Annotated in this window: 55 protein-coding genes, 1 tRNA gene and 3 pseudogenes (1 of these 59 only partly in view); 22 read left to right on the top strand and 37 right to left on the bottom strand. The window is 66.1% G+C overall.

The features are described from left to right. Together rpmI and infC are read right to left on the bottom strand one after the other, a co-directional pair. A protein-coding gene (gene rpmI, locus QSJ19_RS22530; protein WP_005178720.1) for a 50S ribosomal protein L35 crosses the window boundary here: on the bottom strand, positions 1-130 show its 5' portion. Its footprint begins 65 nt before the window's first position; only the first 130 of its 195 coding nucleotides appear in the window; the start codon lies at positions 128-130; its stop codon lies beyond the left edge, outside the window. Between the two features lie 111 nt (positions 131-241). Continuing rightward, positions 242-889: a translation initiation factor IF-3 gene (gene infC, locus QSJ19_RS22525; RefSeq protein ID WP_286323232.1), complete on the bottom strand. Its 648-nt coding sequence runs from the start codon at positions 887-889 to the stop codon at positions 242-244. A 243-nt stretch (positions 890-1132) separates the two neighbouring features. Here infC and QSJ19_RS22520 point away from each other — a divergent pair, with 243 nt between their 5' ends. Together QSJ19_RS22520 and QSJ19_RS22515 are read left to right on the top strand one after the other, a co-directional pair. Further along, a complete protein-coding gene (locus QSJ19_RS22520) occupies positions 1133-1558 on the top strand; it encodes a DUF1844 domain-containing protein (RefSeq protein ID WP_286323231.1) in 426 nt (141 codons plus the stop codon). Positions 1559-1618: 60 nt separating this feature from the next. After that, positions 1619-1960, top strand: a complete 342-nt coding sequence (locus tag QSJ19_RS22515) for a PspA domain-containing protein (protein ID WP_502876323.1) — start codon at positions 1619-1621, stop codon at positions 1958-1960. Between the two features lie 57 nt (positions 1961-2017). Here the strand turns inward: QSJ19_RS22515 and uvrA are convergent, their stop codons facing one another. After that, positions 2018-4900, bottom strand: a complete 2883-nt coding sequence (gene uvrA / locus QSJ19_RS22510; RefSeq protein WP_286323230.1) for an excinuclease ABC subunit UvrA — start codon at positions 4898-4900, stop codon at positions 2018-2020. Between the two features lie 208 nt (positions 4901-5108). Here uvrA and QSJ19_RS22505 point away from each other — a divergent pair, with 208 nt between their 5' ends. Both QSJ19_RS22505 and QSJ19_RS22500 read left to right on the top strand, forming a co-directional pair. Next, the gene (locus tag QSJ19_RS22505) at positions 5109-5792 is read left to right on the top strand and encodes an MBL fold metallo-hydrolase (RefSeq protein WP_286323229.1); all 684 of its coding nucleotides are present in this window, start codon (positions 5109-5111) and stop codon (positions 5790-5792) included. Between the two features lie 152 nt (positions 5793-5944). After that, the gene (locus QSJ19_RS22500; protein WP_286323228.1) at positions 5945-7189 is read left to right on the top strand and encodes a DoxX family protein; all 1245 of its coding nucleotides are present in this window, start codon (positions 5945-5947) and stop codon (positions 7187-7189) included. A gap of 10 nt (positions 7190-7199) precedes the next feature. Here QSJ19_RS22500 and QSJ19_RS22495 read toward each other — a convergent pair whose 3' ends face one another. Beyond that, the gene (locus QSJ19_RS22495; RefSeq protein ID WP_286323227.1) at positions 7200-7421 is read right to left on the bottom strand and encodes a hypothetical protein; all 222 of its coding nucleotides are present in this window, start codon (positions 7419-7421) and stop codon (positions 7200-7202) included. Positions 7422-7425: 4 nt separating this feature from the next. Here QSJ19_RS22495 and QSJ19_RS22490 point away from each other — a divergent pair, with 4 nt between their 5' ends. Continuing rightward, positions 7426-7914 carry a hypothetical protein gene (locus QSJ19_RS22490; protein ID WP_286323226.1) on the top strand — a complete coding sequence of 163 codons (489 nt, stop codon included), beginning with the start codon at positions 7426-7428 and terminating at the stop codon, positions 7912-7914. Beyond that, positions 7911-10244 carry a HelD family protein gene (locus QSJ19_RS22485; protein WP_286323225.1) on the top strand — a complete coding sequence of 778 codons (2334 nt, stop codon included), beginning with the start codon at positions 7911-7913 and terminating at the stop codon, positions 10242-10244. Before QSJ19_RS22490 ends, QSJ19_RS22485 begins: the two co-directional genes overlap by 4 nt. A gap of 60 nt (positions 10245-10304) precedes the next feature. Here QSJ19_RS22485 and QSJ19_RS22480 read toward each other — a convergent pair whose 3' ends face one another. Beyond that, entirely contained in the window at positions 10305-10748 is a 444-nt protein-coding gene (locus QSJ19_RS22480) for a universal stress protein (RefSeq protein WP_286323224.1), read from the bottom strand. 128 nt (positions 10749-10876) lie between these two features. Further along, positions 10877-13033, bottom strand: coding sequence for an excinuclease ABC subunit UvrB (uvrB, locus tag QSJ19_RS22475; protein WP_286323223.1), 2157 nt, complete (start codon positions 13031-13033; stop codon positions 10877-10879). Between the two features lie 309 nt (positions 13034-13342). On the opposite strand from uvrB, the gene QSJ19_RS22470 reads away from it, so the two are divergent. Then, positions 13343-13876, top strand: a complete 534-nt coding sequence (locus tag QSJ19_RS22470; RefSeq protein ID WP_286323222.1) for a ribonuclease FAU-1 family protein — start codon at positions 13343-13345, stop codon at positions 13874-13876. A gap of 6 nt (positions 13877-13882) precedes the next feature. Here the strand turns inward: QSJ19_RS22470 and QSJ19_RS22465 are convergent, their stop codons facing one another. From QSJ19_RS22465 to QSJ19_RS22450, 4 genes are all read right to left on the bottom strand, one after another. Then, positions 13883-14350 carry a hypothetical protein gene (locus QSJ19_RS22465; protein ID WP_286323221.1) on the bottom strand — a complete coding sequence of 156 codons (468 nt, stop codon included), beginning with the start codon at positions 14348-14350 and terminating at the stop codon, positions 13883-13885. A gap of 287 nt (positions 14351-14637) precedes the next feature. Continuing rightward, positions 14638-15060, bottom strand: a complete 423-nt coding sequence (locus tag QSJ19_RS22460) for a hypothetical protein (RefSeq protein ID WP_286323220.1) — start codon at positions 15058-15060, stop codon at positions 14638-14640. 195 nt (positions 15061-15255) lie between these two features. Beyond that, the gene (locus QSJ19_RS22455; RefSeq protein ID WP_286323219.1) at positions 15256-15720 is read right to left on the bottom strand and encodes a hypothetical protein; all 465 of its coding nucleotides are present in this window, start codon (positions 15718-15720) and stop codon (positions 15256-15258) included. Between the two features lie 167 nt (positions 15721-15887). Beyond that, a complete protein-coding gene (locus QSJ19_RS22450; RefSeq protein ID WP_286323218.1) occupies positions 15888-16298 on the bottom strand; it encodes a hypothetical protein in 411 nt (136 codons plus the stop codon). Between the two features lie 215 nt (positions 16299-16513). Between QSJ19_RS22450 and QSJ19_RS22445 the strand changes: the two genes are divergently transcribed. Continuing rightward, a complete protein-coding gene (locus QSJ19_RS22445; protein ID WP_286323217.1) occupies positions 16514-16996 on the top strand; it encodes an Rv1443c family protein in 483 nt (160 codons plus the stop codon). 11 nt (positions 16997-17007) lie between these two features. Here the strand turns inward: QSJ19_RS22445 and coaE are convergent, their stop codons facing one another. The 3 genes from coaE to rpsA all read right to left on the bottom strand — a co-directional run bounded on the left by coaE (position 17008) and on the right by rpsA (position 21153). Next, on the bottom strand, positions 17008-18195 hold the full coding sequence (gene coaE, locus QSJ19_RS22440) for a dephospho-CoA kinase (protein WP_286323216.1): 1188 nt from the start codon (positions 18193-18195) through the stop codon (positions 17008-17010). 110 nt (positions 18196-18305) lie between these two features. After that, entirely contained in the window at positions 18306-19562 is a 1257-nt protein-coding gene (gene aztD / locus QSJ19_RS22435) for a zinc metallochaperone AztD (protein ID WP_286323215.1), read from the bottom strand. Positions 19563-19686: 124 nt separating this feature from the next. Further along, complete coding sequence (rpsA, locus tag QSJ19_RS22430) at positions 19687-21153, bottom strand: 30S ribosomal protein S1 (protein ID WP_286323214.1); 1467 nt, start codon at positions 21151-21153, stop codon at positions 19687-19689. A 148-nt stretch (positions 21154-21301) separates the two neighbouring features. Here rpsA and QSJ19_RS22425 point away from each other — a divergent pair, with 148 nt between their 5' ends. The 3 genes and pseudogenes from QSJ19_RS22425 (at position 21302) to QSJ19_RS22415 (ending at position 23898) form a co-directional block, all read left to right on the top strand. Further along, positions 21302-21856, top strand: a complete 555-nt coding sequence (locus tag QSJ19_RS22425; RefSeq protein ID WP_286323213.1) for a 2'-5' RNA ligase family protein — start codon at positions 21302-21304, stop codon at positions 21854-21856. Between the two features lie 99 nt (positions 21857-21955). After that, positions 21956-23037: pseudogene (locus tag QSJ19_RS22420) on the top strand (class I SAM-dependent methyltransferase). Positions 23038-23052: 15 nt separating this feature from the next. Continuing rightward, positions 23053-23898: a class I SAM-dependent methyltransferase gene (locus QSJ19_RS22415; RefSeq protein ID WP_286323212.1), complete on the top strand. Its 846-nt coding sequence runs from the start codon at positions 23053-23055 to the stop codon at positions 23896-23898. 102 nt (positions 23899-24000) lie between these two features. Here the strand turns inward: QSJ19_RS22415 and QSJ19_RS22410 are convergent, their stop codons facing one another. The 14 genes from QSJ19_RS22410 to QSJ19_RS22345 all read right to left on the bottom strand — a co-directional run bounded on the left by QSJ19_RS22410 (position 24001) and on the right by QSJ19_RS22345 (position 39617). Next, positions 24001-24933 (bottom strand): type IV toxin-antitoxin system AbiEi family antitoxin, encoded by a 933-nt coding sequence (locus QSJ19_RS22410; RefSeq protein WP_286323211.1) that lies wholly within the window; start codon positions 24931-24933, stop codon positions 24001-24003. Positions 24934-25060: 127 nt separating this feature from the next. After that, positions 25061-25834, bottom strand: a complete 774-nt coding sequence (locus QSJ19_RS22405) for an amino acid ABC transporter ATP-binding protein (protein WP_286323210.1) — start codon at positions 25832-25834, stop codon at positions 25061-25063. Further along, positions 25821-26777 carry an amino acid ABC transporter permease gene (locus QSJ19_RS22400; protein ID WP_286323209.1) on the bottom strand — a complete coding sequence of 319 codons (957 nt, stop codon included), beginning with the start codon at positions 26775-26777 and terminating at the stop codon, positions 25821-25823. Before QSJ19_RS22400 ends, QSJ19_RS22405 begins: the two co-directional genes overlap by 14 nt. 4 nt (positions 26778-26781) lie before the next feature. Beyond that, complete coding sequence (locus tag QSJ19_RS22395; RefSeq protein WP_286323208.1) at positions 26782-27690, bottom strand: ABC transporter substrate-binding protein; 909 nt, start codon at positions 27688-27690, stop codon at positions 26782-26784. Positions 27691-28005: 315 nt separating this feature from the next. Next, complete coding sequence (locus QSJ19_RS22390; RefSeq protein ID WP_286323207.1) at positions 28006-29058, bottom strand: isocitrate/isopropylmalate dehydrogenase family protein; 1053 nt, start codon at positions 29056-29058, stop codon at positions 28006-28008. Further along, positions 29058-31859: a DNA polymerase I gene (gene polA / locus QSJ19_RS22385; RefSeq protein WP_286323206.1), complete on the bottom strand. Its 2802-nt coding sequence runs from the start codon at positions 31857-31859 to the stop codon at positions 29058-29060. The genes QSJ19_RS22390 and polA overlap by 1 nt, the downstream gene beginning before the upstream one ends. Positions 31860-31901: 42 nt before the next feature. Next, the gene (locus QSJ19_RS22380; protein WP_286323205.1) at positions 31902-32471 is read right to left on the bottom strand and encodes a GNAT family N-acetyltransferase; all 570 of its coding nucleotides are present in this window, start codon (positions 32469-32471) and stop codon (positions 31902-31904) included. 50 nt (positions 32472-32521) lie between these two features. Beyond that, positions 32522-33091, bottom strand: a complete 570-nt coding sequence (locus QSJ19_RS22375) for a GNAT family N-acetyltransferase (RefSeq protein WP_286323204.1) — start codon at positions 33089-33091, stop codon at positions 32522-32524. A 217-nt stretch (positions 33092-33308) separates the two neighbouring features. Then, on the bottom strand, positions 33309-34076 hold the full coding sequence (locus tag QSJ19_RS22370) for an ABC transporter ATP-binding protein (protein ID WP_286323253.1): 768 nt from the start codon (positions 34074-34076) through the stop codon (positions 33309-33311). Positions 34077-34248: 172 nt separating this feature from the next. Continuing rightward, positions 34249-35226, bottom strand: coding sequence for an ABC transporter ATP-binding protein (locus QSJ19_RS22365; RefSeq protein WP_286323203.1), 978 nt, complete (start codon positions 35224-35226; stop codon positions 34249-34251). Next, positions 35223-36452, bottom strand: coding sequence for a branched-chain amino acid ABC transporter permease (locus QSJ19_RS22360; protein ID WP_286323202.1), 1230 nt, complete (start codon positions 36450-36452; stop codon positions 35223-35225). The genes QSJ19_RS22365 and QSJ19_RS22360 overlap by 4 nt, the downstream gene beginning before the upstream one ends. Next, positions 36449-37489, bottom strand: coding sequence for a branched-chain amino acid ABC transporter permease (locus QSJ19_RS22355; protein ID WP_286323201.1), 1041 nt, complete (start codon positions 37487-37489; stop codon positions 36449-36451). Before QSJ19_RS22355 ends, QSJ19_RS22360 begins: the two co-directional genes overlap by 4 nt. An 85-nt stretch (positions 37490-37574) precedes the next feature. Continuing rightward, a complete protein-coding gene (locus QSJ19_RS22350) occupies positions 37575-38807 on the bottom strand; it encodes a branched-chain amino acid ABC transporter substrate-binding protein (protein WP_286323200.1) in 1233 nt (410 codons plus the stop codon). Positions 38808-38990: 183 nt separating this feature from the next. Next, entirely contained in the window at positions 38991-39617 is a 627-nt protein-coding gene (locus QSJ19_RS22345) for an ANTAR domain-containing response regulator (RefSeq protein WP_286323252.1), read from the bottom strand. A 140-nt stretch (positions 39618-39757) separates the two neighbouring features. Between QSJ19_RS22345 and QSJ19_RS22340 the strand changes: the two genes are divergently transcribed. After that, positions 39758-39834, top strand: a tRNA-Leu gene (locus QSJ19_RS22340). Positions 39835-40552: 718 nt separating this feature from the next. Here QSJ19_RS22340 and QSJ19_RS22335 read toward each other — a convergent pair. Both QSJ19_RS22335 and QSJ19_RS22330 read right to left on the bottom strand, forming a co-directional pair. Beyond that, on the bottom strand, positions 40553-41461 hold the full coding sequence (locus QSJ19_RS22335; RefSeq protein ID WP_286323199.1) for an NAD(P)H-binding protein: 909 nt from the start codon (positions 41459-41461) through the stop codon (positions 40553-40555). 4 nt (positions 41462-41465) lie between these two features. Then, positions 41466-42776, bottom strand: a complete 1311-nt coding sequence (locus QSJ19_RS22330) for an FAD-binding oxidoreductase (RefSeq protein ID WP_286323251.1) — start codon at positions 42774-42776, stop codon at positions 41466-41468. 208 nt (positions 42777-42984) lie between these two features. Here QSJ19_RS22330 and QSJ19_RS22325 point away from each other — a divergent pair, with 208 nt between their 5' ends. Beyond that, positions 42985-44580, top strand: a complete 1596-nt coding sequence (locus tag QSJ19_RS22325; protein WP_286323198.1) for a bifunctional AfsR/SARP family transcriptional regulator/alpha/beta hydrolase — start codon at positions 42985-42987, stop codon at positions 44578-44580. 165 nt (positions 44581-44745) lie between these two features. On the opposite strand, the gene QSJ19_RS22320 is transcribed toward QSJ19_RS22325, so the two are convergent. Further along, positions 44746-45399 (bottom strand): TetR/AcrR family transcriptional regulator, encoded by a 654-nt coding sequence (locus QSJ19_RS22320; protein ID WP_286323197.1) that lies wholly within the window; start codon positions 45397-45399, stop codon positions 44746-44748. Between the two features lie 93 nt (positions 45400-45492). Between QSJ19_RS22320 and QSJ19_RS22315 the strand changes: the two genes are divergently transcribed. The 6 genes and pseudogenes from QSJ19_RS22315 to QSJ19_RS22290 all read left to right on the top strand — a co-directional run bounded on the left by QSJ19_RS22315 (position 45493) and on the right by QSJ19_RS22290 (position 49710). Then, entirely contained in the window at positions 45493-46344 is an 852-nt protein-coding gene (locus tag QSJ19_RS22315) for an alpha/beta fold hydrolase (RefSeq protein ID WP_286323196.1), read from the top strand. 49 nt (positions 46345-46393) lie between these two features. Further along, a pseudogene (locus tag QSJ19_RS22310) lies at positions 46394-46831 on the top strand (transposase); the annotation flags it as partial. A gap of 20 nt (positions 46832-46851) precedes the next feature. After that, positions 46852-47589, top strand: coding sequence for a hypothetical protein (locus tag QSJ19_RS22305; RefSeq protein WP_286323195.1), 738 nt, complete (start codon positions 46852-46854; stop codon positions 47587-47589). A 125-nt stretch (positions 47590-47714) separates the two neighbouring features. Beyond that, on the top strand, positions 47715-47873 hold the full coding sequence (locus tag QSJ19_RS22300; protein WP_286323194.1) for a hypothetical protein: 159 nt from the start codon (positions 47715-47717) through the stop codon (positions 47871-47873). Between the two features lie 82 nt (positions 47874-47955). Beyond that, positions 47956-49182: an oxygenase MpaB family protein gene (locus QSJ19_RS22295; protein ID WP_286323250.1), complete on the top strand. Its 1227-nt coding sequence runs from the start codon at positions 47956-47958 to the stop codon at positions 49180-49182. A gap of 96 nt (positions 49183-49278) precedes the next feature. Then, positions 49279-49710, top strand: coding sequence for a VOC family protein (locus tag QSJ19_RS22290; RefSeq protein ID WP_286323193.1), 432 nt, complete (start codon positions 49279-49281; stop codon positions 49708-49710). A 94-nt stretch (positions 49711-49804) separates the two neighbouring features. Here QSJ19_RS22290 and QSJ19_RS27080 read toward each other — a convergent pair whose 3' ends face one another. From QSJ19_RS27080 to QSJ19_RS27065, 4 genes are read right to left on the bottom strand one after another with little or no spacing between them, the layout of a single operon-like run. Further along, on the bottom strand, positions 49805-49936 hold the full coding sequence (locus QSJ19_RS27080) for a hypothetical protein (protein ID WP_502876322.1): 132 nt from the start codon (positions 49934-49936) through the stop codon (positions 49805-49807). Positions 49937-49965: 29 nt separating this feature from the next. Further along, entirely contained in the window at positions 49966-50547 is a 582-nt protein-coding gene (locus tag QSJ19_RS27075) for an APC family permease (RefSeq protein WP_502876321.1), read from the bottom strand. Beyond that, positions 50544-50639, bottom strand: coding sequence for a hypothetical protein (locus tag QSJ19_RS27070; protein WP_502876320.1), 96 nt, complete (start codon positions 50637-50639; stop codon positions 50544-50546). The genes QSJ19_RS27075 and QSJ19_RS27070 overlap by 4 nt, the downstream gene beginning before the upstream one ends. A gap of 29 nt (positions 50640-50668) precedes the next feature. Next, positions 50669-51130, bottom strand: a complete 462-nt coding sequence (locus tag QSJ19_RS27065) for an amino acid permease (protein ID WP_502876319.1) — start codon at positions 51128-51130, stop codon at positions 50669-50671. A gap of 17 nt (positions 51131-51147) precedes the next feature. Here QSJ19_RS27065 and QSJ19_RS27060 point away from each other — a divergent pair, with 17 nt between their 5' ends. Further along, positions 51148-51288 carry a hypothetical protein gene (locus tag QSJ19_RS27060; protein WP_502876318.1) on the top strand — a complete coding sequence of 47 codons (141 nt, stop codon included), beginning with the start codon at positions 51148-51150 and terminating at the stop codon, positions 51286-51288. Positions 51289-51486: 198 nt separating this feature from the next. On the opposite strand, the gene QSJ19_RS22280 is transcribed toward QSJ19_RS27060, so the two are convergent. From QSJ19_RS22280 to QSJ19_RS22270, 3 genes are read right to left on the bottom strand one after another with little or no spacing between them, the layout of a single operon-like run. Continuing rightward, on the bottom strand, positions 51487-51951 hold the full coding sequence (locus QSJ19_RS22280) for a DoxX family protein (protein ID WP_286323192.1): 465 nt from the start codon (positions 51949-51951) through the stop codon (positions 51487-51489). Position 51952: 1 nt separating this feature from the next. Beyond that, the gene (locus tag QSJ19_RS22275) at positions 51953-54013 is read right to left on the bottom strand and encodes a hypothetical protein (RefSeq protein WP_502876317.1); all 2061 of its coding nucleotides are present in this window, start codon (positions 54011-54013) and stop codon (positions 51953-51955) included. Beyond that, entirely contained in the window at positions 54010-55263 is a 1254-nt protein-coding gene (locus QSJ19_RS22270; RefSeq protein WP_286323191.1) for an ATP-grasp domain-containing protein, read from the bottom strand. The genes QSJ19_RS22275 and QSJ19_RS22270 overlap by 4 nt, the downstream gene beginning before the upstream one ends. A gap of 203 nt (positions 55264-55466) precedes the next feature. On the opposite strand from QSJ19_RS22270, the pseudogene QSJ19_RS22265 reads away from it, so the two are divergent. Beyond that, positions 55467-55671: pseudogene (locus QSJ19_RS22265) on the top strand (hypervirulence associated TUDOR domain-containing protein). 75 nt (positions 55672-55746) lie between these two features. Then, on the top strand, positions 55747-56388 hold the full coding sequence (locus tag QSJ19_RS22260; RefSeq protein WP_286323189.1) for an MBL fold metallo-hydrolase: 642 nt from the start codon (positions 55747-55749) through the stop codon (positions 56386-56388). The last annotated feature ends 21 nt before the right edge of the window (positions 56389-56409 follow it).

Below are 56409 nucleotides of genomic sequence, written 5' to 3'. Positions count from 1 at the left end.
GACGACGGGTGCGGCGCGACGACTTGTGCTCCAACAGGTGGCGACGGTTGGCTTTCTGGCGAACGATCTTGCCGCTCCCGGTGACCTTGAATCGCTTCGCGGTGCCCTTGTGGGTCTTGCTCTTCGGCATGTTCTTCCTTCATTCGAGCGAGCGAGGACCCACCCGTGGGTGTCGGGTGGTCGTTCGCGCGCTGTTGGTCAGTGCTCAGTGGCGGATGGTGTCACCCATCCCCACTCGCTATCAATTCGACTCGGCGTCCGTCGCGGCCGGCTTCGATCCACGATCGTCGCGGCTCTGTTGCGCCTTCTGCCGGGTCTTCGCACCCTTGTGCGGCGCCAGCACCATCGTCATGTTGCGGCCGTCCTGCTTGGCCGAGGTCTCGATGAAGCCGTAGTCGGCGACGTCGTTGCCCAGGCGCTGCAGCAGCCGGTAGCCCAGTTCCGGTCGCGACTGCTCGCGACCGCGGAACATGATGGTCACCTTCACCTTGGACCCGGCCTCGAGGAACCTGACGACGTGACCCTTCTTGGTCTCGTAATCGTGGTCGTCGATCTTCGGGCGGAGCTTCTGCTCCTTGATGACGGTCATCTGCTGGTTGCGACGCGATTCGCGCTGCTTCTGGGCGGCTTCGTACTTGAACTTGCCGTAATCCATGATCTTGCACACGGGTGGCCGTGCGTCGGGCGCGACCTCGACCAGGTCGAGATCGGCCTCGTAGGCCAGGCGAAGCGCATCTTCAACACGCACGATGCCCACCTGCTCCGAGTTCGGTCCGACGAGTCGGACCTCAGGGACGCGGATGCGCTCGTTGATGCGGGTCTCAGTGCTGATGGGGCCTCCTTGATCAGTTCTTCTCTGGTGACCGACCGGAGATACCTCCGATGGCAAAGGGGCCTCGCTTCTCAGCAGAAGAGCCCCGGGACGCTGTTGGCATCCGCAGGGCTCCGTTACCGACCGGTTCGTCGACACACATGTCGAACCGACATGAACGCGCAGCTCAAAGGCATTGCGACTGTCGGCGTGAACCGGACCGTACAACTGCGGTGAAACCGCGTCGTGACGGTGGGAGCGGAACTCCACTTGCGACCCCGGCGCAAACCGGGGCGGTCGTGATATGGGAGTCTAGCAGCCATGACCGAGAACTCCTATTCGTCACCTGCACAGATGCCCGGTGAGGGCGCCGCGGCAGGTGGCGAGGGAGCAGTCGGTCCGGAGCAGACCGATCTGGACAACGTCCGCGATCTGGCCGATATTCCGGCCATCGAGGTCATCACCAGGGCGATCGTGATGCTCATGAGCGCGTCGGCGGAGAAGCTCGGTCTCGCCGAGGGCACGCCCGCCGATCGCGTCGACCTGCCCGAGGCCCGCACACTGATCACCGCGCTGGCCGGCCTGGTCGATGCGTCAAAGGCCGATCTCGGCATCCATGCCGCACCCATCCGGGACGGCCTGAAGCAATTGCAGCTGGCGTTCCGTGAGGCGAGCGCCTACCCGGACGAGCCCGGCGAGGGTCCCGGCGAGAAGTACACGGGAGCTGTGCGCGCGCCGCGGCGGTAAGTCCGCTCTGCCCGGATCGCGGACGCCCGTGATGCGGTAGCCACGACGTACCCTGGAACAGTGAGCAGCGACACCCCGCACGACCCCGCCAAGGACCCCGCCACCGGCGCCGAGGTCGACATCCTCGACGGCGAGGTGGTCACCGATCCGTCGCAGACCCCGGCGACTTCCCCACCGCCCGCATACACACCACCGATCCCGGATCCGAACTACACGAACTCGGGTGTCCCGACCTTCGATTTCGTCCGCGACAAGATCGAGAACCGCATCTCGACGGCCATCGGCGGCGAGGAACTCGCTCAGGCCGGTCCCGAGGGTCAGCAGGTCGACGAGATGATGCGCAAGCGCGACGAGGCGGCCCGCAAGAAGCTCGAAGAGATCCGCAAATCCATGGGCAAGTAGCCGTTTCGTGGCAATAGTCCGCGCCTGACGCGGACTATTGCCCTCGATCGGACTGCGTCAGCCCGCCGACGCCACCGTCTCGTCCACGTCGAGGATGCCTGCAAGGAACTTCCCGGTGTGACTCGCCGGTTCGAGCGCGATGTCCTCGGGTGTGCCCTCGGCGACGACGGTCCCACCCCCCGTGCCACCCTCGGGCCCCATGTCGATGATCCAGTCGGCGGTCTTGATCACGTCGAGGTTGTGCTCGATGACGATGACGGTGTTGCCCTTGTCGACGAGACCACTGATCACACCCAACAGTTTCTTGATGTCCTCGAAGTGCAGACCGGTCGTCGGCTCGTCGAGGATGTAGACGGCCCGACCGTTGGTCCGCTTCTGCAGTTCGGACGCCAGCTTCACACGCTGCGCCTCGCCGCCGGACAACGTCGGCGCGGGCTGACCCAGCCGGACGTACCCGAGCCCGACGTCGACCAGGGTTTTCAGGTACCGATGGATCGACGTCACCGGCTCGAAGAAGTCGGCGGCCTCCTCGATCGGCATGTCGAGGACCTCGGAGATGGTCTTGCCCTTGTAGTGCACCTCGAGCGTCTCGCGGTTGTAGCGCGCTCCGTGGCACACCTCGCACGGCACGTACACATCCGGCAGGAAGTTCATCTCGATCTTGATCGTGCCCTCACCGGTGCACGCCTCGCAGCGACCGCCCTTGACGTTGAACGAGAATCGGCCGGGCTGATACCCGCGCACCTTGGCCTCGGTCGTCGCCGCGAACAGCGTGCGGATCTTGTCGAACACGCCGGTGTAGGTCGCCGGATTGGACCGCGGTGTCCGTCCGATGGGCGACTGGTCGACGCGCACCAGCTTGTCGAGCTGATCGAGTCCCTTCACGCGGGTGTGCCGGCCGGGCACCTGTCGCGCGCCGTTGAGCTTGTTGGCGAGCACGGTCGCGAGGATGTCGTTGACGAGCGTCGATTTGCCGGATCCCGACACGCCGGTGACCGCGGTGAGGACGCCGAGCGGGAAACCGACCTCGATCCCCTGCAGGTTGTGTTCCCGCGCACCGACGACGGTGAGCTGCTTCTTCCGCGAGATCGGCCGACGAATCGCCGGCACCGGCAACTCGTCACGGCCGGAGAGGTACGCACCGGTCAGCGACCGACGATTCTTCAGCAGATCCTTGTAGCTGCCGCTGTGCACGACCTCACCGCCGTGCTCGCCGGCCCGTGGACCGATGTCGACGATCCAGTCGGCGGCGCGGATGGTGTCCTCGTCATGCTCGACGACGATCAGCGTGTTGCCGAGATCGCGGAGACGGGTGAGGGTTTCGATGAGACGGCGATTGTCGCGCTGATGCAGGCCGATCGACGGTTCGTCGAGGACGTAGAGCACCCCGGCGAGGCCGGAACCGATCTGGGTCGCCAGACGGATGCGCTGGGCCTCACCGCCGGACAGTGAGCCCGCGGCCCGCGACAGTGACAGGTACTCCAGTCCGACGTCGAGCAGGAACGTGATCCGGGCCTGCACCTCCTTGAGCACGCGACCCGCGATCGCCTGCTGGCGCACGTCGAGCGTCAGCCCGTTGAGGTAGTCGGCGCACTCGGCGACCGACAGCGCGCAGACCTCGGCGATCGACATCGCGCCGTGGGTCGGGTGATCGAGGGTGACCGAGAGGATCTCCGGACGCAGCCGCGCGCCGTGGCATGCCGGGCACGGCACGTCGCGCATGTAGCCCTCGTACCGCTCCTTCATCTGCTCGGACTCGGTCTGGTCCATGCGCCGCGCGAGGAACGACATGACGCCCTCGAACTCGGTGTAATAGGACCGCGTGCGCCCGTAGCGGTTACGGAACTTGACGTGCACCTGATGGTCGCTGCCGTTGAGGATCGCGTTGCGGGCCTTGGCGGGCAGCTTCTTCCACGGGGTGTCGACGGAGAAGCCCATCTGGTCGGCGAGGCCGCCCATCAGACGCAGGAAGTAGTCGGCGTTGTGTCCGCCCGACCACGGCGCGATCGCACCTTCCGACAGCGACATCTCCGGATCGGGCACGACGAGTTCCTCGTCGACCTCCTTGCGGACGCCCAGGCCGTCGCACTCCGGGCACGCGCCGTAGGGCGAGTTGAACGAGAACGAGCGCGGCTCGAGATCATCGATGGCGATCGGGTGTCCGTTGGGGCAGGCCATCCGCTCGGAGAAGCGACGTTCCCGGTGTGGGTCGTCCTCCTCGAGATCGACGAAATCGAGGACGACGATCCCGTCGGCCAGACGCAGTGCGGTCTCCACGGAGTCGGTGAGCCGCTGCTTCGCGGTCGGCTTGACCGCCAGACGGTCGACGACGACCTCGATGTCGTGCTTCTCCTGCTTCTTCAGCTTCGGCGGGTCGGTCAGCTGATGCACGACACCGTCGATCCGCGCGCGGGAGAAGCCCTGCGTCTGCAACTCGGCGAACAGGTCGACGAACTCGCCCTTGCGGGTCCGCACCACGGGCGCGAGCACCTGGAAACGGACCCCGGCCTCCATGTCGAGCACCTGATCGACGATCTGCTGGGGAGTCTGCTTCGCGATCAGCTCGCCGCACTGCGGGCAGTGGGCGCGGCCGGCGCGCGCGTAGAGCAGACGCAGATAGTCGTAGACCTCGGTGATGGTGCCCACCGTTGACCGCGGGTTGCGGTTCGTCGACTTCTGATCGATGGAGACCGCCGGCGACAACCCCTCGATGAAGTCGACGTCGGGTTTGTCCATCTGACCCAGGAACTGACGCGCGTACGCCGACAAGGACTCGACGTAACGTCGCTGCCCTTCGGCGAAGATCGTGTCGAACGCGAGCGACGACTTCCCCGACCCCGACAACCCGGTGAAGACGATGAGGCTGTCCCGAGGGAGATCCACGTCGATTCCGCGCAGGTTGTGTTCACGGGCACCGCGGACGATCAGACGGTCAACCACTTGCAAATCCTCATTCGTTGCTGATCCGGCGCATGCCGGTGTGCTGTTATGTGAGCGGGTTGGATGCGGTCGGCCGACTGGGTTGGACCGCTCCGCGCGTACCTTAGCGACGGCCACCGACAAGTTCGCGATGGTCCGTCGGCCGATGCTCCACGATACCCTCGCGAACCAACTGCAGGCCTCCTCGTCCGTCGCTAGCCTGGCGACCATGAGTCCCCAGGATGCTTCCCTCAGCGACACCTACACCGGCGACCTGTCGGAGTCGCCGGCCCCACAACGGCGCACGCTCGACTCGGCGACCATCGTCAAACTCTCCGTCGGCCCGATGGACAACAACGTCTACGTCATCACCTCACGCGCGACCGGCGATCAGCTCATCATCGACGCCGCCAACGACGCCGACCGAATCCTCGAGCTGGTCCGCGAGCTGCCCGGGACCCCACGACTGATCTTCACCACGCATCGACACTTCGACCACTGGCAGGCGCTGGAGAAGGTGGCCGGCGAGCTCGGTGTCCCGACCGCGGCCGGGCGCCACGACGCCGAGGAGCTGCCGGTCACGCCGGATCGTCTCGTCGACGACGGTGACACCATCACGGTGGGCGACCTCTCGTTCGAGGCCATCCACCTCGTCGGTCACACGCCGGGATCGATCGCCCTCGCACTCACCGACGGCGACGTCGTGCACCTCTTCACCGGCGACTGCCTCTTCCCCGGCGGGGTCGGCAAGACCTGGGAGCCCGGCGACTTCGAGACCCTTCTCGGCGACGTCACCGCGAAGGTCTTCGAGCGCTACGACGACAGCACGATCGTCTACCCGGGCCACGGCAAGGACACCTCGGTCGGTGCCGAGCGTCCGTCGCTGGCGGAGTGGCGCGAGCGGGGCTGGTGATCGGCCGCCCGCACCGATCCGGCTGGACCGACACAGCCACGCGCGCAGGCTGGGCGCCTGCGACGGCTGCTCGTGACCGGTAGCCTCGATGAGGTTCACCCGCTCAAACAACGGGCGGTGACCGTCCGAGTCCTGTCACGAGGAGGCCGTCAGTGTTGATCCGCCGAATTGCCCGACCCATGCTCGCCACTGTGTTCGTCGCATCGGGGATCGATGCACTTCGCAACCCCGGGCCGCGCGCCGAGAAGTCCCAGCAGTTCGTGGACAAATCGGTCGAGACCTTGCCCGACGAGGTCACCGACAACGTGCCGACGGATCCCGAGACCCTGGTCCGGGTCAACGGTGCGATTCAGATAGGCGGCGGAATCCTCTTGGCCACCGGCAAATTACCGCGGGTGGCGGCCCTGGGCCTGGCCGGCTCGTTGGTGCCGACGACGCTGGCCGGTCATGATTTCTGGAATGAGACCGATCCGCAGGCCCGGGCCCTGCAGCGCACGCAGTTCCTCAAGAACGTGAGCCTGCTCGGCGGATTGCTCATCGCGTCGGTCGACACCGAGGGCAAGCCGTCACTGGCCTGGCGCGGACGGCAGAAGGCGTCGGCCGCGAGCAGCGCCATCGCCGGTGCGCTGCCCGTCGTCGCGTCCGACTCGACCTGGGACACCATCCGAGAGCGGTCGGTCGAGGGTGCTCACGTGTTGGGCGAGCGCTCGGCCGAGGCGGCCGAGGTCGTGCGCCACCGCGCCCCGGAACTCGCCGAGGCCGCACGAGAGCGGTCGGTGGAGGCCGCCGAGGTCATCCGACATCGTGCCCCCGAGATCGCCGAGGCCGCCGGCAAGTACTCGAGTGAGGCCGCCGAGGCCTTCCGCCACCGCGCCCCGGAGCTGGCCGAGACCGCACAGAAGCGGACCGCCGAGTTCGCCGAGATCGCGCAGAAGAAATCCGCGGAGTTCGCCGAGGCCGCCCAGAAGCGCGCCGAGGAGGCCCAGAAGCGCTCGGACAAGGCCGCGAAGAAGTTCGGGAAGCGCTCCGACAAGACCGTCAAGAAGGTCCAGAAGAAGACCGACAAGGCCGTCAAGACCGCACAGAAGAAAGCCGACAAAGCTGTTGCCGTCGCCCAGAAGAAGTCCGACAAGGCCGCTGATCGCATCAAGGATCGCGCACCAGAACTGGCGGACGCGGCTCGTGAGCGTTCCGCGGACGCCGCCGAGCTGATCCGCAAGCGTGCGCCGGAATTGGCCGACACCGCCCGGGACCGCTCAACCGACGCCGCCGACTACATCCGTGCCCGGGCCGGCGAACTCGCCGACCAGGCCGACGCCTTGGCCACCACCACCAAGGACCGCGCCGCCGAGGGTGCCGAGGAAGGCCGTCGGCGCCTGGGGAAGGCCCGCTCATAGTCCCGACCGGTCATCCGTCGTCCCGGATCGGCGCCATCGGCCCATCCGGGACGACGCATCCCGCCCACGAGTACCCGTGGACGGCGACCGACGCCGACGGTGACGCCGCCATCGACTCGGCGGCGCTCGCCGGCCGTCGGCTTGTCGTCGCCGTCGGGTCGAATGCCTCCCGTGAGGTGTTGCGCACCAAGCTGGCCGCAGTGATGGCCGGGAGTTCGCCACCGCCGATCATGCGGGTGACGCTCGCCGATGTCGCCGTCGGGCACTCCGCGCATGTCTCGGCGCGCGGGTACATCCCGGCCGCACCGTATCGAGCCGACGGAGCCACCCTGAGCACCGTCGGCGCCTGGCTCACCGACGACGAAGCCGCCGTCCTCGACCACACCGAACCGAATTACGATCGCATGATGCTCTCCACCGCCGACCATCCGGTCGTCGCCGCTCCCGTTGTCCCGCCGACGTTCTCGCTCTACGTCTCCCGACACGGTGTCCTCGCCGACCCGCGCAACGGCCGCAAGCTCCCGCTGGGACCGCAACGGACCGTCGTCGAATGGCTCGACGCCGAACTCGCCGACCGGACACTGTCCGGGCCGGTGGACGACGTCTGCCGACGACTCGCGGTGCCACGCCACGGCGCAAGGGTGTCCGCGGCGATGTGGTCGGCAGGACTCGCGTCCACATGCGGGATCGGTACGGTGTACGCCGAAGGAGCGGCAGCACAATGAGTTCCACCGATACCGGCTCCCCGGAGAGCTCGACGGTGCCGGACGCGGACGAGCGGATCGACGAGGAGCAGGCGCACCTCGATCTCGTGTACGGGCGGCTCGACCGGATGCGCGCGAACACCCAGCGACGACTCGCGACGACTCTGCGGGAAGCGGGCGGCACGCCGCAGGCGCGGTCCGAACGCGAGTCCTACGAACGTATGTACACCGAGGACCTGGCAAAATTCGATGCCGCCGAACACAATCTGTATTTCGGGCGTCTCGACCTCGACGACGGCGAGGTGCGGCGCATCGGTCGCATCGGAGTGCTGAACGACGACGCCGCCGACACCACGTTGCTCTTGGATTGGCGCGCACCGCTGTCGCGGCCGTTCTATCTCGCCACCCCGGCGGCTCCCGAAGAGGTCGACCGCCGACGACACGTCCGGACCCGCAGTCGTCGGGTCCGCGCGGTCAACGACGAGTTCCTCACCCTCGGCGACGCGTCCCCGCATGACGTCGGACACGGCGACGTCGTCAACGAGACCGCTCTCGTCGCGGCGTTGAACGCCGCCCGCACCGGCGAGATGACCGACATCGTCGAGACCATCCAGCGTGAGCAGGACCTGATCATCCGATCGCCGCACCGCGGGGTGACGGTGATCCAGGGCGGTCCCGGCACCGGCAAGACCGCGGTCGCGCTGCACCGGGCGGCCTACCTGCTCTACACCCATCGGGACATCCTGTCGCGCAGCGGAATCCTGATCATCGGCCCCAACGCCGACTTCCTCAACTACATCGGCCAGGTACTCCCCTCGCTCGGCGAGTCCGGAGTCCTGCTGTCGACGGTCGGCGACCTGTTCCCCGGCGTGCACGCCATCACCCCCGAGTCCCGCGCAGCGGCGGCGGTCAAGGGCGACCTACGCATGGTGGATCTACTCAAGCGCGCGGTCCGCGCACGCCAGTCCCTGCCGAGCAAGCCGGTGCCGGTCGACTTCGACGGCTACCAGGTGATGATCGACTCGGCGCTGATCAAGGCTGCCCGCGCGAAGGCACGCAGTTCACGCCGGGCCCACAATCTCGCGCAACCGATCTTCATCCGCGCCGCGCTCGACGGTCTCGCGCAGGCCCATGCCCGCACGATCGGGTCGAGTCTGCTGGACGGGACCCAATTGCTCAGCGGCGCCGACATCGCCGACATCCGTCAGGAGATGGGCCACGACGGTGAGATCCGGCGTGCCCTGCTGAAGTTCTGGCCCGCCCTCGGGCCGCAGGAGATGCTGCGTGAGCTGCTGTCCGACCCGGCAGCGATCCGCAAGGCGAGCCCCGGCTGGGCCGACGACGATCGCGTCGCGCTGCACCGCGAGCCGTCGTACGCACAGCGAGACGGCAGTGATCTGAGCGCCGCCGATGTACCGCTGCTCGACGAGCTCGCCGAGCTGATCGGCTACGGCACCGACGACGCGGAGAAGGCCGAACGGGAACGCTGGCGCCGTCAGCTCGCCGACGCCCAAGATGCGCTGGACATCCTGACCGGTTCGGCCCCACAGGATCTCGAGGATGAACTCGATCCCGAGATCCTGATGGCCTACGACCTGATCGACGCGGAGACGCTGGCCGCCCGGCAGACCGAGAGCCAGCGCCTCACCACGGCCGAGCGCGCCCACGGCGATCGCAACTGGGCGTTCGGGCACGTGATCGTCGACGAGGCGCAGGAACTGTCGGCGATGGCGTGGCGCATGGTGATGCGGCGCATCCCCAATCGCTGGATGACCATCATCGGCGACACCGCGCAGACCGGCGACCTGGCCGGGACACGATCCTGGGGCGACGTCCTGACACCGTATGTCGCCGACCGCTGGCATCTGCGTGAGCTGACCGTGAACTACCGGACACCGTCGGAGATCATGACCTATGCCACGCGGGTACTGGCCCAGATCAACCCGACGATGTCACCGCCGACGTCATTGCGCAGCAACGGCATCGAACCGCGCGCCATCCGCACCGATCCGGCGGCCCTGGCCAAGGTCGCCGTCCGCGCGGCCACCCGCCCGGAACTGACCGGTCTGACAGCGGTCATCGTGCCTGATCGATTGCATGCCGATCTGCTCACCGCGGTCGACGACATCGACTCGCCGCCACGGATTCTCACCGTGGGCGCGTGCAAGGGGCTGGAGTTCGACAACACCGTCGTGGTGGAGCCGGCGGAGATCATCGCGGACTCACCGCTGGGTCATTCCGATCTCTACGTCGCGCTGACCCGCGCCACCCAGCGATTGACCGTGGTGCACGCAGGTGACCTGCCGGACGAGCTGGCGGACATGACGAACGAAACCCCCGACACCTGGTAGTTGCCGGGGTCCGGTCGAACAGTGCGTGACCTGGTCCGTGAGGACCAGATCGTGTGCGAACTACGTCGTGTGCACGATCAGCACGTCACACGCCGACTTGCGCGCGACGTCGGCCGGCACGGAACCCAGGAGGCGACCGGCGATCGAGTTCAGGCCTTTGTTGCCGACGACGAGCAGATCCGCCTTGGTGTCGGTGACCAACTGGAGCAGCGCATCGACCGGCGCGCCCTTGATGGACCGCTGATCGATGTTGGCCGCTCCCGCCTTGGTGGCACGCTCTTTCGCGCTCCGCAGGATCTCCTCGGTCGGCGTCGACCCGGTCACCTGATACGCCTCGTCCTTCAGCACATCCGCGGCGCCGCCTGCGCTCTTGTCGTTCGGAAAGTAGGCGCACGCGATCACCAGCGACGCGGCGTCGCCCGCCAGTGCCCCCGCACGCTCGACCGCCTTCAGCGACGACTCAGAACCATCCGTGCCGACGACGATCGTTGTGTATGCGCTCATCCCAACCTCCACGAGTCATTCCGCCCCGATGTCACGAGGCAGGTGTCATCCCCAACTGTAGAACCCCTGATCCGGCAGATTAGTTGGCGACGTGCCGGTTTGTCCGCCTTTCGTGGGGATCAGCACATTCACCGGATGCCTGCGGCATCCATTCCCCGCAGTTCCTTCTTGAGATCCGCGATCTCGTCACGCAGCCGTCCGGCGAGCTCGAACTGCAGGTCACGGGCGGCACTCATCATCTGTTCGGTGAGCTGCGCCACCAGATCCGCGAGTTCGGCGCGCGGCATCGTCGAAGTGTCCCGCTTCTCGATGACACCCGAGCTACCCGCCTTGGACACCTCTCCCTGGGCCCGCCGACCCCGGCTGGCGTTGCGTCCGGAGCCGCCGATGGCGACCGCGTCGTCCTCCGCTTCCCGATAGACCTGATCGAGGATGTCGGCGATCTTCTTGCGCAACGGTTTCGGGTCGATGCCCATCTCGGTGTTGTAGGCGACCTGCTTTTCGCGGCGTCGTTCGGTCTCGTCGATGGCGTTGCGCATCGAGTCGGTGATCTTGTCGGCGTACATGTGGACCTCGCCCGACACGTTGCGCGCGGCACGTCCGATGGTCTGGATGAGCGATGTCGTCGACCGCAGGAAGCCCTCCTTGTCCGCGTCGAGGATCGCCACCAGCGACACCTCCGGGAGGTCGAGTCCCTCACGCAGGAGGTTGATGCCGACGAGCACGTCGTACTCGCCACTACGCAGCTGACGCAACAGTTCGACGCGTCGAAGCGTGTCGACCTCGGAGTGCAGATAGCGAACCCGAATGCCCAGTTCGAGCAGATAGTCGGTGAGGTCCTCGGCCATCTTCTTGGTGAGAGTGGTGACCAGGACACGCTCGTCGCGCTCGGTGCGTTCCCGGATCTCGTGCACCAGGTCGTCGATCTGGCCCTTCGTCGGCTTCACGATCACCTCGGGATCGACCAGACCGGTCGGGCGAATCACCTGCTCGACGAACTCACCGTTGGACTGACCCAGCTCGTAGGGACCGGGCGTAGCAGACAGGTACACAGTCTGACCGATGCGGTCGACGAACTCGTCCCAGGTGAGCGGACGGTTGTCCACGGCCGACGGCAACCGGAAGCCGTAATCGACGAGGTTGCGCTTGCGCGACATGTCGCCCTCGTACATGCCGCCGATCTGCGGCACGGTGACGTGCGACTCGTCGATGACGAGCAGGAAGTCCTCGGGGAAGTAGTCGATCAGGGTCGCCGGCGCGCTGCCGGCCGCGCGGCCGTCGATGTGACGCGAGTAGTTCTCGATGCCTGAGCAGAACCCGACCTGCCGCATCATCTCCAGGTCGTAGCTGGTGCGCATCCGCAGCCGCTGCGCCTCGAGCAACTTGCCCTTGCCCTCCAATTCGGCCAGGCGCGCCTCGAGTTCTTCCTCGATGCTCGTCATCGCCCGTTCCATGCGCTCGGGCCCGGCGACGTAGTGGGTGGCCGGGAAGATCCGCAGCGAATCGACCTGTCGGACAACGTCACCCGTGAGCGGATGCAGATAGTACAGCGACTCGACCTCGTCGCCGAAGAACTCGATCCGTACGGCGAGTTCCTCGTAGGACGGGATGATCTCGACGGTGTCGCCGCGCACGCGGAAGCTGCCGCGGGTGAATGCGGTGTCGTTGCGTGTGTACTGCACGTCGACCAGCAGCCGCAGCAGTGCGTCGCGGTCGATCTCGTCGCCGACCTCGAGTTCCACCGAGCGGTCGAGATAGGACTGCGGCGTACCCAGACCGTAGATGCAGGACACCGACGCGACCACGACGACGTCCCGTCGCGACAGCAGGTTCGAGGTGGCCGAATGCCGCAACCGTTCGACGTCGTCGTTGATCGACGAGTCCTTCTCGATGTAGGTGTCGGTCTGCGCGATGTACGCCTCGGGTTGGTAGTAGTCGTAATACGAGACGAAGTACTCGACGGAGTTGTTCGGCAGCATCTCGCGCAGTTCGTTGGCGAGCTGGGCGGCGAGGGTCTTGTTCGGCGCCATCACCAGCGTCGGTCGCTGGACCCGCTCGATCAGCCAGGCGGTGGTAGCCGACTTGCCGGTACCGGTCGCGCCGAGCAGGACGATGTCCTTCTCGCCCGACGTGATGCGTCGTTCGAGGTCATCTATGGCGGCCGGCTGGTCACCGGCGGGCTCGTACTCGCTGACCACCTCGAAGTGACCACCAGTCCGTTCGATCTCGCCGACCGGACGGAACTCGGAGTGCGCAAGGACCGGACGTTCTGCTGCAAAAGCCATAGTGCCAGGGTAAACGCGCGGTCCGACAGTTGTGTTCCACCGGTTGTGCCGCCGCCATCGGATCGGGGGCTGATGTGTCCGCCAGCGTGGCGGGCAGCACTGTCACCTGTCAGGTCGAGCAGGGAGTGCACGACAGGGCATTCCGGTGTTGACAGATGTGACACGGCGGGTCCTGTCCTGCCCGTTCATCCTCGTGGACGTCTCGCTGTCGGCAGCGTGCCGACAGTGGTTGCGATCGGACCCGGGGATCGGAATCAATCGCGCCTGCATCGGGCAGCCGGGCGTTCGGATCGACGCTAGAGTTCACCCATGCCGGAGCATCTGCATCCGCCGAAACGTGAGGTCTTCGACGTGCCGGCGATGACCAACACCGACAACAAGGGTTTTGTCCGCGAGGTCGAGCGGTATGAGGCGACCGAGCACGGTCTCTACATGTCGCGGACAGCAGATCACCCCAGGTTCGACCGGCTGGAGTCGTGGCTACTGCCGTCGCTTGGATTGCGCGCCAACATCTTCCACTACCTCGGCGGCTACCGAGACGGCCAACGCCTCTACCTCGACATCGGCCACTTCACGGGACCGGACGACGCGGGTCGCTGGTATGCGGAGGACTGGTACCTCGACCTCGTCGACGTGCCCGGACACCCTCTCGAACTCATCGACGTCGACGAACTGTTCGAGGCGCACTCGGCAGGCCTTTTGGGCACTGCCGAGTGCGAGGAAGCAGTGACCATCGCGACGCGAACCCTGGTCGGCGCGGCCGAACACGGTCATGACGTCCAACGATGGCTCAGCGCGGCGGCCGGTGGACTAGTGTTCTTCATCGACCGGCCGGCCGGCTGATCGCTGTCAGTAGATCGGGACGACGTAACATGCACCGCCACGGACGAATCCGGGCAACTGGACGCCGGTTCCGACATTCACCGAACGCGTCTTGGTGACGCCGTCGAGGGTGGCCGTCAGGACATAGCGGCCTGGCGCATTCGGTCGCCAGACGGGCGTGACAGCGGTTGATGTCGGTTTCTGGTCATAGATGGTCGTGGTCCTACCCTGGCCCACCGACGTGATCTTCAGGTTCGACTTCGACGATTGGTATCCGTTGACGATGACCTCGAGCTCATAGGCGCAGCCGGCGCCGTACACGTTGTAGTTGGTCGAGCCACTCGACGATCCGTAACCCGCGGGTGTCTGCACGGCGATGCCCTCGAGGGCCGCGTTAGCGGGAGCAGCCCCCAGGGCGCCCGCGGCGCCGACCGCTAGGAATGCTGCTGCGGCGCAGGTTGATCGCGCGGTGATACGACTTCGGTGACTCAGCATGGACTACTCCACTCTTCGACGTTTCGTCTCGTTACGGACGTCGCCCCCGACGGGCGCGAAAGGAACGTTAGCAGCGCAACGGAGACGTGTGGGCCATTTGGTTACAAATGTTGTCAGTTTGTATCATCGGCCAGGTGCATGCGAGATGACGGGGCCCGGGCGCCGCGGGATTGATGTAACGCAGTGCCTGGGCTCCATCGCGGTGTCTCTGGTGGGAATGACGTGTACGCACCGAGTCGATCAGTCCGTCAGTGGCTGGTGTCGTCGACGGCGGCCACGCCCAGAAGTCAGGGCGCGAGGACCAGGCACGTCTCCGGATCGATCTGGATGCCGTTGCCGCCCACATCTACCGAAACGGCGTTCGAGGTGCTCGCCCCCTGGACGGCTGCGATTGTGTACTTGCCCCGAATTGTCGGTTTGAATCCGAAGCTCGCCTTGCCGTCGGCGGGCGTCACCTTCGTCTCGTCGTCCGCGCTGCCAGGACCGTCGACCTTGAAGGTCACGATGGACGTGTCGGCATCGACGTTCACTTCCGCCTTGTAGGTACAGCCGACTCCCCGTACGCCCTCCACGGACCCGGGACCCGACTGCTCCTGAAGCGTCAGACCGTTGACGGCGGCATTCGCGGGCGCGGCCATGACGAACCCAGTGGCGGCGATCGCGGCGCACGCAGCGGTTGTTCCGGCGATTCGACTGGTGGAAATGGTCATGATGTCCTTCCCGTTGTTCCTCGCGGTCAGAACGGAATTGACATCCGCTCCCGTCGAACGTAACAAACACGGAGGAGGATACCTGGAGGTTTGGAGTTGCAAACCTCTTGTGGTGCATTGGTTTTACGGCGGAGAAAGCACAACGGGTGTTGCGGACCGATGGTCCGCAACACCCGTTGAGGTTAAATCAGACAATCAGCCGATCACGAGGCAGCCGGCCTGCAGCGGCGAGACAATCGTCAGCGAACCGGTGTCTCCGCCCGGATCGAGATTGATGCCCTGCTTCACCTCAAACTCCTTGGACTGCGAGACGCCGCCCTGTGTTGCCTCAATCTTGTAGGTACCCACCTGGTCCGGGGTGAAATCGTACGTTGCCTTCAGACCGGATGGCGTCTTGGTTGATGTGGCAGTAGCCCCGTCCGGCTTTGTGATCTCAAACGTGACGGACCCGACGTTGGTGCTCACAGCGGCCTCGATCTCGTAGTTGCACGAGGTTCCGTATGCGCCCTCAGACGAACCATAACCCGATGGTGTATTCGACTTGATGCTTGTCACCTCGGCATTCGCCGGTGCAGCCATGACCAGGCCTGCTGCTCCGACTCCGATGAATGCGGTGGCGGCACCGAGAATACGGGTGCGGCGGGTCTTGCTAACAGCCATGTGCTGGTCTCCCTTGGCATTTCGTTGTATCGGTCGCATCCCGACGATCGCGACCGCACCTTTAGGTATTTCACAGAAATCACGATTCGGCAACCGTTGTATCCCGGAATGGCGTCATGGTTGCCGAGAATTCACACGAATTGACCATCGCCCAACTGCGACAATGCCTATCCGATGACGAGGCAGGAACTTCCTGTGTAAACGCCCACACCAACAGTGATCTCACCGGTCGACTTTCCGGGGTCCTGCGCGCCTTCCTTGGCCACAATCGTGTATTTGCCTGGGGCAACAGGGAACCAGGGGTACGTGGCCTTGCCACCGTCGGCCTTGATGGTGGCAACTTTGTTGGAGTTGATATAGAAATCAACATTGGAATCCTCGGGGGCGGTCGCGATGACCCCGTATCCACAGCCGGCGCCGTAACGCTGCTCCCCGACCGATCCGAACAAAGCAGAGTTGTCGATCTGGATGTCGCTGACCGCGGCGCTCGCGGGCCCGGCCATCACGGCTCCCGCGGCGGCGACACTGGCGAAAGCGACACCGGCGGCCGCGACGCGGCCCTTCGAACGTGCACCCATGGCTGATCTCCCTCGACATAGAGCAGTGATGTAGGTCGCACCTACGGTTTCGCGCTTCACGCTAGCAAAGGATGCCGCCGCAAGTGGAACTCCGTGCCGCCTTCTGGCCACATGTGTCCTCAGAGTTCATCTGTTCGCTGGAATCGCGCGTCGGCGATGCGAACCAGGCAGGACGGAGCCTTGACCTGCCACGACTCCCCTGACACGCTCGGGCGATGAGCGCGGCGCGAGCAGGGCTGAGCAGCCATACCCAGCGGTCTGTGATCGAGGCGCCGATCGAGGATGTGTGGGCGCGCGTGGCGAGCATGGAGGGCATCAATGACGAGCTGATGCCGTACATGCGGATGGTGCTGCCGCGCCGGCATCGTGGGAAGTCGATCGCCGACATCGAAGTGGGCGTCCCGCTCGGCAAAGTGCTGATCCTCTACGGCGGCGTGCTGCCCGCCGACTACGACGACCTGACCATCGTCGAACTGACACCCGGCATGGGATTCCGCGAGGAGTCATCCATGGCGTCGATGGGCGTCTGGCACCACGAACGACGACTCAGCACAACACGGTCCGGAGGGACCGAGGTGGTCGACGCGGTGCACTTCCGACCACGCCTACCGCTGCGTCCGCTGACCCCGGTTCTCGTGTGGTTCGTCGGGCATCTGTTCAGCCATCGGCATCGTCGGCTGGCCGCACACTTCCGCTGATACGCGCGTGTTCAGTCGCACGACTGCTTCCAGACGGCGATGCGACGATAGGCATCGTCGAACCACGGCTCTTTGGCGGTGACATAGCGTCCGAGGTCGCCGTCGGCGCCGTCGAGGGCGGCACGTTTGATCTGTGCGTACTCGTCGCGGGCGGCGTCGTCGGCGCGTAGCCAGTCGCGGAAGTCGATCGCGAAACGACCGCCGGGCGAGCCCGCAGCGCGCAGATGGACGTTGACCGGACGGCCGGGGTCGGCGGAGCCGTGAAAACGCTTGCCCCACAATCCCCGGTCGACCGAGCCGGTCGACGGATCGGGCTTGGGGTTGTCACCGTCGATGCCGGCGACGCGGGGGAAGCCGCCGTCGGCGAGGGTGTCGGCGAGCCCGTCGGCGACGTCGAGGTCGGCGACGGTGATCTGCACGTCGATGGTCGGCTTCGCGGCCAGGCCGGGGACGGCCGTCGAGCCGATGTGGTCGATCGCCGATGCCTTGTCGCCGACGATCGCCCAGAGCCGGTTGACGATCCGTGTGCCGAGGGCGGCCCACTCCGGGTCCGGATCGACGAGGGCCAGCGGCGCCTGCGCGACCGTGCGCGAGCGGATGTTCGCCTCGAACGGGACCAGGCGCTCATCCCATAGCGCGGCGGCCGCCGCGGCAAGATCGTCCGGCGAGCCATGATTGTCCAGCCAGACGTCGGCGACGGCGCGGCGCTGCTCGTCGTCGGCCTGCGCGGCGATGCGGGCCCGCGCGTCGCTCTCGGGCATGCCGCGGGCAGAGGTCAGGCGCTGCACCCGGACCTCGGCGTCGGCGTGCACGATCACCACGAGATGGAAGAACGGCGCCATGTTGCCCTCGACGAGCAGCGGGATGTCCTGCACCACGATGGCATCGGCGGGGGCTGCCTCGACGAGCTCCTGGGTGCGTTTGCCGACGAGCGGATGGGTGATCGCGTTCAGCTTCTTTCGCTGCTCGTCGTCGACGAAAGCCTTGGCGGCCAGCGCCGGCCGATCGAGGGTGCCCTCGGCGGTGAGGATGTCGTCGCCGAACGCCTCGACCAGCGCCGCCAGCCCCTCGGTTCCCGGACCGACGACCTCACGGGCGATCTTGTCGGCGTCGACGTGATAGCCGCCCCGCTCGATGAAGGTCGTCGCCACCGTCGATTTGCCGGCGCCGATGCCGCCGGACAGCCCCAGTCTGATCACATCGACCAGTCTCGCAAACGCTGCGACGACTGTTCCCGCGACCTCGCGATGGATGCCGCGGGAACAGTGTGGGCGACCGATTCGTGGTCAGTCTCGTCGTGGGATGCGGATCAGCCGGTGACGCCGGTGAGTTCGATCGTCTGCTGCAGCAGACCGGCCTGGGCCTTCTTCTCCCCCGTCGTCAGATCGACAGCGGTGATCGTCTTGGCGGTCGGGTCGGCGACGTAGGCGACGCCGTCCTGCACGTGGACGTTGGGCATCGGTGACTGCCACTCGTCGGGCTCGGTCCACGCCGGGATCACCGGGATGGTGCGGATCGGCTGGGCGGTCGCAGGGTCGTACACGTGCAACACGCCGTCGGTGCCGAGGATGACCGCCGACCCGTCCGGTCCGCGCTCGATGGACCGGAAGCTGTAGCTCGCCGGGAACGGGACGACGCGCAGTTGCCCGGTCCGGGTGTCGGTGAGGGTGAAGCGGTTCGGTCGTTCGAGTTCGGCGTCCTTGTCGGTCTTGTAGTCGCCGAGCACGACCGGTGACTCCTCGGACCCGGCCTGGTTGCCGATGCGTCCGTAGGCGGCATCGGGGCTCTGCACCTTCTGGATCTCGTTGCCGCGCACGATCAGGATGCCGTCCTGGCATCCGAAGGTCAGCACGCCGTCGGCCGCTGCGGCCTCGCCGTGCACACCGGGACATTGATCGTTGCGGGCGATCTCCTTGCGCTCCTTGTCCAGGATGACGATGCCGGTGCGGGTGTCGTCATTGCCTGCAGTGGTGACCAGGGTGCCGTCCCCGCGGGACACGGCGACGCCGTGGTGCGGTTCCGGCACGGTGTACTCGGTCGATTTCGCATTGCCGCGCAGCAACTCCGCGGGCTCGACGACGTCGACCTCGCCCGTGCCGTCGCTGAACAGCGTGATCCGCGAGTCGTGCGGCACGACGTGGCCGGGTTCCTCACCGCCGAAACGCATGTCGGTCATCGTCGGCTGCGTCGTGTAGTAGTGCCCGTGGTCGCCGTGCTGACGAGTCCACGTGCCCATGTCGAGGACACGGAACCCGCCTGTCTCCGAGACGAAGACGTTGCGGCCGTTGCCGGCGCCGTTGAGCCTGATAAAGCCCTCGGTGGGGATGTCGGCGACCTGCTGGAGGTTGTCGGCGTCGAGCACGAGGATGCCGCCGTCGTAGCTGAGGGCGAGACGCGGTGTGGCGCTCTGCTGTTCGACGGGTTGCGCCGCTGCCGAGCCCGAGGGTGCGCTGCTGGTGGCCGTCGTCCCGCTGGTCCCGCTGTCGGAACCGCAGGCGGTGAGCGCGAAGGACGACACGACCAGCAGCGCGGCGGCCCGTGTCAGGTTTGTCCGTTGTAGATGCACGCGGGATAGTGAAGCCTTTAATGACAATTATTGTCAACAACGCATGAGTGGGTGCACATAAAACACCGCTCCCCGGTTCGGAATCCGAACCGGGGAGCGGTGAGTGGTTACTGCGGTGTGCGTATCAGGCGTTGCCCGACAGCTTCTCGCGCAGAGCGGCGAGCTGCTCGTCGCTGGCGAGTGAACCGCCGGTCGACGGAGCGCTGCTCGAGCTCGAGCTCGAGCGGCTCTCGGATGCCGACGAGTAGTCCGACGGGGCGTTGGCGGCCTCGGCGGCTGCAGCGGCGAACTTCTCCATCTGCGCAGTGTGCATCTTGTGGCGACGCTCGGCCTCGGCGTACCGGGCCTCCCATGCCTCACGCTGCTTCTCGAAGCCTTCGAGCCACTCGTTGGTGTCGGCGTCGAATCCCTCGGGGAAGATGTAGTTGCCCTGCTCGTCGTAGCTGTCGGCCATGCCGTACTTCGAGGGGTCGAACTCCTCGGTGTAGTCCTCGTTGGCCTGCTTCAGCGACAGCGAGATCCGGCGACGCTCCAGGTCGATGTCGATGACCTTGACCATCGCGTCGTCGCCGACGGCGACAACCTGATCCGGCACCTCGACGTGGCGCTCGGCCAGCTCGGAGATGTGGACCAGACCCTCGATGCCCTCGTCGACGCGGACGAACGCACCGAACGGCACCAGCTTGGTGACCTTGCCCGGCACGATCTGACCGATCGCATGGGTGCGGGCGAACTGACGCCACGGATCTTCCTGCGTTGCCTTGAGCGACAGCGACACACGCTCGCGATCCAGATCGACGTCGAGCACCTCGACGGTGACCTCGTCGCCCACGGCGACGACCTCGGACGGGTGATCGATGTGCTTCCAGGAGAGCTCGGAGACGTGCACCAGACCGTCGACGCCGCCGAGATCGACGAACGCACCGAAGTTGACGATCGAGGACACGACGCCCTTGCGGACCTGGCCCTTCTGCAGCTGGTGCAGGAACTCGCTGCGGACCTCGGACTGGGTCTGCTCGAGCCAGGCGCGACGCGACAGGACCACGTTGTTGCGGTTCTTGTCGAGCTCGATGATCTTGGCCTCGATCTCCTTGCCGATGTACGGCTGGAGGTCGCGGACGCGACGCATCTCGACCAGCGATGCCGGGAGGAAGCCACGCAGACCGATGTCCAGGATCAGGCCACCCTTGACGACCTCGATGACGGTGCCCTTGACGGCCTCGTCCTTCTCCTTGAGCTCCTCGATGGTGCCCCACGCGCGCTCGTACTGAGCACGCTTCTTGGACAGGATCAGGCGGCCTTCCTTGTCCTCCTTGGTGAGGACCAGGGCCTCGACCTCGTCACCGACGTTGACGACCTCATTGGGGTCGACGTCGTGCTTGATCGAGAGTTCGCGAGACGGGATGACGCCTTCGGTCTTGTAACCGATGTCGAGCAGAACCTCGTCGCGATCGACCTTGACGATGGTGCCTTCCACGATGTCGCCATCGTTGAAGTACTTGATCGTGGAGTCGATGGCGGCGAGGAAGTCCTCGGCCGAGCCGATGTCATTGACGGCTACTTGCGGCGAGGTGATCGTGGGGGACGACATATGTTGAGTTGCTCCGGACAGGTGTGTAGTAGGTAAAGTTCTTCTGATTGCACGTATGAACAGCGTGTAGTCGAGCACACGCGCGTGAGCCAGCGTACTCCAGCGGCATTGTACTGGGCAAATGGCTGTGACGGTGAGGGGTGACCAGGTGGTTCATTCGCTCGAACTGCTGTTGGACGAGGCGTCTGACCAGCAGGTTCGCGATGAGTGGGACACGCTGGCCGCCGCCGGACTGCCCAGTCAGAGCGCACATCGCGCCCCCAGCAATCGACCGCACATCACCCTGGCCGCCGCCGGTCACATCGCCGGCTCGGCCGACGCCGCCCTCGTGCCCGTCGGGATGCGGTTGCCGATCCCCGTGCTCCTCGGCGCGCCGATCCTGTTCGGCCGCCCGGATCACCTGACACTCGCGCGATTGGTGGTGCCGTCGACCGACCTGTTGTCGGTGCATGCGCAGACGCTGCGCCTGGCCGCCGATCACCTCGGCGACGAGTCGGGAGGTGGCGCCACACCGATGCCGCACAGCCTGGCCGGGCGGTGGACCCCGCACGTCACGCTGGCCCGGCGGCTCACCCCCGACGAACTCACCCGGGCACTCGCCGTGCTCGACACCCGCGGGACCATCGAGGGCCGGGCCGTCGGCCTACGGCACTGGGACGGCAACGCCAAGACCGAGTCCATGCTCGCCGGCCGCGCCTGCTGAGGCCGTCGTCGAACTGCTTGTCATCCGTTCGTCGGGACTGCGTCCGATCCATGACCGATCCGACAGGTGTTCGAGACCTCGCCGTCGCAAGGTCGCCTCATGACCACCGCACCCGACACATCCACCGCCGATGCGTTCGCCGAACGCATCTTCGCCTCCGCGATCGCCACCGCGGGGACCATGAGCATCTACCTGGGCGAGCGGCTCGGCTGGTATCGCTGCCTCGTCGACCACGTGCCCGTCACCGCCGACGAACTCGCCACCCCGACCGACACCCGACGCCCGTTATGCGCTGGAGTGGCTGGAGATGCAGTCGGTCTACGGCATCGTCGACGCCGACCTCGGGCAGGATCCGCCACGGTCCTCGTTGCCGCCAGGCGCCGCCGAGGCGCTCACCGACACGTCGAGTCTTGACCTATCTCGGCCCACTGCCCCGGATGTTCGCCGCGTCGTTCGCGCACATTTCCGAACTGCTCGCGGCCTACCGCTCGGGCGGCGGGCTGAGGTGGGCCGAGCTCGGCGCCGACGCTCGCGAATGTCAGGCCGAGCTGAACAAGCCGTGGTTCGAGCGCGAGCTGGCCCCGGCGCTGGCCTGCGTCGGGCATCTCCATGGGCGGCTGTCGACGCCGGGCGCACGGATCGCCGACATCGGCTTCGGCGGTGGCCACTCGACGGTCGCTCTCGCACAGGCCTATCCCGGTGCGACCTTCGTGGGGCTCGACGTCGACGAGGAGTCGGTGCAGATGGCACAGCGCGTGGCGGGCGACGCCGGTGTCGACGACCGTGTCGACTTCGTGCTCGCCGACGGTTCCGGCGCCCAACAGCACGGACCGTTCGACGTCGTCTTCGCCTTCGAGTGTCTGCACGACATGCCACGGCCGGTCGAGGTGTTGTCGGCGGCCCGGGAGGCGCTCACGCCCGGCGGCAGGATGATCGTGATGGACGAGGTGGTGTCGGACGAATTCGCCGGTCCCGCAGATGATGTCGACAAGATCATGTACGGGTTCTCGGTGTTCGTGTGCTTACCGGACTCGATGAGTTCGCCACCGTCGGCGGCGACGGGCACGGTCATGCGTCGCTCCGCCCTCGAGGGATACGCGCGTGATGCCGGGTTCTCCACGGTGACGGTGCTGCCGGTCGAGGACTTCGGGTTCTTCCGCTTCTACGAGCTCACCCCGTGACCCTATGATCACCACGTGAACGATGACCCCGACCAGCACGACGACGTCGGGTCGGTCCGGCCGCCGCGCGTCCTGACCGCCGTCGACTCCACCACGAGCGACCGGGCGAACCGCTGGTGGTGGGATCACGACGCCGAGAACTACCACGCCGAGCACGGCGAGTTCCTGGGTGCGCACGCGGCCGGCGGCGACTTCGTCTGGTGCCCGGAAGGATTGCGCGAGGCCGACGTCGGACTCCTCGGCGACACCGCGGATCGCGACGTTCTCGAGGTCGGCTGCGGATCGGCTCCGTGTTCTCGCTGGCTGGCAGGACAGGGCGCACGTGTCGTCGGCGTCGATCTGTCGCGGCGCATGCTGGGCATCGGACTCGCCGCGATGGCCGCCGACGGCGTGCGCGTCCCGCTGGTGCAGGCGACCGCCGAGTCGCTCCCCTTCGGCGACGGGTCGTTCGACATCGTGTGCTCTGCGTTCGGTGCGGTGCCGTTCGTCGCCGACAGCGCCGGCGTGATGGCGGAGGTCGCGCGGGTTCTGCGGCCAGGCGGCCGATGGGTGTTCGCGGTCAATCACCCGATGCGGTGGATGTTCCTCGACGATCCCGGGCCCGACGGCCTCATCGTGCAGATCCCCTACTTCGACCGTACGCCCTACACCGAGGTCGACAACGACGGCGCCATCACCTACGTCGAGCACCACCGCACCATCGGCGACCGTGTTCGGGAGATCCGTTCTGCTGGAATGATTCTCGACGACCTCATCGAACCCGAGTGGCCCGAGGGCTTCGACCAGGAGTGGGGCCAGTGGAGCCCCTTCCGCGGTCAGTACTTCCCGGGGACGGCCATCTTCTGTTGCCGGAAGGGGTGACGGGTTTCCGGTGCCCGCTTGCCGACTGTGGCAGCCACCCCTGGTTTCGAACACCACGCGGGTTGTGAAGTCGGGTGATGTTGCAGAGCGAGGGTGGCTACCTCAGGCGGCCTGCGGCTCCATCAGACGTCGAACCCGCGCGACCAGACCGTCGGCCTGGTCGACGTCGGACCATCCCCCGTGGATGACGCGGTTGCCGGCCTCGACGAGCGCATCAGAGCGTCCCTTCTCCTTGCGGAGCACCGCTACCCCGCTCTCGCCCTGGTACTTCGACTCACCGTCGGCCTCACCGACCGTCTTCTGCTCCCGCCAGTAGAAGTCGACCCTCCCGATCCATCGTCCCCAGCTGTCGTAGAGATCCACCTGTAGTTCTGGCATCGGCACGCCGCGATCGACGAGCTCGATCCGACTGCGCGACTCCAGGACGGACTCGGCGAGTCCGTTGAGCTCCGAGACGATCAGGCGAGCTCTCTCGGCTCCGGTCATTCTCGTGATCAGGTCCAGCTCGTTCTGCAGATCCTCCATGGTGCACAACTCCTGGTGCAGTGCGGAATCGCCGATCGCGATGGCCGGAACCCGACTCGCGGTCCGGGCGATGTCGATGACCGTGCGTGCCGGTGACGTCACCAGCACACCATCGACGACGGTTAATGCCGGTGGCCGCTTGTCCGTCATGAGTTTCACACCGGTCGAGGCCCGCGATCCGGGTGAGCGTGACGGATCGGCCATCACGACCTGGCGGACATCGATACCCCAGACCGGGAGTCCGAGGACGGCTCCGGCGGACCCCGCTGCGAGTGCACGCCCCGGACGGCGCGACGTCCGGAGACGCGCGATCGAGAGCTCGCGATAGCGCTGCTCCCGGGTGCCGTCGAGGAAGGCCGTGGAGATCACCACGCCGCGGGCCAGCACGGTCAGGACCCCCGATTCGGTACCGGATCGGATCTCATAGTCCGTGAATCCACGAGCGAGTAGCTCGGGACGGACCAGTGCGTGTTCGATTAGTGACAGATCGTCCATGACAGTTGGACGCACGGCGCACCGATTCGGATCCACTCATCGACGTCGCCTGACAGCCACCCCTACTTTGCAACACCACCTTCACACATTACCGAGGTGGTGTTGCAGATTCGGGGTGGCTGTCAGAACCTGCCCGAAAGGCTCACAACAACTTCGACAGGAACCCCTGTGTCCGTTGGTGTTGCGGGTTGGCGAGGACCTCGCGGGGGTTGCCATGCTCGACGACGACCCCGCCGTCCATGAAGACCAACTGGTCGGCGACCTCCCGCGCGAACCCCATCTCGTGGGTGACCACGAGCATCGTCATCCCGCTGGCGGCGAGCTCGCGCATCACGCCGAGGACCTCGCCGACGAGTTCGGGATCGAGCGCCGACGTCGGCTCGTCGAACAACATCAGTTTCGGTTCCATCGCGAGCGCACGGGCGATCGCGACACGTTGCTGCTGTCCACCGGACAGCTGTGCCGGGTAGGTGTCGGACTTGTCGTCGAGGCCGACCCGATCGAGCAGATACCGGGCACGCTCGGTGGCCGCCTTCTTGCTCTCCCCCTTCACCTGCGTCGGAGCCTCGATCACGTTCTCGAGGGCGGTGCGGTGCGGGAAGAGGTTGAAGTGCTGGAACACCATTCCGATGTCACGGCGCTGCTTGGCCGCGTCCTTCGGGCTCATCTCGTAGAGCTTGTCGCCGCGCTCCCGGTATCCGATGAGGTCCCCGTCGACGTAGAGTCGGCCGGCGTTGACGACCTCGAGATGGTTGACGCATCGAAGGAACGTCGACTTGCCCGAACCCGACGGGCCGATCATGCACAGCACCTCGCCGCGACCGACCTCCAACGAGATGCCCTTCAGCACCTCCAGTGACCCGAAGTTCTTGCAGACCCGCTCGGCCAGCACCATCGGGTGATCAGCGGCTCTCATCGCTCTCCCCTTCGATGATCGGTGCATTCTGCACGGCGGCCATGGCTTTGAGCTGTCGGGCCGTCATCTGCCGGCTCGCGCCCTTCGAGTAGTAGCGCTCCAGGTAGAACTGCCCCACCATGAGGACGCTGGTGATGATCAGGTACCAGGTCGACGCGACCATCAGCAGCGGGATGGGCTGGAAGTTGACGCCCGATATGTCACGTGCGCGACCGTAGAGCTCGTTCGTCAACGGCACTGCGGCAACAAGGCTCGTCGTCTTCAGCATGCTGATCAGCTCGTTGCCGGTCGGCGGGATGATCACCCGCATCGCCTGCGGCAACACCGTTCGACGCATCGTCTGCGCCCACGACATACCCAGTGCCACTGACGCTTCCGTCTGCCCCTCACCCACCGACGACACGCCGGCGCGGACGATCTCGGCCATGTAGGCCGCCTCGTTGAGTGCCAGGCCGATCATCGCGAAGAGGAATGCCGCGTTCAACGACTGGATGTCGAAGTGGGCGAACTGCACCGTGAACGGGATGCCGAGATCGATCCGCTTGTAGATCGACGGGAACAGACCCCAGAACACCAACTGCACGTACACGGGTGTCCCGCGGAATATCCACAGGTACACCCATGCCGTGTAGCGCAGCACCGGATTCGGCGAGAGGCGCATGACCGCCAACACCACACCGAGGATGATCGCGATGATCATCGCCAGTACGGTGAGTACCAGCGTGTACCAGACGCCGGACAGAATCCGGGTGTCGAACAGGTACTTCGCGTACGTGTCCCACCGATAGGCGTCATTGGTGGCCGCACCCCAGACGAACAGCGCGACCAGGATCAACACCACCGCGGCAGCGATCAACTGTCCCGGATGGCGCAGTGGGACCGCCTTGATCGGCGCGGGTTCCGTCGGATCGGGCGCGATCGGCCCGGTCGATGGAGACGTCACGTCGTCAGCTGACCGCGCCGTTGATCACCGAGTTCGGGATGGTGCCCGCCTGGACGCCCCAGTTCTCGGCGATCGTCTTGTACTGGCCGTTGTCGATCAGGTGCTGCACGGCCTGGCGCAGGGCCTCGGCGAGCGGCGAACCCTTCGCGACCGGGTAGCCGTACGGTGCGGACTCGAAGACGCCACCTGCCGGCTCGAGCGCGCCGTCGGACCGCTTGATCGCGTATGCGGTGACCGGCGAATCCGCCGACATGGCGTCGACCTTGCCGATGACCAGCGCATTGACGGCCTCGTCCTGCGAGTCGTACCGCTGCTTCTCGATGGCCGGCTTGCCGGCGTCAGTGCAGGCCTTGCTCTTGGCCGGGACCTCGTCGGTGTCCTCGACGGTCGTCGACTGCACCGCGACCCGCTTGCCGCAGGCGTTGTTCGGGTCGATGTTCTCGCCCTTGCGCTGAGCCCACTGGATGCCGGCGCTGAAGTAGGTGACGAAGTCGACCTGCTCTTCGCGTTCCTTGGTGTCGGTGAACGACGACATGCCGACGTTGTAGGTGCCCTGCTGGACGGCCGGGATGATCTTGTCGAACTCGGCTTCCTTGAACTCCGGCGTCAGCCCGAGGACCTTGCCGATCGCGTTCATCAGATCGACGTCGTAGCCGACGATCTGGCCGGAGGAATCCTTGAACTCGTTCGGCTGATACGGGACGTTCACACCGACGATGAGCTTCCCGGAATCGCGGATGTTCTGCGGGACCAGAGCCGCGATCTCCGAGACCTCGGAGACGTCGACGGCCGCCGACGAACTCGCGGGACCGGCCGATTCGGAGTCCTCGCTGTTGGAACAACCTGCCATCGCGAGGACCAGCACGGCCAGGAGAGCCGTCAGGACTCCGAGCCGGGATCGCACTACACGCATCACACACCCCATCTGTTCGTTTCCCGCATGCATTCACATGCTCGGGCGCACGACGACGCACCTCCCGGTCGTCGTCACGCTCAGTGTCGAACTTAGTGGGTACCAAGTCCATCCACCGGCTAGTTACGAGAGATTTACCGGTCGTGGTCTCGACACGCCTCCTCGCAGGCTCGTCGGCTACTCGACCAGCGGAAGGGAACGCCCGCAGGCTCCTCGGCCACTCGAGCGAGGGAACGCCGGGACGGTGAGCTTCTCCGATGGTCGAGTAGCCCGCGAGGAACGAGCGAGCACATCGAGACCATTGCCCGCAGCCGATCACACCCGTTCGACGACCGCCGCGGTGAACTCGGTGGTCGTCGCGGTGCCGCCGAGGTCCGCGGTCGCGACCGAAGCAGCGAGGGTATCGGCCACTGCGGCCTCCATCCGCCCCGCGACCGCCACCATCGCCGAGTCCGTTGTCGCGAGACCGTGCCGTCGGAATGCCATCGCCGTCGACAGGATCATCGCGACCGGGTTGGCGAGTCCGCGTCCGGCGATATCGGGCGCGGCGCCGTGAGCCGCCTGCGCCATGACCTTGGTGTCCGAACAGTTCACCGACGCTGCCATGCCCAACGACCCGGCGAGTTCTCCGGCGAGGTCGGAGAGTATGTCGCCGAACAGGTTCTCGGTCACGACGACGTCGAAGTCACCGGCCCGCCGGACGAGGTGGGCGGCCATCGCATCGACGTGCTGTTCGTCGACGATGACGTCGGAATAGTCGGCGGCCACCTCGCGACACACGTCGCGGAACAGCCCGGTCGTCATCGTCAGCACGTTGGCCTTGTGCACGATCGTGACCCGGTGCTTGCGCTGCCGAGCCGCGTCGAACGCCACGCGGGCGATGCGCTCGGTCGCCTGCCGGGTGATCACACCGACGGCCATCGCGATGTCCGGGGTCGGCATGAACTCACCACTGCCGGCCACCATGTTGCGGTCGGCGTAGAGACCCTCGGTGTTCTCGCGGGCGATCAGCAGGTCGATCGCCCGGGACGTGGCGTGCACACCGGGGAATGCGCGGGCCGGTCGCAGATTGGCGAACAGGCCGTAGCGCTTCCGGATCACCGCACCCGGCGTGCGACCCGCGTGCTCCGCGGGGTAACCCGCCGAATCGTGCGGACCGAGCACCCAGATGTCGAGGTCGTCGAGGGCCAGCAGGGTCTCCTCGGGGACCGGAGTTCCGTGGGAGTTGATGGCGCTGCGGCCGAATGGCAGTTCCAGCCAATCGAATTCGGCACTCTCAGCGCGTGCCGCAGCGTTCGCGACGGCGATCGCCGACGGCACGATCTCGAGGCCGATCCCGTCACCGGTGAGGACACCGATCCGGGTCATCAGTGCGCCGCGTCGTCCCACGAGCGCCCGAAGCCGACGGAGACCTCCAGCGGCACCGACAACGTGATCGCGCTGCCCATCTCCTCGCGGACGACGGCCTCGACGGACTCCCGCTCGCCCGAGGCGACCTCGACGACGAGTTCGTCGTGGACCTGCAGCAGCATCCGGGATCGCAGCTTCTCGTCACGCAATCGTCCGTACACGTTGATCATCGCGACCTTGATGATGTCGGCGGCCGTGCCCTGGATGGGCGCGTTGAGCGCCATCCGCTCGGCCGACTGACGCCGCTGCCAGTTGTCGCTGTTGAGGTCGGGCAGGTAGCGCCGACGACCGAACAGGGTGGCGGTGTACTCGTTGCGGCGGGCCTCGTCGACGACGTTGTGCAGGTAGTCACGCACCCCGCCGAAGCGGGCGAAGTACGCCTCCATCTGCTCCTTCGCCTCGTCGCGGCTGATCTTCAGCTGCGCCGCGAGGCCGAACGCACTCAACCCATAGGCCAGCCCGTACGACATCGCCTTCACCCGATGACGCATCTCGGTGGTGACCTCGTCGATCGGCACCCCGAATGCGCGCGAGCCCACGAAGTTGTGCAGGTCCTCACCCGTGTTGAACGCCTCGATCAGACCGGCGTCCTCGGACAGGTGCGCCATGATCCGCATCTCGATCTGGCTGTAGTCGGCGGTCATCAGGCAGTCGTACCCGTCGCCGTCGGCACCGACCCCACCCGGTCCGCTCCCGGCGCCGACTTGACCTGGCCCGCCCGCTCCGCTCCCGACGCCGACGATGAAGCCCTGGCGGATCTGCCGGCCGGCCTGGGTCCGCACCGGGATGTTCTGCAGATTGGGCTCGGTCGACGACAGACGCCCGGTCGCGGCGACTGTCTGGTTGAAGGTGGTGTGCACGCGACCGTCGTCGGCGACCGACTTCAGCAGGCCGTCGACGGTCACCTTGAGCCGGGTCGCGTCGCGGTGCTCGAGCAGCTGCGCGAGGAAGGGATGCTCGGTCTTCTCGTACAGGCTCTGCAGGGCGTCGGCGTCGGTGGTGTAGCCCGTCTTGGTCTTCTTGGTCTTGGGCATGTCGAGCTTGTCGAACAGCACCGTCTGCAGCTGTTTGGGCGACCCGAGGTTGATCTGCTCGCCGATGACGTCGTAGGCGGCGTCGGCGGCGGTCCGGATACGTTGGGAGAAGTCGCTTTCCAACTCGCCGAAGTGGTCGACGTCGACAGCGATCCCGGCCGCCTCGAGTTCGCCGAGCACGAACAGCAAGGGCAGTTCCATCTCGGTCAGCAGCGCCCTGGAGTCGATGCGTTCGAGTTCGATGTCGAGGGTGTCGGCGAGTTCGGCGACCGCCCGCGCCTCGAGCATCTGGTGCTCGGCGAGCTTGGCGTCACCGGCGTCCTCGTCGAGCAGCGACATCTGACCATCGTCGGGTGCGGCATCGTCGCGCAACTCCCGACGCAGGTAGCGCAGCGCCAGATCGTCGAGGTTGAACGTGCGCTGTCCGGGGCGGACGAGGTAGGCGGCGAGCGACGTGTCGCTGGTGACTCCACCGAGAATCCAGCCGCGGGCCCGTACGGCGTGCATCGCCCACTTCGCCTCGTGCAGCGCCTTCGGCTTGTCCGGGTCGGCAAGCCATGCACCCAAGGCCTTGTCGTCGTCGGAGTCGATCGCGGTGACGTCGATGAACGCCGACGTCCCGTCAGCGGCGGCGATGGCGATGCCGGTCGCGTCGGCGCCGGTCACCGACTGCGGCGACGTGACCGCGACACCGCTGCGACCGGTCGTCGTGTGCTCGTCGAGCCAGGCCCGGACCTCGCCGGCACGCAGTATCGTCCCGTCCAGGTCGAATCCCGACTCCGCCTCCGGCTCAACGGAAGTCAGGGTCGAGAAGAGGCGGTCGCGCAAGACCCGGAACTCGAGGTCGTCGAACAGCTGGTGGATGCGGTCACGATCCCAGCCGACCATCGCCAGCTCGTCGGGTCCCGCCGGCAACTGCATGTCGCGCACCAACTCGGTCAGCTGACGGTTGGTCTGCACCGACGCCAGGTGAGCGCGCAACGCGTCGCCGACCTTGCCCTTCACCTCGTCGACGTGATCGACGAGCGAGGCCAGCGACCCGTACTCACGGATCCATTTGGATGCGGTCTTCTCCCCCACCCCGGGGATGCCCGGCAGGTTGTCGCTGGGGTCGCCCCGCAGGGCGGCGTAGTCGGGGTACTGCGCCGGGGTCAGTCCGTACTTCTTCTCGACCTCCTCCGGCGTGAAACGGGTCAGGTCCGAGACACCCTTGCGCGGGTAGAGCACCGTCACGCTGTCGTCGACGAGCTGCAGCGAGTCGCGGTCGCCGGTCACGACGAGGACCTTGAAGCCCTCACCCTCGGCCTGGGTCGCGAGGGTGGCGATGATGTCGTCGGCCTCGAAGCCCTCGATCGCCATCACGGGGACACCGAGCGCGTCGAGCACCTCCTTGGTCAGGTCGACCTGGCCGTTGAACTCGTCGGGCGACTTCGACCGCTGCGCCTTGTACTCGGGGAACATCTCGGAACGGAAGGTCTTGCGGGAGACGTCGAAGGCCGCGGCGATGTGCGTCGGCTGCTCGTCACGCAGCAGGTTGATGAGCATGGAGGTGAAGCCGTACACCGCGTTCGTGGTCTGACCCGTCGCCGTCTTGAAGTTCTCTGCCGGTAACGCGAAGAAGGCACGGTAGGCCAACGAATGCCCGTCGAGCAGCATCAGGACCGGCTGCCCGTCCTTGCCGGCGGACTTCTTCGCGGGGGCTGTCGAACTCTTCGCGGGACTCACCCCAGCGAGTCTAGTGACACGCCCCGACAGTTCGAGGGGGTGTCAGCGACGTCGGCGCATGGGCCACAGCTTGGGCCCGTCGTTCGGCAGCTGGATCTCTCCGTTCACCTCGAAACCGAAGCGTTCGTACAGCGGGACGTTGACCTCGTTGGAGGCCTCCAGGTGGACCGGTCCGCGCATGTCGTCGAGGCGTGCGTGCAACAGGGTCGTGCCGATCCCCTGCCCGTGGGCGGTGGCGCCGATCAGCGGCAGATACCAGTACGGCTCGTCCGGTCGGTGTTCGGCACACAGCCGCTCGAGGTCCTGCCCATAGGACGCGCGCTGCCCGAGGGCCCGGATGAATCCGAGTATGCCGCGAAGCTCATCGACCTTGCGGGTGGTGAAACCCGGCGGATCCCAGACCGACGCGCCGACGACGACACCGTCGTGCATCGCCACGTCCAGACCGTTCTCCCGGCCGTGCCCGGTGGTCAACATCGCTCTGAAGAACGCCCGATGCTTTGCGGGGTCGGGCGCCATCCAGCGGACCACCGGATCGTCGATGAAAGCTTGTGCAAGGACATCACTCACGAGCTTCTTGTCCGTGGAGGCGACGACGGAGATGTCCGACATGCTGCGAGCGTAGATCGGTTCGACGTCTCGGGTCCGCGTTTCGGACAGGTTCAGCCGCGGCGGTACATGGGCCAGACGGTCGGGCCGTCGTACGGGAGCGTGATCTCGGTGGTGACCTGGAATCCGTAGCGCTCGTACAGGGGGATGTTGGCCTCGTTGGAGCTCTCGAGATACGCGGGGGCATCCACCCGGTCGATCCCCGCCGCCAGGAGTGCGCCGCCGACACCGGCCCCCTTGATGGTCGCGCCGACCTGCCCCAGATACCAGTGCGGTTCCTTGGGGCGGAGCTTGGTGAACTGTTGCTCGAGGATGCCGCCGTAGCGCATCCGACTGCGGAGCGCCTTCGCGAAGCCGGCCATCGACGCGATCTGCGCTGTCGCGCTCACCTTGTGACCGGGAGCGTCCCACACCGCCGCCCCGATCGGAACGCCGTCGCGGACGGCGAGATCGATCGACGCGTCGGCGCCGTGCACCCACCGGGCGAGCGTGAGGAAGATCTGTTTGTGGTGTCGCGGATCGGGCTGCAGCCATCGGATGACGGGGTCGTCGACGAACGCCTGCGCGAGGAGCGAACTCACCAGATCGAGATCTCGGCTCGGTGTCACTACAATGCCCGGCATGCCTCGAGGGTAGATGATGCCGACGCGCAGATCCTTGGACGTGCGTCACGCGTGAGGTCGGCCGGCCCGCCGTATTCGAGAGCATGCCCGGAGGCTGTCGACGACAACTGTTGTCGCCGACGGCCTCCGGCGCTGCAGATGTATACGGCCGGACTCGCCTACCGAGGCAGCTCGGGTCGGATCCGGGAACCCTTCGGTTGACTTCGATCCGCCGACGTCAGGCGACGCCCAGATATGCCTCGCGCACCGCGTCGTCGACCAGGAGATCCCGGCCGGCACCCTCCTTGGTGATCACACCGGTCTCCAGGATGTAACCGCGGGTGGAGCGGCTCAGCGCCTGCTGCGCGTTCTGTTCGACGAGGAGGATGGTGGTGCCCTCGGCGTTGATCTGCGCGATGATCCGGAAGATCTGCTGGATCACCATCGGCGCCAAGCCCATCGACGGTTCGTCGAGCAGCAGGAGTTTCGGTCGGGCCATCAGCGCACGGCCGATCGCGAGCATCTGCTGCTCGCCTCCGGACATGGTCCCACCGAACTGTTTGCGTCGCTCGCCGAGACGTGGGAAGAGCTCGAAGACATGGTCCACCGACTCCTGGTAGGCCGCCTTCGAGTCGAACTTCCTTCCGTAGCAACCCATGTCGAGATTCTCGAGCACCGTCATGCCGGGAAAGATCCGACGACCCTCCGGCACCTGGATGATGCCGCGCTTGACCCGCTCGTGCGGGGCGAGCCCGGAGATGGCCTCGCCGTTGAACAGGATCTCGCCGCTGGTCAGCCGGTTCAGCCCGGAGATGCCTCGCATCGTCGTCGACTTGCCCGCCCCGTTCGCGCCGAGGAGGGTGACGAGCTCGCCGGCACCCACCTGCAGGGAGATCCCGTGCAGCGCGCGGATGCGGCCGTAGTGGATGACCACGTCACGCAGTTCGAGGACGGGCGTCGCCGACGTGGCCGAGTCGGGCGAAGCAGGGGTTGCGGGATCGGGCACAGTGGGATCGGGCACAGTGGGATCGGGCACAGTGGGATCGGGCACAGCGGGATCGGGCACAGCGGTATCGGGCGCAGTGGGATCAGGCGCAGCGGGATCAGGCGCAGCGGGATCGGACGCAGTGGGATCGGACGCAGTGGGATCGGACGCAGTGGGATCAGGCTTGGCGGGTTCAGGCGGTTTCGTCATCGGGCACTCCCAGGTAGGCGGCCACCACGGCGGGGTTGTCGCGGACTTCTCTCGGGGTGCCGTCGGCGATCTTGCGTCCGAACTCGAGCACGACGATGCGGTCGGTCACCCCCATGACGAGGCGCATGTCGTGTTCGATCAGCAATACCGTGTAACCGTCGTCGCGGATTCTCTTGATCAGCCCCATCAGGGCGGTCTTCTCGATCGGATTGAATCCGGCGGCGGGCTCGTCGAGGCACAGCAGTTTCGGCTCGGTCGCCAGTGCACGAGCGATCTCGAGACGACGCTGGTCGCCGTAGGGCAGATTCGACGCCTTCTCTGCCGCCCGCGCACCGATCCCGACGAACTCGAGCAACGCCATTCCGCGGTCGACGGCGTCGCGTTCCTCGCGGTAATGGCGCGGGGTGCGCAGGAGGCCACCGAACACCGACGTCTTGTGTCGCGCGTCGGTGCCGACGCACACGTTCTCCAGCGCCGTCATCTCACCCCACAGTCGGACGTTCTGGAAGGTGCGGGCGATGCCTTTGCGGGTGATCTTGTGCTGCTTGATCCGGCCGAGCGGCGCGCCGTCGAACGTGACCGTACCGCGGGTCGGTCGGTACACGCCGGTGATGGCGTTGAAACAGGTGGTCTTGCCCGCACCGTTGGGCCCGATGAGGCCGAGGATCTCACCCCGCTTGATGTCGAAGGTGACGTCGTCAAGGGCGGCGAGACCGCCGAACTCGACGGTCAGACCGTTCACCTCGAGCAGCGGCTCGCCGGTCGCGGTGACGATCTCACGTTGTGGCGCAACGACTTCGGCCACGACTTCCGGATCGGACAGATCGGGGTCGATGGCTGCGGTGTCGACGACGGTGGTGGCCTCGGGATCGGCGACCGCCTCAGCGATCTGCTCCTCGTGGTCGGGCACGCCGCCCGAGGTGTCGCCGGGTCCGTCGTCGGGTTGACGATGTCGTGTCATGCGCCGGCCTCCTCGCCACGCGCCGGAACCGCCGGCGCCCGTTTCACCGCGCCGTAGATGCGGCGGCCGAAGGTGATCAGGCGGGCGCGGGCCGGGAACAATCCCTGCGGACGGAAGACCATCAGGACCACCAGGGCGATGCCGAAGAACAGATACTTGAACTCACTCAGCGACTGTCCACCGATCTCGACGCCCTGCACGCGGGCCGGCAGGTAGACGATGAGGAATGCGCCGGCGATCACGCCGAGCTTGTTGCCCTGCCCGCCGAGCACGACGGCGCACAGGAACAGCATCGAGTTGATGACCGTGAATGCCTTCGGATCGACGTACTGCACCTGACCGGCGTACACGGCGCCGGAGAGTCCGCCGATGCCCGCGCCGATCACGAATGCCCACAGCTTGTACTTGAAGGTCGGTACGCCCATGATCTCGGCGGCGTCCTCATCCTCACGGATGGCCACCCACGAGCGGCCGACGCGGCTGCGTTCCAGGTTGCCGATCACGATGAGCACGAGGATGACCAGGACGATGCCCAGCCAATACCACCACACGCCGTAGTTGAGCGTGTCCGCGTTGTTGGCGCTGGAGAACACCCCGTCGGGATGCTTGTCGGAGGTACCGAGTTCCGGGAACAGCACACCCTGCAGGCCGGACGCGCCGTTGGTGATGTCGCTGAGGTTGTCGGCGAGCAGCCGCACGATCTCGCCGAATCCGAGTGTGACGATGGCCAGGTAGTCGCCGCGTACACGCAGGGTCGGCGTTCCGAGGATCACGCCCGTGATGCCGGTGATGATGATCGCGAGTGGCACACAGGCCAGCCACGCCCACGGGCCGGAGAAGATCCCGTGGTCGGCGCTGTTCCACAGTGGACTCGCCGGGCTGGTCAGCAGCGCGACGACGTAGGCGCCGACCGCGTAGAAGCCGACGTATCCGAGGTCGAGCAGGCCGGTCTGGCCGACGACGACGTTGAGGCCGATGGCGATCAGCGCGGTCATCGCGAACGTCGCCATCACCACCCCGAAATCGGTTGCGGTGGTGGTGATGAGCGGAGGATTGACGACCGGGAGCAGTGCGATCACGATGATCGCCGGGACACCGACGAGCCATTGCGCGACGCGCGGCAGGCCGTTCCACCAGGTTCGGATGGCGTCGCCGACACCGCGGGGTTCGGGTGCGTTCGGATCCTTGAGTGCCGACGGATCCGCCGGTGGCTGATGTGTCGTCATACCCTCGCCTTCCCGAGTTTTTCGCCGAGGATGCCGGTCGGGCGGAACATCAGCACCAGGATCAGCAGGACGAAGGCGACGACGTCCTTCCACTGATTGCCGAGAACCACCGACCCATAGTTTTCCATGACACCGAGGAGAAGTCCGCCGAGCAGCGCACCCCGGACGTTGCCGATGCCACCGAGGACGGCGGCGCAGAACGCCTTGATGCCGAGGATGAATCCGCCGTAGTAGACGATGTTGGTCGGCACCCGCAGCGTGTAGAGGAGTGCGGCCGCGCCGGCGAGAACGCCGCCGATGAGGAACGTGATCATGATGATGCGCTCGCGCGACACACCCATCAGCAGTGCCGCGTCGGGGTCCTGCGCCACCGACTGGATGCCGCGGCCGAGGCGGGTGCGGTTGATCATGTAGTCGGTGCCCAGCGCCAGGATCAGCGCCGAGAGGATGATGATCAGCGTGAGGTTGTAGACGGGCGCACCGAAGATGCTGAACTCCTTGACCGGCTGGACCAGCCGGATCGTCGGCTGTGCGCTCGAGCCGCCGAGCGGCGGATCGATGGGCAGCTTCGGGAGCACGTAGTGCACGAACTCCTGCAGGACGAACGACATGCCGATCGCCGTGATCAGGAACGCCAGCGGCTTGGCGTTGCGTTTACGCAGTGGCCGGTAGGCGACGAACTCCAATCCGACTGCCGCGCTACCGGATACGGCCATGCCACACAGCCCGGCGAGGAGCAGGTAGATGATCGTCATGAACGTGCCCTCGGAGTAGGTGTTCCCCGAGGGCGTGAAACCGAGCAGCAGCAGGCCGATGTACTGCCCGAACATGCCGAGCATGAAGACCTCGGAATGCGCGAAGTTGATCAGCCGGAGGACGCCGTACACCAAGGTGTACCCCACCGCGACGAGAGCGTAGATCGACCCGTAGGTCAGCCCCTCGATCGTCAGGCCCCAGAAGCCGTCCTTGAGAGCGCCGAGGTCGAAGTTGATGGTCGACGCCATCACCGTCGTCTCGGCCATCGAGTACACGATCATGCATGCCTTTCAGCCACAGAGATTTCCCCCACAGACCACGGTGCGTCCGGGCCGATGTGCCCGGACGCACCGTGATGGTCGTGTCTTACTTGACGTCGTACACCCAGATCAGCGACGACGTGAGCTCGCCGGTCGGGGTCCACTCGTACTGCCGGGCCAGGCCGGGGCCCTTGTAGGTCTTGACGAAGTTCAGCAGCTCGGGCCGCGTGCGCTGGCCCTCGGAGATGCCCTTCATCAAGATGGTGGCGAGATCGTAGGCCTCCACCGAATACACGCCCGGGGCCTGCTTGAATGCCGACTCGTACTCCGACTTGAACTGCGAGGGTGCCGGACCACAGGGGCAGCTCAGCATCGCGCCCTTGGCGCTGTCGCCGGCCTGCGCGGTGAACTGCGGGTCGTTGGTGCCGTCGCCGGAGACGAAGGTCGCCTCGGAGCCCGCGGTCTTCAGCTGCTGCGCGAGTGGGGCGGCCTCGGCATAGTAACCCGAGTAGAACACCGCATCCGGATTGGCGGCGGTGACCTTCGAGATGATCGCAGAGAACTCGCGGTCACCCTTCTTGACGTCGCCGGAGCAGCTGGCGTCGGCGGCCGGGCCGAGCGACTCGGTCATCGCCTTGGCAAGTCCCACACCGTAATCGGTGTCGTCCTTGATGACGCACACCTTCTTCTTTCCCATGGTGCCGGTCAGGTACTTGGCGACCGCGGGGCCCTGCACGTCGTCGTTGGCCAGGCCGCGGAAGAAGGTCTTCCACCCGTTGTCGGTGAGTGTCGGGTTGGTGGCCGAGGCGGTGACCGACACGAGTCCGGCCTGGTTGAAGATGCCGCCGGTGGCCTTCGTCTCGCCGGAGAAGGCGGGACCGATCAGGCCGACGATGGCGTCGTCGTTGACGATCTGCGGGGCCACCTGGGTGGCCTTCTGCGGGTCACCCTCGGTGTCGAAGGTCTTGAGGACGATCTGGCAGTTCGCGTTCGCTTTGTTGTGCTGGTCGACGGCGAGCTGCGCGCCGTTGCGGATGTTGATGCCGAGTGCGGCGTCGGCGCCGGTCAGTGCGCCGGCCATGGCGATCGTGGTCTCGGGACATTCGGCCTTGCCGTCGCCGGCCGGGTTGAGCGCGGCCTCCTCTGCGGTCGCCTGGACCTCATTGCCCTGGGTGTCGATCTGGGCCAGTGGTGCGATCTCCAGTCCGGAACTCGCGGCAGCCGAGCCGCTGGCGCCCGATTCGGATCCGGAGTCGCTGGATTTGCTGCTACACGCGGACACGGCGAGAACACTCGCCATGGCCAACGCGAGAGCACCTGTCGTCACGCGACGATGCATTCTCTTACCTCTTCACTTCCCACCCACCCGGCGCGGCGAGGTGTTCGTCTGCCGGGAGGTCTGCTGAGGAGACCTTGAGAAAACATAGACCCAAACGACGGCCGCCGCGCTGTATTGGAGGCAAACGCGCACCACAGGGCTCACGGTGTTTTCACAGAATTAACGGCTCGACCCACGGATGGATCAGGCGGTGGGCCCCAACGTCTCGACGACGACCTGCGCGACCGCCTTCATCGTCGTCCGACGGTCCATGGCCGCACGCTGAATCCACTTGAACGCCTCGGGTTCCGACAACGACTGCTTCTCCATCAGAAGCCCCTTGGCACGCTCGACCAGTTTGCGCGTCTCGAGACGGTCTCCCAGGGTGGCGACCTCCTTCTCGAGGGCGGAGACCTCGTTGTAGCGGCTGACCGCCACTTCGATCGCCGGCACCAGGTCGGCCTTCGTGAACGGTTTGACCAGATACGCCATCGCCCCGGCGTCGCGGGCCTTCTCGATGAACTCACGCTGGCTGAACGCGGTGAGCATGACGACCGGCGCCAGCTTCTTCTCGGCGATCTCCGAGGCGGCGTCGATGCCGTCGCGGATCGGCATCTTCACGTCCATGATCACCAGGTCCGGGGTCAGCTGCTCCGTCAGCTCGACTGCGACCTGGCCGTTGGGGGCCTCCCCGACGACCTCATATCCCTCCTCGCGGAGCATCTCGATGAGATCCATCCGGATCAACGAGTCGTCCTCGGCCACGAGCACACGATGTGTCGTCACCTGCTCGCCCTCCGACGCCGCAACCCTGTCCGTCACCGTCACCATCCCCTCCTCCGCATCGACGTACCCGTGACCAGCACGATCCGTCACGAGCCGATGCGTGCAGAGTACCGGCTGGTCCGTCCGTCGGCCGATCATCTAGAGTGGACTGTCGCAGCCGCCACATCACGTGCGCGACTGCGGATGCCCTCGTAGCCCAATTGGCAGAGGCAACGGATTCAAAACCCGTCCAGTGTGAGTTCGAGTCTCACCGAGGGCACCATGAAACCCCTGTTCATCAGGGGTAATAGTGATGGTCAGGTCCCAGCCTCGGGCCTTCGACGAGGACGTCGGCGGGGCACCCGTTGTGCGTGACGCCGGCCCATGGCGCGGGCGCTGGTCAGGAGCACGCAACGTTCGAGGGCTTCATCCGTCGGCAGCAGCTTCCTGCCGCACGCGAGACGCGACCACGGGAGGCGACGACGACTCATCCGGCGCGGACACCCGCTCGGCCTCGTCTTCCTCGCCGCGCACTTCGGCAGCTCAGGCGCGATCGCCGGCGCGCTTCACCGCGATAATCCCGTCGCAACTTGAGTCGGGGCATTCCTTTGGCGCGTAAGGCTTTCCGCAGTCGCCAGTGAATCTGTCAGGTCGACCCGGACTCGTTCCGCCCGAACGCTTTCACGCTTACCCGTCATAGCCCCAATCCGCTTCTGTTCGAACGCTTCCCGCGTCGAAGTTCGTAGAAATCCGTCTCGTGCGGAGCTTGCGCCTTTCTCCGCGTTGTACTCGGAAAGCCATGCAACGGGCCTGATCTCGCGCCGGGACCCGACACCCTGCCACACGCGCCGACACCGGGTCACCGGTCGCGACCAACCGATCCGCCCACTCACGGAACTTCTCCCCGTCCCGTGACGTCGACGGCATCGACGCCCTCGTGCAGGGCGTCCCCACCGACCAGAAGAACCTTACCTCCCTCGCCGCCGCGCGGAAGGGGGATGTCAACCCAGCCTCACCGACGGCTGTGGTGGTGCCGGGGCGGGTTCGGACACGAAGGCCGCCGCGTGTACGCGCGCCCAAGAAGAGACGGCGCGCGCCCGTCGCCCGGTCAGCTCCCGCACCCCGTCGGAGACGGCGTCAAAGCCGCCGTCGCGCATGACGCCGAACGCTCCGCTGAGCTGGGTGCCCAACCACGAGGGCAGTCCGGCCCCGGCGAATCGCGGCGCAGCTTCTTCCGGCGTCAGGTCGTCGAACACGATGGTCTGCTTCGTTGCCGTCGCGATAGCGTCGGCGACCTGGGCGAACGTGACGGATTCCGGTCCGGTGAGATCGTAGGAGTCGCGGAGCACCTGATTGGCGAGTACCGCGCTCGCAGCGGACGCGGCGACGTCGCGGACATCGACCATCGCTGCCCGTGCGCCGCCGGTCGGTGCAGCGAGGTGACCGGTTGCCGCGACGCCGGGAGCAACCATGAGCAGATTGTCCAGGAAGAACGCCGGCCGTAGAAGAACGTGCGGCATTCCGCTATCGGCGAGTACGGCCTCGATTCTCCCGTGCCAGTCGAAGGCGGGCAGCGGCGACCCGGTGCGGGCGTGCATCGCTGACAGTTTCACGATGCGCCCCACACCGGCCCGCTTGGCAGCGGCGATGACTGCGCATTCGTGTGCGACTTTGTCCGGCCCGTCCGCTGATGTGAGGAAGATGCGGTCGATTCCACGCATGGCGGCCTCGACACTCTCCTCGTCATCGAAGTCGCCGAGAGCCACCTCGACGCTTCCACCCTGCCACCGGTGCATCAGTCTGGTGGCATCTCGCACGAAGAGTCGCGGCCGTACTCCGGCCGCGACGAGGTCGGCGGCCACGCGGGAGCCGACGTTTCCGGTGGCTCCGGTGATGAGAACTGTGCACATGTGCTTACTCCTCTGTTGATGTCTTGATTGACGGTGCGTGCGATGGCGATGAATACGTGTGCAGGGGTGGGATGTGGTGGGAAGGTTGGAGAATATCGTCGGGGTCCCACCGCGACTTGATCTCTCGGAGCATGCCGAAGTGTCGGTCGGTGAATGCCGTCGCAGTGAGTTCTGGCCGGGTCAGCAGGGTCAAGAAGGAACCGCCGGTGGCGCGTGAATGGCAGAGCCGATCCAGACGGTCGACCTGTGTGTCGACTGCGCTGCGGTCCGGGGTGAGGTATGGCGCCACGGCCAGGATCGAATAGGGAGTGCTCCGATGTCCGGCGGGCCCGGAATCCGAGGTCGTCTCGGCCATCGCGCCACCCCAATGTCGCAACTCGATGAACGCGTATGGTGCGCCGGCCGCCCGGCCCTCGCCGTTGACGACTTGGTCGATGAGATCATCATCGACGCTGTCGAACAAGTGGACAAGCTGTCGATGGGGCATCGGCGGTGCATCCGGGCCGTTGGTGGCCGCGCTCGCCTCGGCGAAATCGCGCTCGGCAAACCCATCGTGGAGTGCGGGTCCGGCCACTTTCAGCACCGCGTCGAGTTGGTTGCGGCCCTCGCGCTCGTCGCAGAGTGCGAACGCGCGCAGCGCGACCACCTGGCGTCCTCGCGCAGCCGCCGGAATCGCCGGCGCGGGAGGCAACCGCATCAGCAGTACTGCCGTGTTCATGCCGTCGGGCTCGTCGAGCGACCAGTCACGATAGGCGCGGAAGATGTCTGCGGCGCGCTCGACGGGATAGAACGACATTCCGGCGAATACGCGCCGGGCGGGAAACAGCCGGAAGGTGAGCGAGGTGACGATGCCGAAATTGCCGCCGCCGCCTCGGATCGCCCAGTGGAGATCGGCGTGGCGATGACGGTCGACGGTGACAATATCTCCTGTGGCGGTGACGATCTCGGCTTCCAAGGCACTGTCTGCCGCGTATCCGTACGTACGTGACAACCACCCGGAGCCGCCACCGAGGGTGTACCCGGTCACGCCCACCGTTGCGCACCGACCCGAAAGCGATCCGAGACCGTGTGTTGCCGATGCGCGGTTGACGTCGTTCCAGGTCGCCCCGGGTCCCACGGTCGCGAGCATCCGCTCGGTGTCGATGTGCACGTCGTTCATCGACGACAGGTTGATGAGCAGACCGGAAGTGGCCGACGTCAGCGTGCCGTGCCCGGTGGCTTGCACATGCAGCGGCACTCCGAGTTCTCGGGCGGTTCGCAGGGCTGCCTGCACATCTCCGCGGTCGTTGGTCATTGCCACAGCGTCCGGTGACATTGTCACGGTGCGATTCCATCCCAGGCGTGCGGCGTCGTAACCACGATCGGTGGGTGCGACGACCGGGCAGTCGACTTGCGCTGTCAGTCGGCCGATCAGTGTCGGCGGATGATCCGTTGTTGCGTCGGTACTCATGGAGAACAGGAGAACAGCGACGCTACCCGAATCGGATGTGGTCTGGATGCGGTGATGGGGTGACACTGGTGGTGTGACTGTGATCGGCGTGCTGGGAGGCACACGCGTCGTCGATACCGCGGACTGGGCGAATGCGGCCGGGGAGCCACGACTGGCGCTCGAACGCAAGGCGCGTGCGGTGTTGACGTTGCTCGCGCTACACGCCCCGGCCGCGCTGTCGGTGGCCGAAATCGCCGATGTGTTGTGGGACGATTCGCCACCCTCGGTGCCCAAGTCCGTGCGCGCCCACATCTCGCGGATCAGGCAGGCACTGGTCCACTCCGGGCTCAGTGACTCGATCGTCACCATGGGAAGCGGCTATCGCCTGGACGCTGTCACCGACGTAGGTGAGATCCGTCGGTTGCGGGCGCAGGCGCGGGGCTTGTCCTCCGCCGAAGCAGACTCTGCCGCACAGCTTCTCGAAATCGCCCGAGCCTACTGGCGGGGTGATCCCGAACTTCCCGCGACACGTGCCGGGCAGGCGTTGCTGGTCGGCTGGCAGCACGAACGGGCGCAACTGGTGCGCGAATACCTGGCGTCGGTCGCGCGAGGCAGCCAACCGGGCCGCGCTCTCGGAGAACTGGCCGCGATCACGTCATCCGATCCGTTGGATGAGTCCTCATGGGTCGACTATGTCGTCGCGCTGAGTCGTTCGAACCGGCAAGCGCAAGCGTTGGCCGCTGTGTCCCGCGCGCGCCGCGCCCTGCTCGACGTGGGACTCGATCCGGGATCCGCACTGGCCGCTGCGCATGCGCGTGTGCTGAGCGGGCTGGAACCGCCCGCTCAGCCGGCCGCAGATCGAGGCCGGGTCGCGCAGTCTCCCCGGTACACCCTCGATGGTGTCACTGCCTACCTTGAGCTTTCGGGGTCCGGGCCCGATGTCCTGCTGCTCAACCCGGCCATGATCACGATCGACGGAATCCTTGACGAGCCACATGTGCGTGCCGCCCACGAGGAACTCGCCGCTGTGACCCGCCTGGTCTGCCTCGACCGACGCGGAGTCGGATTGTCCGAACCACTCGGCCGGCGATCGCCGCTCGACTGCTGGGTTCACGACATAGAGAATGTGGTCGAGTGCGCCGGCCTCGAGAAGCCCTTCCTGGTCGCCAACTTCGACACCGGACTGATCGCTATCGAGTATGCGGCACAACACCCGGCAGACGTGGCGGGCTGCGTGCTGATCAACTGCTATGCCCGCTACCGGCGAGGTCGTGACTACCCGCATGGTCTCGATCCGGTGACGGCGCGGGATCTCATCGATGAGACGGTCGATCCGACACGAACCCAGCTTGTCGACACCGCATCGCTGGTGGCACCGAGTCTGGCGGCCGACGCCGGGTTCCGCACTTGGTGGGAACGGATCGGTCGTCGTGGGGCGGGTCCGGGGACTGCGCGCGCGATCAGAATGGCCGCGACAACCATCGACCTTCGACATAGATTGTCCGACATCGAGACGCGCGTCCTGATAGTGCATCGACGGGCCTGCACCAACGTAGACCCGGGGCATAGTCGATATCTGGCCGCTCATCTGCCGAACGCGACTCTTCAGCTCGTCGACGGCGTCGACGCGGTGTGGTTCGCCGCTGCGAATCCCGTGATCGGTCACGCGAGGGACTTCATCCTCACGTGAGGACAGTCAAACTCGTGGGTGCCGCACTACGCCATTCCCGGCCGCGATGGCAATCGCAGCTCATTCGGAGGATTCTCCGACCATCCGGTGCGGCGCGCCAGGTATCCTGTCGCATCGACTCCGATACGCGTCGATCCCTATGTGCACGATCGGCCGACACCGCCCTCAGGACAGATCCGGATTCCGCTGAGTGATCTGCCGAAGGATCGCCACGCCGATGAGACAGGCGGACAGCACGACTTGCGCCCGGGGTGGGGTTCGATCGTTGAGTAGCCATTGGGTGGCGATGGTGGTCGTTGCCCCCAGGACGCCCAGCGCCACGAGTTGCATCTCTGTCGGCGACATGCCGCTGCTCGCGAATGCCTGTGCGCCGAGTGCTTCGATCGACTCAGCAAAGCGGCGGGTTTGCCCACGGTAAGACTCGGTGACCTTTGGACTGATTCCGGTGACTTCCAGCAGCGTGATGCGCGCGCGCTCCGGGTACGCAGCAATCGCGGCGAAGTAGGCCTCGATTGCGGCACGTAGACGAGATTCGTCATCCGGCGGCGCCTCCGCAACGGCTCCAACCAGCAGGGCCTGGACCTCGTCGGCGCAGCGCAGGTAGCACGCGATGAACAACTCCTCACTGTCGGAGAAGGATTCGTAAAAATACCGCTTCGTGAGCCGAGCGTGCCGACACAGAATTTCCACTGTCGCCGCCCGGTACCCAAGTGTGCCGAAGACCTCGATGCCCGCCGTGATCAATCGCTCGCGTCGCTCGGCCGCACGCTGCGCTGCCGGTGTGCCGCCATACCTTCGCGCCGGGGGAACTGTCGACATCGCGTCGACCCTATCGCATTGACACCGCCCAGTTCCTGTTTAAAACTGACACTACGCAGTCTCAGAATTCGTCCATGGGAAGGAACCAAAGGAATGACACCGTTGGACTATCGGTTCATCACCGTCAACGGAATTCGAACTCGCGTACTACAAGGAGGCGATCCCGGAGCATCCGAGGCAGCGGTCTTTCTCCACGGAGCGCCTGGAAGCGCCGATGCCTGGCGTGCGCTGTTGAGTGACGTCGCCGCGATCGGCCGGGTGGTCGCCTTCGATCTGCCCGGTTACGGAGAAGCTGACCGCCCCGATGACTTCGGCCACACCGTGGCCGACTACGCCACCTACATCGGCTCTGTCATCACGGCGTTGGGAATTCACCGGGTACATCTGGTGATGAACGACATCGGTGGAAGTGGCCTGGCGTGGGCGGTCGATCATCCGGACGCCTTCGCGAGTTCGGTGCAGCTCGATACCGGGATCATCAACCAGATGCGGGCCTGGCATCCCGTCGGCCGGCTGTTTCGGACGCCGGGCATCGGAGCGCTTGCCGAACGGTTCGGACGCCTGGCGATCCAGCCGATAATGGCGCATTACGACGTGGTCCCCCGCGCTACGGTTCGCGGATGGAAAGCCGAGTTCGACCGCGGGCAACGTCGTGCGCTCCACCGCATGTACAAGGCCAACCCCGTCGACGTCGGAGCACCCTTCATCGAACCGCTATCACGATTGAGCCGTCCCGCACTCGTGATTTGGGGTGGTCACGACAAATTCGTACCAGTCGGCAAGGCGGACCAGCGAGTCGCATTCCCGGAGGCGAAGGTCGTGATCCTGCCCGCGAGCGGCCACTACCCGCATCTCGACGATCCCGAGAGCGTACGCGCCCACGTCATACCGTTCCTGCGACAGCACCTGAACCGCGGCAACGATATTCACACCGATTCACGCTGATCTTGGCGGACTGGGCTTGACGCGCTGATGGCCACGATCACACCGGTTCGCAGCGCATCCGAACGCGATCAAAGCGATGCAGGAAATCTGCAACGCCGAGGACGAAGCCCCACGCCCGAACCGCGGCCACCAAGTTCGAACAGGCATATGGGGGCCAAGTACCGAAAGCAGTGGCCAAGATCATCGACGACCTCGACGTGTTGCCGGAGTTCTACCGGTATCCGGCCGAGCGCTGGGTGCATCTGCGCACCACACACCCGATCGAGTCCACCTTCGCGACCGTCCGGTTGCGCACCAAGGTCACCAAAGGCCGCGGATCTCGCGCCGCAGATTTGGCGATGGCCTGCAGGCTTTTCGAAGCCGCCCAGTCGACATGGCGGGCAGTCAACGCACCCACCTCGTCGCGCTCGTCCGAGCCGGCGCCACCTTCAACAAGGGCAAACTCGTCGAACCCAACACCACTCCAGACACCGAGGAGGCCACCTGAGACTCGCTCATCCACAGGTCTTGACAATATCCCTCCGGAGTCGCGAGTTCTCGCAGGCCGACAACCGCGAGCGGCGGCGTCGCCGCCTGACGGTCGTCCTCGACGGCGGGTTCGATCTCGCCGCCGAGGTCGCCGAGATCTGCGCCCCGCTGGCCGAGGCGGTGGCCGGATCGCCGACGCCGCACACGCACCGGCTGGCCATGTCGGCTGTGAACGACGCGGTGGCCGAGGTCGTGTTCGTCGCCGTCGCGCTGCTGGCCGAGTCCGATGCGGCGCAGCGTACCGCGCACATTGCCGACCTGTCGGACCTTCGACGAGCCATGACCATGCTCACCGATCGGGCGCAGCGACCCGCCGCGCCCGTCGTCACCCTCGACGACCTCGACACAGGCGAGTGGTCGGCGGCGCTGGTCGCCTACGCCTCGCAGGTGAGTGACGATCTCGCCGCGCTGCTCGGGCGAGCTGTGAGACCGGGTGAGCGTCGCGGCCTCGACACCGCGAGCGAGCGCCTGGTCGACGTCCTGCGCGGCCTCGACGGCGCCGCCGGGGTCGTCCGAGCGCGGCGTCGAGCGGGCGCGGGAGGCGTCGACCTCGGCCAGCACCGCCCCGCCGCTCGACCCCGACGCCGAGCTGCGCAGGTTGGGGGATGGCGCTGTGACCTGCTGGGATTGCGGCGGCCCGTGCCTCACCTGGAAGGGCAGCGTTCACGGTGCGCGCTGCCGGGCGTGCGTCGACCGAGCTATCGGCCTCGACCGTGACCCGACCCGCGCCGAACGCCGGTCGGCCTACTTCACCGAGACCCGACGTCAGGAGATCCGACAATGACCACCCACCGTCGACAGGGCACAGCTCGCGGTCGCAGTTTCACGAGGCCGGGCACGCGGTGGCCGGATTCATCCACGGGCGCGAGATCGAGCGCGTTGGTCTGCTCGACGGCGACCCCGAGCACGCCGGTACCTGCGAGTTCGGCCACCACCCCGGCGGTGCCCCGCCGGTCCCCGTCTACGCCGGCACCGCTGCCGAGCTCGATCTCACCCGATGAGATCCGCTACGGTGGGGCCGTGAGACGAAATCAGAAGATCATCTCAAACACCAGTACAACGGCGGCCCACTCCACATACTCCTTGCCGACCGCCTACCGATGGCCACTCGGCGACACCGCCCACGCACGACTGCGTGATCGCGTGCTGAAGGTCACCGGAGTCGACCTGCTCCCCGACGACCGCACGTCCCAGCGGTACGGCGAGCTACTCAGCGCGGGTGATCCGACGGCCGAACGGTTTGTCGCCGAGACCTACCGCGGCGAGCTCGGCCCAGAGGCCGCCCGCGAACTGCTCGACCGCGCGCTCGACAAGGGAATCGATGCCGTCGACGACGCACCGCCCTCGATGCGCGATCTGTTCGTCGAGTTCGACTCGCTGCCCGACTGGGCCGAGCCGGAGCAGATCGCGGCCGGGGCCGCGGTGTGGCGACGATGGGCTTACGCACTCGGTGGTGTCGGCAACGCGGGCACGATGGACACCTACACCGAAGGATCTCTGGCAGTGCCGCTTTCGCTGGCCGGAGGTTACGCCGGCGAGCGTGCGCTGAATCGCTATCTCGAGACGAGTCGTTGGTGGATCGAGGTCTCGCGACCCGGTGCGATCCTCCGTCCGGGCAGTCTCGCCCGCGCCATCACCATGCGGGTTCGCGTGATGCACGTGTCCGTCCGTGCCGGGGTTCGTCGTCATGACGAGTGGGATGACGAACGGTGGGGTCTGCCGATCAGCCAGAGCGAGATGATGCTGACATTGCTCGGCGGCAGCGTCGGACCGGCGATGGGCCTGTACGGACTGGGGTACATCACGTCGAAGGCCGAACTCGAGTCATCGCTGGTGTTCAACCGGTACCTCGGATACCTGCTCGGTGTCCGCGTCGACGACATCTATCCGCGTACCATCTCCGACGGGCTTCGTCTGCTCTATCTGTTCGACGCCACGCGCTCGCACGATTCCGGCTCTGCCGGAGCCGAACTCGTCGAATCGTTCGTTCCGGGTTTCGCGCCGCGCCCTGACGCAGGTCGTCGTGACCGACTGCGCGCCTGGTATCACCTGCAGACCCAATCCGGTTATGCCCGGCTATTCATGCTGCCGCAGAACCGACGACGCTTCGATCTCCCCGGCGGATGGGTCGGCGTCGGACTGCTGCTCGCTCAGGTGCCGGCACGATTGATCGGCGAGGTCGTGCGTCGCATCGTTCCCGGCGTCGACACGCGACTCCAGGCGCGGTCGGTGGCCAATTGGGAACGTTGGCACGCCTGGCAATCCGAACGTCCGGCGGAATTCGCAGCGCCGTCGCAGTTGCGGCGGTGAGTGCGCTCCGCGCGCGGCGATGAGTTTCGGCGTCGGGCGATGTCTCTGTATCCGACAGCGCCCGAGAACGGGCACGCCGCACAGAGGAGGCACCCGATGCACACCATGATCTACGTCAACCTGCCCGTGGCCGACGTCGCCCGCTCACGTGCGTTCTTCACCGACCTCGGCTACACCTTCAACGAGGTGTTCTCCGACGACAAAACCATCTCGCTCGTCCTCGGCGAGAACATGATCGCAATGCTGCTGCAGCGCGACTACTTCGACACGTTTCACCCGGCCTCGACCGCGGATGCGACCACCACGAAGGAGTGCATCGTCTGCCTCGATGCCGAGAGTCGAGACGGCGTCGACGCACTCGTGGACCGCGCCGTCGCGGCCGGTGCCACGGCGGGCGACACCGAGAATCATGGGTTCATGTACGGGCGCAGCTACAGCGACCTCGACGGCCACTCGTGGCAGATCATGTGGATGGATCCCGCGGCAGCAGCCGGAGCCGAGCCGGTGCAGGGCGCCGCCGAGGGCTGAGCGCTGCGGTCAGACCGACACCGCGCCCAGGGTTGCCGTATGGTCCGCAGGCCGGACCATATGGCAACCTCTCTGTCGGCGCGGGCTGTCGTGATCAGTGGATCGGTTCGGGATCGGGATCGCGGTGCGCAGACGCCGCCGACGTGGGTGACAGATCGGCGGCGAGCAGGTCCACCGTCGGCTCGCGGGTGATCAGTTTGTGTCCCCACCACAGGCCCAGGAACACGATCAGGGCGCGTAGCCGTCAGCCCAGCTTCAGATTCGCGGCGCTGCCGCCCCGGATCGCGCTGAGGTTCTGGCAATGACGGCCACGCACATCAACAGCGCGATGATCGGACCGGCAGGATACAGCCACGCCTTGTAGGGCGCGACGTCCAGATCACGGCCCTGCAGATTCCACGCCCGACGGAAACGGTGGTGTGCCCAGGCGATTCCGATCCAGGTGATGAATCCGGCGACCGACGACGCGGTGACCAACCATACGTACGCACGGCCATCGCCCACCTTGCTGGCCGAGAAGCAGAGTGCGCCGATGGCTGCAGTGGCGGCCACCGCCATCACCAGCACGCCCGACCGCGTGACCCACGAGAAGATGCGCGGTGCACTGCGTTCCACGGACAGGACGTACAGCGCGCGGGTGGCGGCGAACGGACTCGCGTTGCCCGCCGGCAGGATCGCGATCAGGATGACGGCGTTCATCATCGATGCCGCGACCGTGATACCGGCCCGGGAGAACACGAGACTGAACGGTGCGATCGCGATGTTCTGCTCGGAGGCGTTCAACAGGTTCGGATCCGTGTACGGGATCAGGAAGGCGATGATCGTCAGCGTTCTCACGTAGAACAGCAGATCTGCACGAACACGGTGCGGACCGCGCGGGGAATGGCGGTCTTCGGCTCGTCGGCCTCCCCTGCGGCGACCGCGATCATCTCGGTGCCCTGGAAGGCGAAACCGGCGATCAGGAGAACGACAGCATGCCGACCGGCCAGTCGACGAACTGGGCGTCGCCGACGGTCCAGTTGTTGAATCCCGGCGAGGGCATGTCGCCGACGACGCCCAGCACCAGGAGCACACCCACGCCCAGGAAGACCACCGCGATGACCTTGGTGGTGGCGAACCAGAACTCGGCCTCCCCGAATGCCTTGACCGCGAACAGGTTGAGGGCGAGCAGACCGCCGAGGAACACCACCGACCAGATGCACGACGGCACGTCGGGCAGCCAGTACTTCATGATCAGCCCGGCGGCGACCAGCTCGGCAGCGAGGGTAATCGACCAGTTGAGCCAGTAGTTCCACCCGGCAGCGAACCCGAAAGACTTGCTGACGAACCGCTTTCCATACTCCTCGAACGGATTGCTGCACGGGATGTACGCCGACATCTCGCCCAGACTCTGTATGAGGAAGAACACCATGGCACCCATGAGGCAGGTACGCGGTGATGGCGCCGCCCGGGCCGGCGTCGGCGATGGCGCCGCCCGGGCCGGCGTCGGCGATGGTCGCACCGGACGCCACGAAGAGTCCGGTGTCGATGGCGCCGCCCAAACGCGAGCATGCTGATGTGACGGCTCTGCTGATGTGACGGCTCTGGAGATGTGACGGCTCTGGAGTCCCTTGCGCAGCGACTCGTCGGGAGTGATTCCCAGAAGAGCGGACACCCGCAGAGTCTAACGGCGAATGCGTGAGGTGGCCGGGCGTTCGGTGGGTGCGAGTCGAGGTGGTCAGGTTGCCCGATGGTCCGCCGAGCGAGCCGAACAGCAGCCTGGGGTACTGGCGGTGTCTAGTCCGAGGCGGTGGCGTCGACCCGTCCGCGCTCCGACCTCCGCGGCCACCATCCCAGAAAACCGGCGAACAAGGCCCAGACCACCAACACCGGCTGGAAGAACAACCGGATCAGCCGCTGGGTGTCGGTGTCCAGGCCGAAGGCGTCGATGTGTGCGACGTACTGATGGACGTTGCCGGGGAACACCGCGACGAAGAACACCGCGACCACCAGCGACACGATCGCCCGATATCGAGGTAGCGCGATGAGTGCCAGACCGAGCGCGATCTCGACGACCCCGGAGACGAGCACCACGAAGTCCTTGTCCAGTGGCACCCAGTCGGGCACCTGGGCCTGGAACTCGGCGCGCTGTGCGGTGAGGTGGCCGATACCGGCCACAATCAACACGATGCCGAGCAGGATGCGTGCGATCACTCGGCCCCGCGGCTGCCGGGTGTCGTCGGGCCGCGGGAGCGTTGTCATCTCACTCCCCGACCGGCTGCTCGCCCATGCGCCCGACGCCCCAGCTGCGTTCGATGTAGCCGACGACACGCTGGACGGCATCGGCGGGCACACCGTCGACGGCCCCGTCCTCCAGCGGATCGGCATGGAAGATGTAGAGCCGCGAGGCGAACTGCTCGAACGGGAGTGAACCCTCGCCCGGACGTTCCCCGTTGCCCGCGGTGCCGACGACCACCGAGTCGCCCCAGTCCTGGCCGCTGTCGTTGTTCGGGTTGAAGAAGTAGACGCGGATGTCGCCGTTCGTGTCCGGCGCGACCCTGAGGATGGTGATCGCGTGCCAGCCGACATAGCGAGCGGCGCTGTCGGTGACGGCGACACCGGCCGGCTGCGGATGGATCAATGGCTGGTGCCCGTTGTGGTCTGGGTGGTACGCGGCATAGAACTGCCGGATGAAGTCGTCGAGATCGATGAGATCGCCCGTCTCGACATCGACGTTGATGCGGAAGCCACGCGCCGACCACCAACCGTGGAACTCCGGGTTCACCCACCGGTGCGGATCGCCCGGTCGGTCAGCGCAGCGGCGGACCATCTCGGCGTAGATGCGATCCAGGTGGGGCACCACCAGGAGGGACACCGGATCGAGATCGATGGGATCGGCGTTCGCCACCCCTCCGACGCTCTTCACCGACGAGATCGGCTGTCCCTCGAAGTGGGCGATCACCTCGTCGTCGCGCGCCGCCCACGCCACCACCTGCGTCAGGTAATCGGGATCGTTGTATGCCCACATCGACAACGCGCGCGCCGACTGACAGGTGGGGTTGTCGCCCTGACCGACCCCCAGCGGCTGGCCCAGCATCGAGAGCAGACCACCGAGTAGGAGTGCCTCGGGTTCGACCGCCGGTCCGAAAGCAGAGTGCAGCCGCTCGCGAACCGTGGGCGAGAGTTTCAGCGACAATTGGCGCCACAAGGACGGCACGACCGGCGGCTGGTAAAGGGTTCCGCGGTCGAGCAGCAGCGACAGTCCGTACACGCACTGCGCGCTGTGCGGATGCACGGTGCGAAGGATCAACTCGTGCACCAGATCGGGATACCGCAGCAGACAGGTGCGGCCCACCTCCGACACTCCGAGTGCCTCCGGTAGCAGGTGCACGTTCTCGTCGACCAGGTACCCGATGAGCGTGGCGTGATAGGCGGACACCAGCCCGGTGTCGTGCATGGCACGGGCGAGTCCGCGCGCCTCGAACTCCAGCCCCTCGGCATCCATTGCGGCCAGCCTCGACAGGTAGAGGTCGACACCGGGGTCGTCGCGACACGCCTCCGTCGGCCCGAACAGGGCGGTGGTGAGCCGGTCGAGGCCCTGTGCCGAGGTGCCGAGGTCGACGTCGGATTCGTTGCGATAGACGGCGATCCGCGTGATCATCGCCTTCACATGATCGACCTGGATGGGCCGTTGCCGCAGGATGCGCCAGATCTCGTCGACGAGTTGATCGAGCACGTCACCGAGTCCGATCTGCTCGACGATGTAGGCGAACACCGTGCGGCTCAGCGTGGACGTCTTCCCCTGCTGCACCCGCTCGGCTTCCGAGGGCGCACTCAGCAGCAACTCGAGGTTCATGGCCAGGATCTGCGACAGGAACCGTCGCGCATCGTCCGCGGACATGTCGGGACGAGCGTGATCACCGATCGCGATGGCCAGGATCCGGAGTTCGCTGGTCACCTCGAGGACCACGGTGTCAACGTGTTCGCTGCGCAGACTTCCCCCGGCGAGCGCCGGGATCAGGATGTCGGGCTGGTCCCAGTCCGTACCCGCGAACACACCGGCCGCATCGAGTTCGGCAGCGCGACGGCAGATCTCGGCGCAGCCTCCGTCACGCGACAACACACGACGCAGCGAGTCCAGCACCCGGCGCACCTTGCCGGACTTCGCGTAGTCGGGCGCATCCCGCATCGCGGCGACGGCATGGTCGAGTTGATCCAGCCGTGAGGCAAGAGCCTTATCGGCGTCGGCCGACGACGACACGAGCACCTCGCTGTCCTGGTCGTCGACCGTCTCGGGTTCGACGATGTCCCCGGCGGCGCTCATACGTAGAAGTCAAGCTCTTCCTGCTCTTTCAACAGGTCCCGCATCCGGTAGGGATCCTCACCGAAGAAGTACAGCAGACCCCAGTGAGTCCCGAAGGCCGTGCGCTTGGTGACCGTCTCCTCGACGGGCGGTGCGAGATCGTGGGTTTCGTAGTAGTCGTCGTCGGCGGTCGCCTCGGGGATCTCGAGGTGCGACACCACCCGTCGGCGCGGATAGACGCCGAAGCAACCGGCGACACCGGCCGCGTCGACGACCTCGCGCGGGAAGAAGGCGTCGATCTCCTCCTCGGTGGTCTTCGGGTCGAAGGCGAGGACGAGGGCCTGATACGCATTGAATCCGTATGCGCGCTCGAGCAATTCGAACACCTTGAAGCCCGGCGGGCGGTATGCCACTTCCCCGAAATACATCTCGCCGTCGTTGGTGACGAAGTACTCCGGATGAACGAAGCCGAAGTCGATGTCGAAGGTCTTGATCAACTTCTCGATCTGCGCGGTGATCTGCGGTCGGTACTTCTCGAGTTCCGGTGTGGCGGGGACGAACACCGAGTAGCCGAGAGTGACGTACTCGGAGATGTTGAGGAACTTGATCTTCCCGTTGTGAATCCACGCTTCGACTGCGAACTCCCAACCGTCCAGATGAGATTCCATCAGGACCGGGAACTCTTCGTCGGGGATCGAGTCCACCTCGTCTGGCGTCCGGATGACGCGGTGCCCGAGACAGCCCGCCTTGTCGAAGGCCTTCAGGTGGATCGGGTCATTGGGGTCGCCGTCGAGCTTCAACAGGGTCTGGTTGACGCGTCGCAGGAAGCGGATCACGTCTTCACGATCGTGTGCCTCCTCGAAGATGCCCACCCGGATCCCGCCCAGCTGCGCCCGACGTTTCATCAGCGCCTTGTCCCGCAACAACATCGCCTGACCGAACAGCCGCGGCTTGTTCATCAGCACCGAGTTGATCGCGCCGGCCCACTCGACAGTCTCCTCGAACAGCGGGATCGCGACGTCGACGCCTCTGTCCTGCAAGGTCTCGGCGATCTCCAGGGATCGATCGTTCAGACGTTCGAAGTTCCACGGCAGGTATGGGATGTCGTGTTCCGAGCAGTATTCCTCAGCCCATTCGGGTGCGACCACGACGTATCGTCGGTCGAATCGGTCGAGGGCCTCGATGGCCCCGAGACTCCAACCGAGCAGGGCCACATAGCCCTTGTCCAGGTCTTTTGGCGACTTCGTGGCCGACTTGGTGGGTGTTGTCATGCATGTCCTCTCGCTCAGGTCGTGCGCGGTTCATGCGATCTCTGGTCCCTCCCAACGGTACAGAGTCGGATTTTCGGCGTCTCGACGCTGTGTTCCGGTGGGGTGCTTCACCACCGTGTTCCGGTGATGTGTTTCAGTGCATCGCGCGGGGGAACACTCGTCACGGCACAACCACACGAAAACCCCACGCGGAGGGGCGGAACATGGCGATCACCACGGGCGACACCAGTGCAGTGGAACACCTCGCAGGGCACGACCGAGGGGCATGCCCGCGAGAAACGGACGTCGGAGTTCACCTTCGACGGTCAGAAATTCAACGCGAGCAAAGACGACCCCTACTGGATCGTCGAATCGTCGAAGACCGGCGCGAAGGCCGCTCACAAGGAGTCGTCGCTGACGAAGAAGTGAGACGCGGGGTCGACGTCCGCGAGGTCTAGAGTCGACACGTCATCGAATCATCCCCGGCGTGCCCATGGAGGTCTCATGCGTCTCACCAAGCACACCCACGCCACCGTCACCCTGACGAAAGGCGACACGACACTCCTGATCGACCCGGGCACGTTCACCCCGAACGCCGCCGAGTTGCTGGCCTCGGCAGATGCGGTGCTGATCACCCACGAGCACTTCGATCATTTCGATGCCGAGAAGATCGTCGGTGCGATGAAAGACCGTGCCGGACTTCACCTGTACGGGCCCGCCTCGATCGCAGGCGCATTGTCCGACGTTGCCGACAGGGTCCACGCGGTGGCGAGCGGCCGATCGTTCGACATCGCCGGGTTCGCCGTCGAGACCTTCGTCGCCGACCATGCCGTCATCCATCCGGAAATCCCACTGGTCGACAACGTCGGATTCCTCATCGACGGAACCGTCTTCCACCCCGGCGATGCGTACCTGAACCCCGGCCGCCCGGTCGAGACGCTCCTGCTGCCGGTCAGCGGTCCGTGGATCTCGACCGAACAGGCGATCGACTACGTGCGCGCACTCGCACCCGACCGGAGCATCGCCATCCATGACGTGATGCTCAGTGACACCGGGAAGGCATCGACCGGCATGTTCCTGGGCGCCGACTCGCTGACCGGGACACCACTCGACGTCCTCGAACTGGGTGAGAGCCGTGACCTTTGAGGGCTTCCCGGAGGCCGCTCT

The organism is Gordonia sp. ABSL11-1 (genome assembly GCF_030315685.1).
Classification (GTDB): domain Bacteria; phylum Actinomycetota; class Actinomycetes; order Mycobacteriales; family Mycobacteriaceae; genus Gordonia.
This window is presented reverse-complemented; position numbering and strand designations above follow the sequence as displayed.

Excerpts from the sequence above, each read along its gene's own strand:
- QSJ19_RS22520 (WP_286323231.1), top strand. The coding sequence starts at position 1,133 with ATGACCGAGAACTCCTATTCGTCACCTGCACAGATGCCCGGTGAGGGC.
- QSJ19_RS22505 (WP_286323229.1), top strand. The coding sequence starts at position 5,109 with ATGAGTCCCCAGGATGCTTCCCTCAGCGACACCTACACCGGCGACCTG.
- QSJ19_RS22495 (WP_286323227.1), bottom strand. The coding sequence starts at position 7,421 with ATGATCGGCGGTGGCGAACTCCCGGCCATCACTGCGGCCAGCTTGGTG.
- QSJ19_RS22485 (WP_286323225.1), top strand. The coding sequence starts at position 7,911 with ATGAGTTCCACCGATACCGGCTCCCCGGAGAGCTCGACGGTGCCGGAC.
- QSJ19_RS22480 (WP_286323224.1), bottom strand. The coding sequence starts at position 10,748 with ATGAGCGCATACACAACGATCGTCGTCGGCACGGATGGTTCTGAGTCG.
- uvrB (WP_286323223.1), bottom strand. The coding sequence starts at position 13,033 with ATGGCTTTTGCAGCAGAACGTCCGGTCCTTGCGCACTCCGAGTTCCGT.
- QSJ19_RS22470 (WP_286323222.1), top strand. The coding sequence starts at position 13,343 with ATGCCGGAGCATCTGCATCCGCCGAAACGTGAGGTCTTCGACGTGCCG.
- QSJ19_RS22465 (WP_286323221.1), bottom strand. The coding sequence starts at position 14,350 with ATGCTGAGTCACCGAAGTCGTATCACCGCGCGATCAACCTGCGCCGCA.
- QSJ19_RS22460 (WP_286323220.1), bottom strand. The coding sequence starts at position 15,060 with ATGACCATTTCCACCAGTCGAATCGCCGGAACAACCGCTGCGTGCGCC.
- QSJ19_RS22455 (WP_286323219.1), bottom strand. The coding sequence starts at position 15,720 with ATGGCTGTTAGCAAGACCCGCCGCACCCGTATTCTCGGTGCCGCCACC.
- QSJ19_RS22450 (WP_286323218.1), bottom strand. The coding sequence starts at position 16,298 with ATGGGTGCACGTTCGAAGGGCCGCGTCGCGGCCGCCGGTGTCGCTTTC.
- QSJ19_RS22445 (WP_286323217.1), top strand. The coding sequence starts at position 16,514 with ATGAGCGCGGCGCGAGCAGGGCTGAGCAGCCATACCCAGCGGTCTGTG.
- rpsA (WP_286323214.1), bottom strand. The coding sequence starts at position 21,153 with ATGTCGTCCCCCACGATCACCTCGCCGCAAGTAGCCGTCAATGACATC.
- QSJ19_RS22405 (WP_286323210.1), bottom strand. The coding sequence starts at position 25,834 with ATGAGAGCCGCTGATCACCCGATGGTGCTGGCCGAGCGGGTCTGCAAG.
- QSJ19_RS22395 (WP_286323208.1), bottom strand. The coding sequence starts at position 27,690 with ATGCGTGTAGTGCGATCCCGGCTCGGAGTCCTGACGGCTCTCCTGGCC.
- QSJ19_RS22390 (WP_286323207.1), bottom strand. The coding sequence starts at position 29,058 with ATGACCCGGATCGGTGTCCTCACCGGTGACGGGATCGGCCTCGAGATC.
- QSJ19_RS22380 (WP_286323205.1), bottom strand. The coding sequence starts at position 32,471 with ATGTCGGACATCTCCGTCGTCGCCTCCACGGACAAGAAGCTCGTGAGT.
- QSJ19_RS22375 (WP_286323204.1), bottom strand. The coding sequence starts at position 33,091 with ATGCCGGGCATTGTAGTGACACCGAGCCGAGATCTCGATCTGGTGAGT.
- QSJ19_RS22365 (WP_286323203.1), bottom strand. The coding sequence starts at position 35,226 with ATGACACGACATCGTCAACCCGACGACGGACCCGGCGACACCTCGGGC.
- QSJ19_RS22360 (WP_286323202.1), bottom strand. The coding sequence starts at position 36,452 with ATGACGACACATCAGCCACCGGCGGATCCGTCGGCACTCAAGGATCCG.
- QSJ19_RS22355 (WP_286323201.1), bottom strand. The coding sequence starts at position 37,489 with ATGATCGTGTACTCGATGGCCGAGACGACGGTGATGGCGTCGACCATC.
- QSJ19_RS22350 (WP_286323200.1), bottom strand. The coding sequence starts at position 38,807 with ATGCATCGTCGCGTGACGACAGGTGCTCTCGCGTTGGCCATGGCGAGT.
- QSJ19_RS22345 (WP_286323252.1), bottom strand. The coding sequence starts at position 39,617 with ATGGTGACGGTGACGGACAGGGTTGCGGCGTCGGAGGGCGAGCAGGTG.
- QSJ19_RS22335 (WP_286323199.1), bottom strand. The coding sequence starts at position 41,461 with ATGTGCACAGTTCTCATCACCGGAGCCACCGGAAACGTCGGCTCCCGC.
- QSJ19_RS22330 (WP_286323251.1), bottom strand. The coding sequence starts at position 42,776 with ATGTCACCGGACGCTGTGGCAATGACCAACGACCGCGGAGATGTGCAG.
- QSJ19_RS22320 (WP_286323197.1), bottom strand. The coding sequence starts at position 45,399 with ATGTCGACAGTTCCCCCGGCGCGAAGGTATGGCGGCACACCGGCAGCG.
- QSJ19_RS22315 (WP_286323196.1), top strand. The coding sequence starts at position 45,493 with ATGACACCGTTGGACTATCGGTTCATCACCGTCAACGGAATTCGAACT.
- QSJ19_RS22290 (WP_286323193.1), top strand. The coding sequence starts at position 49,279 with ATGCACACCATGATCTACGTCAACCTGCCCGTGGCCGACGTCGCCCGC.
- QSJ19_RS27070 (WP_502876320.1), bottom strand. The coding sequence starts at position 50,639 with ATGATCGCGGTCGCCGCAGGGGAGGCCGACGAGCCGAAGACCGCCATT.
- QSJ19_RS27065 (WP_502876319.1), bottom strand. The coding sequence starts at position 51,130 with ATGGGTGCCATGGTGTTCTTCCTCATACAGAGTCTGGGCGAGATGTCG.
- QSJ19_RS27060 (WP_502876318.1), top strand. The coding sequence starts at position 51,148 with ATGGCGCCGCCCGGGCCGGCGTCGGCGATGGCGCCGCCCGGGCCGGCG.
- QSJ19_RS22280 (WP_286323192.1), bottom strand. The coding sequence starts at position 51,951 with ATGACAACGCTCCCGCGGCCCGACGACACCCGGCAGCCGCGGGGCCGA.
- QSJ19_RS22275 (WP_502876317.1), bottom strand. The coding sequence starts at position 54,013 with ATGAGCGCCGCCGGGGACATCGTCGAACCCGAGACGGTCGACGACCAG.
- QSJ19_RS22270 (WP_286323191.1), bottom strand. The coding sequence starts at position 55,263 with ATGACAACACCCACCAAGTCGGCCACGAAGTCGCCAAAAGACCTGGAC.
- QSJ19_RS22260 (WP_286323189.1), top strand. The coding sequence starts at position 55,747 with ATGCGTCTCACCAAGCACACCCACGCCACCGTCACCCTGACGAAAGGC.